Annotated in this window: 45 protein-coding genes and 2 pseudogenes (2 of these 47 cut by a window edge); 20 read left to right on the top strand and 27 right to left on the bottom strand. The window is 74.2% G+C overall.

Annotation, left to right across the window (positions count from 1 at the left end; translation table 11 throughout):
• Nucleotides 1-76 carry the 5' portion of a YbhB/YbcL family Raf kinase inhibitor-like protein gene (locus KSE_RS28655; RefSeq protein WP_106437743.1) on the bottom strand. The gene continues 611 nt to the left of window position 1, outside the view, so the window shows 76 of its 687 coding nt (coding positions 1-76); it begins with the start codon at nt 74-76; its stop codon lies beyond the left edge, outside the window.
• Between the two features lie 154 nt (nt 77-230).
• Between KSE_RS28655 and KSE_RS28650 the strand changes: the two genes are divergently transcribed.
• The gene (locus KSE_RS28650) at nt 231-1,202 is read left to right on the top strand and encodes a helix-turn-helix transcriptional regulator (protein ID WP_014138859.1); all 972 of its coding nucleotides are present in this window, start codon (nt 231-233) and stop codon (nt 1,200-1,202) included.
• Between the two features lie 247 nt (nt 1,203-1,449).
• Nucleotides 1,450-3,525 carry a phosphocholine-specific phospholipase C gene (locus KSE_RS28645; RefSeq protein ID WP_014138858.1) on the top strand — a complete coding sequence of 692 codons (2,076 nt, stop codon included), beginning with the start codon at nt 1,450-1,452 and terminating at the stop codon, nt 3,523-3,525.
• Between the two features lie 63 nt (nt 3,526-3,588).
• On the opposite strand, the gene KSE_RS28640 is transcribed toward KSE_RS28645, so the two are convergent.
• Nucleotides 3,589-4,083, bottom strand: a complete 495-nt coding sequence (locus KSE_RS28640) for a very short patch repair endonuclease (protein ID WP_014138857.1) — start codon at nt 4,081-4,083, stop codon at nt 3,589-3,591.
• Between the two features lie 147 nt (nt 4,084-4,230).
• Between KSE_RS28640 and KSE_RS28635 the strand changes: the two genes are divergently transcribed.
• Together KSE_RS28635 and KSE_RS28630 are read left to right on the top strand one after the other, a co-directional pair.
• Nucleotides 4,231-5,256 carry a NaeI family type II restriction endonuclease gene (locus tag KSE_RS28635; protein WP_014138856.1) on the top strand — a complete coding sequence of 342 codons (1,026 nt, stop codon included), beginning with the start codon at nt 4,231-4,233 and terminating at the stop codon, nt 5,254-5,256.
• A gap of 150 nt (nt 5,257-5,406) precedes the next feature.
• Nucleotides 5,407-6,699 carry a DNA cytosine methyltransferase gene (locus KSE_RS28630; protein ID WP_014138855.1) on the top strand — a complete coding sequence of 431 codons (1,293 nt, stop codon included), beginning with the start codon at nt 5,407-5,409 and terminating at the stop codon, nt 6,697-6,699.
• A 70-nt stretch (nt 6,700-6,769) separates the two neighbouring features.
• Here the strand turns inward: KSE_RS28630 and KSE_RS28625 are convergent, their stop codons facing one another.
• Entirely contained in the window at nt 6,770-7,555 is a 786-nt protein-coding gene (locus KSE_RS28625) for a hypothetical protein (protein WP_014138854.1), read from the bottom strand.
• Nucleotides 7,556-7,795: 240 nt separating this feature from the next.
• Between KSE_RS28625 and KSE_RS28620 the strand changes: the two genes are divergently transcribed.
• From KSE_RS28620 to KSE_RS28610, 3 genes are all read left to right on the top strand, one after another.
• Nucleotides 7,796-8,467: a hypothetical protein gene (locus KSE_RS28620; protein WP_014138853.1), complete on the top strand. Its 672-nt coding sequence runs from the start codon at nt 7,796-7,798 to the stop codon at nt 8,465-8,467.
• A gap of 86 nt (nt 8,468-8,553) precedes the next feature.
• Nucleotides 8,554-9,978: a ParB N-terminal domain-containing protein gene (locus KSE_RS28615; RefSeq protein ID WP_014138852.1), complete on the top strand. Its 1,425-nt coding sequence runs from the start codon at nt 8,554-8,556 to the stop codon at nt 9,976-9,978.
• On the top strand, nt 9,975-11,816 hold the full coding sequence (locus KSE_RS28610) for a DEAD/DEAH box helicase (protein ID WP_014138851.1): 1,842 nt from the start codon (nt 9,975-9,977) through the stop codon (nt 11,814-11,816). The genes KSE_RS28615 and KSE_RS28610 overlap by 4 nt, the downstream gene beginning before the upstream one ends.
• Nucleotides 11,817-11,890: 74 nt before the next feature.
• Here KSE_RS28610 and KSE_RS41500 read toward each other — a convergent pair.
• A pseudogene (locus tag KSE_RS41500) lies at nt 11,891-13,075 on the bottom strand (MFS transporter).
• Between the two features lie 412 nt (nt 13,076-13,487).
• Here KSE_RS41500 and KSE_RS28600 point away from each other — a divergent pair.
• A complete protein-coding gene (locus KSE_RS28600) occupies nt 13,488-14,531 on the top strand; it encodes a helix-turn-helix domain-containing protein (protein WP_014138848.1) in 1,044 nt (347 codons plus the stop codon).
• Between the two features lie 109 nt (nt 14,532-14,640).
• Here the strand turns inward: KSE_RS28600 and fusA are convergent, their stop codons facing one another.
• The 5 genes from fusA to KSE_RS28575 form a co-directional block, all read right to left on the bottom strand.
• Nucleotides 14,641-16,731 carry an elongation factor G gene (gene fusA, locus KSE_RS28595; protein WP_014138847.1) on the bottom strand — a complete coding sequence of 697 codons (2,091 nt, stop codon included), beginning with the start codon at nt 16,729-16,731 and terminating at the stop codon, nt 14,641-14,643.
• Nucleotides 16,732-17,300: 569 nt separating this feature from the next.
• Nucleotides 17,301-18,779 (bottom strand): GH1 family beta-glucosidase, encoded by a 1,479-nt coding sequence (locus tag KSE_RS28590; RefSeq protein WP_014138846.1) that lies wholly within the window; start codon nt 18,777-18,779, stop codon nt 17,301-17,303.
• A gap of 121 nt (nt 18,780-18,900) precedes the next feature.
• Nucleotides 18,901-19,806, bottom strand: a complete 906-nt coding sequence (locus tag KSE_RS28585) for a carbohydrate ABC transporter permease (RefSeq protein WP_014138845.1) — start codon at nt 19,804-19,806, stop codon at nt 18,901-18,903.
• Between the two features lie 6 nt (nt 19,807-19,812).
• The gene (locus KSE_RS28580) at nt 19,813-20,757 is read right to left on the bottom strand and encodes a carbohydrate ABC transporter permease (protein WP_014138844.1); all 945 of its coding nucleotides are present in this window, start codon (nt 20,755-20,757) and stop codon (nt 19,813-19,815) included.
• Between the two features lie 182 nt (nt 20,758-20,939).
• Entirely contained in the window at nt 20,940-22,244 is a 1,305-nt protein-coding gene (locus tag KSE_RS28575) for an ABC transporter substrate-binding protein (RefSeq protein ID WP_014138843.1), read from the bottom strand.
• Between the two features lie 310 nt (nt 22,245-22,554).
• Between KSE_RS28575 and KSE_RS28570 the strand changes: the two genes are divergently transcribed.
• The 4 genes from KSE_RS28570 (at nt 22,555) to bla (ending at nt 28,086) form a co-directional block, all read left to right on the top strand.
• Entirely contained in the window at nt 22,555-25,461 is a 2,907-nt protein-coding gene (locus tag KSE_RS28570; protein WP_014138842.1) for a glycosyl hydrolase, read from the top strand.
• A 184-nt stretch (nt 25,462-25,645) separates the two neighbouring features.
• Complete coding sequence (locus tag KSE_RS28565; protein ID WP_014138841.1) at nt 25,646-26,014, top strand: hypothetical protein; 369 nt, start codon at nt 25,646-25,648, stop codon at nt 26,012-26,014.
• A gap of 104 nt (nt 26,015-26,118) precedes the next feature.
• Nucleotides 26,119-27,129, top strand: a complete 1,011-nt coding sequence (locus KSE_RS28560; RefSeq protein ID WP_014138840.1) for an aminoglycoside phosphotransferase family protein — start codon at nt 26,119-26,121, stop codon at nt 27,127-27,129.
• A 69-nt stretch (nt 27,130-27,198) separates the two neighbouring features.
• Nucleotides 27,199-28,086 carry a class A beta-lactamase gene (gene bla / locus KSE_RS28555; protein WP_014138839.1) on the top strand — a complete coding sequence of 296 codons (888 nt, stop codon included), beginning with the start codon at nt 27,199-27,201 and terminating at the stop codon, nt 28,084-28,086.
• A 145-nt stretch (nt 28,087-28,231) separates the two neighbouring features.
• On the opposite strand, the gene KSE_RS28550 is transcribed toward bla, so the two are convergent.
• From KSE_RS28550 to KSE_RS28540, 3 genes are all read right to left on the bottom strand, one after another.
• Nucleotides 28,232-29,272, bottom strand: coding sequence for a LacI family DNA-binding transcriptional regulator (locus KSE_RS28550; RefSeq protein ID WP_014138838.1), 1,041 nt, complete (start codon nt 29,270-29,272; stop codon nt 28,232-28,234).
• Between the two features lie 144 nt (nt 29,273-29,416).
• Nucleotides 29,417-30,214 carry a DUF1684 domain-containing protein gene (locus KSE_RS28545; protein WP_014138837.1) on the bottom strand — a complete coding sequence of 266 codons (798 nt, stop codon included), beginning with the start codon at nt 30,212-30,214 and terminating at the stop codon, nt 29,417-29,419.
• Nucleotides 30,215-30,311: 97 nt separating this feature from the next.
• Nucleotides 30,312-31,172, bottom strand: a complete 861-nt coding sequence (locus tag KSE_RS28540; protein ID WP_014138836.1) for an acyl-CoA thioesterase — start codon at nt 31,170-31,172, stop codon at nt 30,312-30,314.
• A 237-nt stretch (nt 31,173-31,409) separates the two neighbouring features.
• Between KSE_RS28540 and KSE_RS28535 the strand changes: the two genes are divergently transcribed.
• The 3 genes and pseudogenes from KSE_RS28535 to KSE_RS28525 all read left to right on the top strand — a co-directional run bounded on the left by KSE_RS28535 (nt 31,410) and on the right by KSE_RS28525 (nt 33,673).
• Nucleotides 31,410-32,216 (top strand): MBL fold metallo-hydrolase, encoded by an 807-nt coding sequence (locus KSE_RS28535; protein WP_014138835.1) that lies wholly within the window; start codon nt 31,410-31,412, stop codon nt 32,214-32,216.
• A 129-nt stretch (nt 32,217-32,345) separates the two neighbouring features.
• Nucleotides 32,346-32,927, top strand: a pseudogene (locus KSE_RS28530) (TetR/AcrR family transcriptional regulator); the annotation flags it as partial.
• 110 nt (nt 32,928-33,037) lie between these two features.
• Nucleotides 33,038-33,673, top strand: a complete 636-nt coding sequence (locus KSE_RS28525; RefSeq protein ID WP_014138833.1) for a DUF4865 family protein — start codon at nt 33,038-33,040, stop codon at nt 33,671-33,673.
• Nucleotides 33,674-33,689: 16 nt separating this feature from the next.
• Here KSE_RS28525 and KSE_RS28520 read toward each other — a convergent pair whose 3' ends face one another.
• Both KSE_RS28520 and KSE_RS45945 read right to left on the bottom strand, forming a co-directional pair.
• On the bottom strand, nt 33,690-34,013 hold the full coding sequence (locus KSE_RS28520; RefSeq protein ID WP_014138832.1) for a transglycosylase family protein: 324 nt from the start codon (nt 34,011-34,013) through the stop codon (nt 33,690-33,692).
• Between the two features lie 316 nt (nt 34,014-34,329).
• Nucleotides 34,330-35,160, bottom strand: coding sequence for a LysM peptidoglycan-binding domain-containing protein (locus KSE_RS45945; protein WP_014138831.1), 831 nt, complete (start codon nt 35,158-35,160; stop codon nt 34,330-34,332).
• 657 nt (nt 35,161-35,817) lie between these two features.
• On the opposite strand from KSE_RS45945, the gene KSE_RS28510 reads away from it, so the two are divergent.
• The gene (locus KSE_RS28510) at nt 35,818-36,678 is read left to right on the top strand and encodes a hypothetical protein (RefSeq protein WP_033260409.1); all 861 of its coding nucleotides are present in this window, start codon (nt 35,818-35,820) and stop codon (nt 36,676-36,678) included.
• Between the two features lie 13 nt (nt 36,679-36,691).
• Complete coding sequence (locus KSE_RS28505; RefSeq protein ID WP_014138829.1) at nt 36,692-37,471, top strand: hypothetical protein; 780 nt, start codon at nt 36,692-36,694, stop codon at nt 37,469-37,471.
• Nucleotides 37,472-37,561: 90 nt separating this feature from the next.
• Here the strand turns inward: KSE_RS28505 and der are convergent, their stop codons facing one another.
• The 3 genes from der to KSE_RS28490 form a co-directional block, all read right to left on the bottom strand.
• Entirely contained in the window at nt 37,562-39,016 is a 1,455-nt protein-coding gene (gene der / locus KSE_RS28500) for a ribosome biogenesis GTPase Der (RefSeq protein WP_014138828.1), read from the bottom strand.
• A 167-nt stretch (nt 39,017-39,183) separates the two neighbouring features.
• Entirely contained in the window at nt 39,184-39,900 is a 717-nt protein-coding gene (gene cmk, locus KSE_RS28495) for a (d)CMP kinase (RefSeq protein WP_014138827.1), read from the bottom strand.
• A 409-nt stretch (nt 39,901-40,309) separates the two neighbouring features.
• Nucleotides 40,310-41,395, bottom strand: a complete 1,086-nt coding sequence (locus KSE_RS28490) for a prephenate dehydrogenase (RefSeq protein ID WP_014138826.1) — start codon at nt 41,393-41,395, stop codon at nt 40,310-40,312.
• A gap of 179 nt (nt 41,396-41,574) precedes the next feature.
• On the opposite strand from KSE_RS28490, the gene KSE_RS28485 reads away from it, so the two are divergent.
• The 3 genes from KSE_RS28485 (at nt 41,575) to KSE_RS28475 (ending at nt 45,770) form a co-directional block, all read left to right on the top strand.
• Complete coding sequence (locus tag KSE_RS28485) at nt 41,575-43,650, top strand: DUF4139 domain-containing protein (RefSeq protein WP_231873236.1); 2,076 nt, start codon at nt 41,575-41,577, stop codon at nt 43,648-43,650.
• 77 nt (nt 43,651-43,727) lie between these two features.
• Entirely contained in the window at nt 43,728-45,305 is a 1,578-nt protein-coding gene (locus KSE_RS28480; protein WP_014138824.1) for a DUF4139 domain-containing protein, read from the top strand.
• 102 nt (nt 45,306-45,407) lie between these two features.
• Complete coding sequence (locus tag KSE_RS28475; protein WP_014138823.1) at nt 45,408-45,770, top strand: DUF952 domain-containing protein; 363 nt, start codon at nt 45,408-45,410, stop codon at nt 45,768-45,770.
• A 42-nt stretch (nt 45,771-45,812) separates the two neighbouring features.
• On the opposite strand, the gene KSE_RS28470 is transcribed toward KSE_RS28475, so the two are convergent.
• From KSE_RS28470 to KSE_RS28425, 10 genes are all read right to left on the bottom strand, one after another.
• Complete coding sequence (locus KSE_RS28470) at nt 45,813-46,790, bottom strand: helix-turn-helix domain-containing protein (protein ID WP_014138822.1); 978 nt, start codon at nt 46,788-46,790, stop codon at nt 45,813-45,815.
• A gap of 218 nt (nt 46,791-47,008) precedes the next feature.
• A complete protein-coding gene (locus KSE_RS28465) occupies nt 47,009-48,295 on the bottom strand; it encodes a pseudouridine synthase (RefSeq protein ID WP_014138821.1) in 1,287 nt (428 codons plus the stop codon).
• Complete coding sequence (gene scpB, locus KSE_RS28460) at nt 48,295-48,891, bottom strand: SMC-Scp complex subunit ScpB (RefSeq protein ID WP_231873435.1); 597 nt, start codon at nt 48,889-48,891, stop codon at nt 48,295-48,297. The genes KSE_RS28465 and scpB overlap by 1 nt, the downstream gene beginning before the upstream one ends.
• 173 nt (nt 48,892-49,064) lie before the next feature.
• On the bottom strand, nt 49,065-49,865 hold the full coding sequence (locus tag KSE_RS28455; protein ID WP_014138819.1) for a segregation and condensation protein A: 801 nt from the start codon (nt 49,863-49,865) through the stop codon (nt 49,065-49,067).
• Between the two features lie 168 nt (nt 49,866-50,033).
• Entirely contained in the window at nt 50,034-50,516 is a 483-nt protein-coding gene (locus KSE_RS28450; protein ID WP_014138818.1) for a hypothetical protein, read from the bottom strand.
• A 41-nt stretch (nt 50,517-50,557) separates the two neighbouring features.
• Entirely contained in the window at nt 50,558-51,619 is a 1,062-nt protein-coding gene (locus tag KSE_RS28445; RefSeq protein ID WP_014138817.1) for a ParA family protein, read from the bottom strand.
• Nucleotides 51,620-52,124: 505 nt separating this feature from the next.
• Nucleotides 52,125-53,240 carry an alanine dehydrogenase gene (gene ald, locus KSE_RS28440; protein WP_014138816.1) on the bottom strand — a complete coding sequence of 372 codons (1,116 nt, stop codon included), beginning with the start codon at nt 53,238-53,240 and terminating at the stop codon, nt 52,125-52,127.
• A 240-nt stretch (nt 53,241-53,480) separates the two neighbouring features.
• Complete coding sequence (locus tag KSE_RS28435; RefSeq protein ID WP_051055406.1) at nt 53,481-55,376, bottom strand: tetratricopeptide repeat protein; 1,896 nt, start codon at nt 55,374-55,376, stop codon at nt 53,481-53,483.
• Nucleotides 55,377-55,561: 185 nt separating this feature from the next.
• Nucleotides 55,562-56,185, bottom strand: a complete 624-nt coding sequence (locus KSE_RS28430; RefSeq protein WP_014138814.1) for an NUDIX domain-containing protein — start codon at nt 56,183-56,185, stop codon at nt 55,562-55,564.
• A 120-nt stretch (nt 56,186-56,305) separates the two neighbouring features.
• Nucleotides 56,306-57,671, bottom strand: the 3' portion of a protein-coding gene (locus tag KSE_RS28425) for a CTP synthase (RefSeq protein WP_014138813.1). 305 nt of this gene lie beyond the right edge of the window; the window shows 1,366 of its 1,671 coding nt (coding positions 306-1,671); its start codon lies beyond the right edge, outside the window; it ends in the stop codon at nt 56,306-56,308.

The raw sequence follows: 57,671 nt of genomic DNA, 5'->3' as shown, positions 1-57,671 counted from the left end.
ACCGCCGGCCGGCGGTGGCGGTGGCGGTACCAGTCGCGGCAGCGGCGGCACGAGGTGAACGAGGTGAACGAGACATGGCGCGGGGCTCCCCGTCGATCGTCGGATCCGGCTTCGGATGCCCCCACCCTCGCCCGCCGCCCGCCCGCCGGGGAGGCCCGCCGGATGGTGGCATCCGGCGTACCAGGCTCCGGGCTGGACGGTCCGCCGCGGCCGCGCCGATGATCGTAGGCATGACCGAGTGCCCACCAACCACACCGCACGCACCAGCCCTGCCGGCCCCACCGGATCCACCGGATCCACCGGCCCCACCGCCTGAGCGGGCCCGCACCCGGGCCCAGCCGCCCAGGCAGGCCGAGCTGGCCGCCTTCCTCCGGGCCAAGCGCGCCCGTCTGCGGCCCGAGGAGGTCGGCCTGCCGGACGGCCCGCGCCGCCGCACTCCGGGGCTGCGCCGCCAAGAGGTCGCCCAACTCGCCGCCGTCAGCGTCGAGTGGTACGTCCGGCTGGAGCAGGGACGAGTCGGCACCCCGGGCGGCGCCGTGCTGGACGCCCTCGCCGAGGCGCTGCGCCTCACCCCGGACGAGCACCGCCACCTGCACCGGATCGCCCGCGGCGAGACGCCCGTCCGACCGCCGACTGCCGCCCCGCTCCCACGGGTTCGCGACTCGCTGCGCCAACTCCTAGACGGCATACCGCTGTTCCCGGCCTACCTGACCGACCACCGGCTCGACGTGCTGGCCCACAACGCGGCCGCCCGGGCCCTGTTCGGCCCGGAGTTCGGCACCGGCGCGACCGACAACACCGCCCGGATGCTCTTCCTCGACCCCGCCACCCGCACCACCCAGCTCGACTGGTCCCGGGTCGCCCGCGAGACCGTCGGCCACCTGCGCACCGCGGCCGCCCGCCACCCGGCGGACCCCCGGCTGGGCGCCCTGCTCGCGGAACTCCGGCTCCGCAGCAGCGACTTCGCCCTCTGGTGGGACGACCACACCGTCCTCGAACGCTCCTCCGGGACCAAGCGCGTCGCCCACCCCGAGGCCGGACCGCTCCGCCTCCACTACGACATCCTCACCACCGGCGACCACCACCTCTTCACCCTCACCCCCGCCGACCCCGCCACCGACCGCGCCCTGCGCCGCCTGGTCACCGCGCACACCACCGACACCGCTCCCGGCGCCACCGTCCGCCCGATCACCGCGGCCTGAGCACCTTCCACACAGCGCGCGCGGTCGAAACCGAAATCGCGGCCGCGCCCGACGCCCCTCCCCCGCAGCCGAATTGGCCTTGTCTGCACAACTTGGCGGCGAACCGGGCGCACTTGTCCGGACAACTCGATGCGTTCGTCCGGCGTACGCCGGTCGGTCACGGGCGGGACGACGGGCGGTACCCCGGGCACGCTGTCCTGGGAGGCACCCTCCGTCCACTCCTCATCACCCAGAGGTCGTGTCTCCCGTGACTGCTGAACCGAACGAACCGAGTCGGCGCCGTTTCCTCCAACTGGCGGGCGCGAGCCTGGCGTTCTCCGCGTTGGCGCCCAGCATCGCGCGGGCCGCCTCGATCGCCCCGCAGGGCGGGACGGGCACCATCCAGGACGTGCAGCACATCGTGGTGCTGATGCAGGAGAACCGGTCGTTCGACCACTACTTCGGCGCGCTGAAGGGCGTGCGCGGCTTCGGCGACCCGCGGCCGGTGACGCTGCCGAGCGGGAAGCCGGTCTGGTACCAGGCGAACAGCGCGAAGAAGGAGATCCTGCCGTTCCGGCCGCAGGTGAACGACCTCGGGATGCAGTTCGTCCAGGACCTCAACCACGACTGGGCGGGCGGCCACAAGGCGTTCAACGGCGGCAAGTACGACCAGTGGGTGCCCGCGAAGACGGCCACCACGATGGCGTACCTGACCCGGCAGGACATCCCGTTCCACTACGCGCTGGCCGACGCGTTCACGCTGTGCGACGCCTACCACTGCTCGTTCATCGGCTCCACCGACCCGAACCGCTACTACATGTGGACGGGCCACACCGGCAACGACGGGACCGGCGGCGGGCCGGTGCTGGGCAACCAGGAGGCGGGCTACTCCTGGACGACCTACCCGGAGCGGCTGGAGGCGGCCGGCGTCTCCTGGCGGATCTACCAGGACATCGGCGACGGGCTGAACGCGGCCGGCTCCTGGGGCTGGATCAGCGACGCGCACCGCGGCAACTACGGCGACAACTCGCTGCTGTACTTCAACAACTACCGCAACGCGCAGCCCGGTTCGGCCCTCTACGAGAAGGCCCGCACCGGCACGAACGCCAAGGCCGGCGACGGCCTGTTCGACCAGCTGCGCCGCGACGTCGCGGCCGGCACGCTGCCGCAGGTGTCCTGGATCGTTGCCCCCGAGGCGTACACCGAGCACCCCAACTGGCCCGCGAACTACGGCGCCTGGTACGTCGCGCAGGTGCTGGACGCGCTGACCTCGAACCCGGACGTGTGGGCCCGCACCGCGCTGTTCATCACCTACGACGAGAACGACGGCTTCTTCGACCACGTGGTGCCGCCGTTCCCGCCCGCCTCGGCGGCCCAGGGCCTGTCCACGGTCGCCACCGGCGCCGACTCCTTCGCGGGGAACGCGAGTTACACGGCCGGGCCGTACGGCCTCGGGCAGCGGGTGCCGATGCTGGTGGTCTCGCCGTGGAGCACCGGCGGCTACACCTGCTCGGAGACCTTCGACCACACCTCGATCATCCGCTTCATCGAGCAGCGCTTCGGCGTCGCCGAACCGCACATCTCCCCCTGGCGGCGCGCCATCTGCGGCGACCTCACCTCCGCCTTCGACTTCACCAGCAGCAACACCGCCCCGGCCGCACTGCCCTCCACCGCCGGCTACCTGCCCGCCGACCACAACCGGCACCCCGACTACGTGCCGGCCCCGCCCGCGACCGGCACCATGCCGCGGCAGGAGGCCGGCGCCAAGCCCACCCGTCCGCTCAAGTACGCGCCGTACGTGGACGGTTCGGCCGACATCTCGACCGGCAAGTACGCCCTCGCGTTCAGCGGCGGACCGGCCGCGGGCGCCCAGTTCCTGGTCACCTCGGCGAACCGCACCGACGGCCCGTGGACGTACACCGCCGAGGCCGGCAAGTCGCTCTCCGACGCCTGGAACACCAGCTACTCCAAGGGCGTCACCGACCTCACCGTGTTCGGCCCGAACGGCTTCCTGCGCCGCTTCCGCAACCCCGGCAAGACCGCCGGGCCGGAGGTCACCGCCCGCCACGACGCCGCCACCGGCAACCTCGCCCTGACCTTCACCAACCCGGCCGGCGCCGACGCCGTCCTCACCGTCGCCAACGCCTACGCCGGCACCCCGCAGACCGTCACCGTTCGGCGCGGCGCCACCACCACCACCCTCACCGTCGACCTCTCCACCTGCCGCCACTGGTACGACCTCACCGTCACCTCCGACCAGACCACCGACTTCGTCCGCCGCCTCGCCGGCCACGTCGAGACCGGCACCCCGTCCCTCTCCGACCCGGGCCTGCTCACCTACTGACCGCCCCGCACCACCCGCACCACCCGGCCCGGACGGCCCGCGCCGTCCGGGTCGGCCTGGCCGTCATCCGGCCGGAGCGCTGCCCTTTCGCGACTTCTCCGCCCGCCTGGCGGTGACCGCCTCGACCACTGTCCGCGCGCACTCCTCGGCTGGCTGGTGCTCCCAGAACCTCAGCACCAGCCAGCCGTGCTCGGCCAACCGGGCGTCGGTGTCCCTGTCCCGGCGGACGTTTCCACCGATCTTCTCTTCCCAGTAGCCGGGGTTGGTCTTCGGCGGGACGAAGTGCTCCGGGCACCCGTGCCAGAAACAGCCGTCCACGAAAACCGCCACCCTGACCGGCCTGAAGGTCAGGTCCGCGGTCCGCCGCATTTTGGGCAGCGGCTTCGCGGCCACCCGGTAGCGCAGTCCGGCGGCGTGGACCAGCGAGCGGATGGCCAGTTCCGGCGAGGTGTCCCGGCTGCGGTTGCCCAGCATGCTGCGGCGGTTCGCCGCCGACGACGCCCAGGAGCCCTCAGGGGCCTTCCACGCCTCCCCGCCGGGCGGATCGGATGCTTTCACGGTGTCGGCCGCCCTGTCCCGAAGCGCTCGCACGCCCTCCGCGCAGCACTCCCGCGCTGCCCGCTTCCACGGCCGAGCTTAGCGGCACGGCCGCTGTCAGCGGCCTCCCGTACCCTTGGCAGCCCAGTGGGGAGAAGAGGCGAGGGCATGCACGGAGAGAGCGGTACCGCGGCGCTGCCAGGCTTGGAGGCGCTCCTGCGGAGCGGCGAGGACAGCGAGCTTGAGAAGGTCGCCCGGCACCTCCTCCGCAGCGACCCGAAGGGCGAGGTGTTCGCCGGTGTCCTGAGGTCGACCATCGACCAGTTGCTGGACGGTGAGCGGACCGGGCGGTTCGACTGGAAGACGCTGCACAAGACGGAGAAGACCCACGCAGGGACGCTCGTCGAGATCAACCTCCAGCGCGCTTTCAAGTTCGCCTCCCACGCCGACGACTCCGACATCCACATGGACTACCTCATCGAAGGCGTCGAGGTGGACTGCAAGTTCTCGCAGCGCCCCTACGGCTGGATGATCCCGCCTGAGGCCCTCGGCGAGGTGTGCCTGGTGGTGTGGGCCGACGACCACCGGAGCGAATGGAGCGCCGGGCTGTTCAGGGCCCACCCGGACAGCCTCACCGAGACGAAGGGGAAGACCAGGAAGGGCAACCGGGACGGGAAGTTCTCCCTGACCAAGGAGCACCGCCACCTGGTCAGGTGGCTGTGGGAATCCGCACCCCTGCGGAAGAACCTCCTGCTCCACCTCGACGTACGGACCAGGCAGAGGATCATGGACGCCGGGCCGTCAGGACAGGCCAAGGTGAACGAACTGTTCCGCCTGGTCCACGACACCAAGGTCGACCGCGAGGTGATCCGCACCCTCGCCCGGCAGTACGACTACATGGCCCGAATACGGGAGGGGCGCAACCGTGCCCGAACGGTGCTCAGGGACGAAGGGATCATCATCCTGGGCAAGGACGCCAAGCACCGCGCCATCGCACTCGACCTCGGCGGTGCCGTCCCGGAACGCGGCGAGTTCGTCGCGCACCGAGTCCGGCGGGCGGAACCGGGCGACGCGGGCCGGCCCGCTGCGGTGATCGAGGGCGCCGCGTGGGTCATCGCCCTGCCCGGTGAGCAGGCCGCACCGGCCGCCCCGCAGCTCCCCACCACACGGAACGAGAAGGCAGCGGCTGACTGACACCAGCTGCGGAGACCACACTGCCGCCGCACCGTATGAGACAGTCGGACACTGTCCCCAGCCCGCTCCCCTGGTCGTGGGAGAGCTCGTGGAGCATCATCTGCGAGACTTGGGGCCGCTGAGCAAGGTTGGAAAGAGGACGGAAACCGGATGGGCCGCGAGTACCCTGAGCTGACTTCGATCGAGATCTGCGCTGGTGCGGGCGGCCAAGCGGTCGGACTGCACAAGGCGGGGTTCAGCCACCTCGCCCTGGTGGAGATCGACCAGCACGCAGTCAAGACTCTCAGGAAGAACGTAGAGCGCCCGCCCCGGGGGGGCGAGGACCCGTGGGGCTGGGAGCGCGACAACTGCCTGATCCTCGAGAGGGACGTGAAGGAGTTCAAGCCCTCGGAGAAGCTGCCCGACCTCAAGCCGGGCCAGCTCACCCTGCTGGCCGGCGGCGTCCCGTGCCCTCCCTTCTCCATTGCGGGGAAGCAGCTGGGGCAGGACGACGAGCGCGACCTCTTCCCGCGGATGCTGGCGCTGGTCGACGAGCTCCAGCCCAAGGCCGTGATGATCGAGAACGTGCGCGGGCTGCTCGAGCCGTCCCACAAGTTCCGCCCCTACCGGAAGCGGATCCTCAGGACGCTGCGCAGGTCCGGCTACGTAGTGTGCGGCTGGGAGGTCCTCGAGGCCGCCAGCTTCGGTGTCCCCCAGCTGCGGCCGCGGGCGATCCTCGTCGCCATCCGCAAGGACCTGTACCGTGGCTTCACCTGGCCCAAGCGCACCGAGGCTGAGGGCCGGACCGTCTTCGACGCCCTCGACAAGAGCATGCGCAAGCGTTTCGGCATGAACCCCGGCAAGGCCCCGGGCCTGGACTCAGAGGAGCTCCGCGAAGCCGCCAAGGCGAGGTACCGGGTGTGGCGGGACACGGCCCGGCCGGCCGTCCCGGGCGTCGCACCGACGCTGGTGGGCGGTTCGAAGAAGCACGGTGGCGCCGACCTCGGTCCGACCAGGGCCAAGGCTGCTTGGAAGGCCCTCGGTGTCGACGCCATGGGGGTGGCGAACGACGAGGACCAGCCCAACCTCGAGCGCGACCTCTTCGGCCCCAACGGACCGATGATCACCGTCCGCCAGGCCGCCCTGATCCAGGGCTTCCCCGAGGACTGGGAATTCGAGGGCGGCAAGACCGCCAGGTACCGGCAGATCGGCAACGCCTTCCCCCCGCCGGTGGCCCAGGCCGTCGGAGAGGCGATCGTCGCCGCACTGCGGCTGCCCGGGGAGCTTCCCCTGGCCGAGGACCCGCTCCTCGACGACGACCGCTACCCGGAGGACGGCGAGGTGTCCGAGCTGCCGCTGTTCGCGGACAGTGTCGAGGCCGTGGCCGTGGCCGTGCCCGTCCAGGACGCGGGGGCGCTGCCGCCGGCCGAGCGGGTGGAGGCTGCGGCGGTGCCGGTCGCCTGACCCGCCGCCGAACGGGCTGTCCGCGGCAGAGCGACCTCTCTGCCGCGGACAGCCCGTTTCCGTCCTCCGCTCAGGTCCCGGCGCCGGCGAGGGCAAGGCCCAGGAGGGCGTCCGACTCCGTGCGGCGCTCGGCCCTGTTCAGCTCCTGCAGGACCTTGAGCACCTCCCTGCTGTCGCGGGCGCTCGCCTGCTGCAGCAGCATCTCCGCGGCTTCCTCCAGCCCGGCCGAGGCACAGGCAGCGATCGCCTCAGCGGTCTCCTCCGGCGGCACGTGCCGGCCGACCGAACGCAGCAGGCTGGTGGCGTTCTCCAGATTGCCGGCATCGAGATAGCCCTTCAGAAGCGGCATGTGCGGCCAGAAGACGTCTGCTCGTGCCTGCCGGTCCCCCCGCGGGCGGGGGACCGGCAACACGACCCGCGGTTCCTGCCGCCCGCTGACAGCCCCGTCAACCGCGCTGTCAGCCGGCCCTCCGCTCTGCCTCCGCCCGGAGCTCCGCTCGGACGGGCCGCTGTCCCGCTTCGCGCCGCACTCTCCGCACACCTCCGACTCGGCGGGCTCGCCGAGCGCGGTGCAGCATGCACTGAACTCCTCCCAGGCCATGGCCCGGGCACCCCGCTCGGCCGCCTCGGCGCTCGCGGCGGTATGGAACGGCCTCAGGTTCTCGGGATCTATCCGCCTCTTCCGCTTGCCGCTGGCCAGGTCGCCGATCAGCGACTTGCTCACGTACGACCGCTTAGCCAACTGGCCGTACGACAGCTCGGAGGCGCTGGCCAGGCCCCGCACTGCCTCAGCGAGCGCACGCTGCTGCGGTGTGAGGTCGTCGGACAGCTCGAGGTACTCGTGGCGCTGCGGCAAATTCGGCTCCCTCTGGGCATCCCATGCATACAGAACATTTGATTATCCCGTGCTCTGGAGGTGCTTGGCGGTGCCGGCTGTCCCGAGTTTCGGCCCTCCAGTCAGGACACGAAGAGTCTTCCGTTTCCCTCCGCTGTGGGGTTGAGTCGAGTCCTGCCGCCGCGGCGGGCCCGGCCGGTCACCGGCCGCTCGGCCAGCACTGCGGCGCATCACCTCTCAGCCAGGAACGGAAGGTTTTACGTGGACATCCCGTCGTGGAAGGACCCGAAGCTCGGCACCATGAAGCGCGCGGCGCTCTGGCTGGTGCAGGAGGTGGGTACGGGGGGGCTCTTCACCAAGGAACAGCTGCGTGAGGCGTTCCAGGGAACGTCCCAGATCGACCGGCGGATGCGCGACCTGCGCAAGTTCGGCTGGCAGATCGACACCAATCGCGAGGACCCGACCCTCGAAGCGCACGAGCACCGCTTCACCAGCGAGGGCGAGCCGGTCTGGCAGGAGGGCAAGGGGTCCCAGCCCGGGAACAGCGTGAGCACCGTACAGCGGCGCGAGCTGCTGGCCCGGGACGGCCACAAGTGCCGCTCGTGCGGGATCAGCACCGGCGAGACCTACCCCGGCACGTACCACGCCTCGCAGCTGGACATCGCGCGGCGCCCGGTGCTGCTGCCCTCGGGCGCGGTGGAGGTCCAGCACGTCATCGAATGTTCCCGGTGCCGGGTCGGCGGGCTTAACCTGACTGCTGACCTGGCCGGCGTGCTGGCCCGCATCGAGCGCCTGCCGCTGCTGGAGCGGAAGATGCTGGCTGGCTGGGTCGAGCGGGACGCCCGGGTGTTCAGCGAGGTCGAGGACATCTGGGCCGCGTACCGCTCCCTCCCGGCCGACTCCCGCGACCAGGTGCGCGACGCGCTGTCCTGACCCGCCATTCCCGCACGGGGGCGGCCGGCCCGTGCCGCCCCCGGCCCTGTCTTGTCCCATTCGGTTGTTTGAGGAGATCCCCACAGATGTTCACGGACTTCGGCTTCCCGCCGGACGCGGAGCGGAACCGCACCCTGGTCGAGGAACGGCTGACGGAGCTGAAGGAGGCCGGCGGCGTAGCGGAGACGCTCCGGGTGGAGTGGCGGCAGGGGCACCGGCACGTCGAGGTCATCGACATGCCGGTCGACGCCCTGTACTACAACCCCGGCACGCACCGGATCCGGGCCCAGCGGAGCTTCGACGCGGCTCGCGACCGGCTGCTCGGGCAGGACCCCTGGAGCCCCGGGGGGCAGGACTACCTGCACTACCTGCTGCAGGCGAAGCCCTCCGAGCCGGACAAGCGCGATCCCGACTTCGACGCGCTCCAGGAGAGCCTGCGCGACCACCAGCAGAACGAGGCCGGCCTGATCACCCGCGAGGGAATCCTGGTCAACGGCAACACCCGGCGGGCCGCGCTGAAGGAGCTGGGCGTGGCCAGCATCCGGGTGGGCGTGCTGCCGGCCTCCTGCACCTGGGAGGACATCAACGCCGTCGAGCTGTCGCTCCAGCTCCGCCCGGACCGCCGCCGCGACTACTCGTACATCAACCACCTCATGGCGGTGGAGGAGCAGGTCCAGCTGGGCCGCGGCCTCGACCAGATCGCGAAGATGTTCCACACCACGCAGGCCGCGCTCGAACGCGACCAGTGGATCCTCGCCCAGCTGCGCGACCTGATCACCCGCAGCCGGACCGGCGGGCACGAGCTGCGCCTGATGGACCTGGAGCGCTCCCAGGAGAAGCTCGCCGAGCTGTACCGCGCGTTCGTCAAGGAGCAGGCCCGTAGCAAGGAGCGGGCCGACCTGCTCAAGGAGTCCCGGTTGGCCGCCATCGTGCTCGACTTCGCCAAGACCGACGTCCGGTTCATCGAGCCGGATTTCCAGACCCAGTACCTGGAGCGCCTGCTGCCGGACTCGGTGAAGCGGACCGGCGCCCCGGCACCCGCCGCCGTGGCGATTCCCGGCCTGAACCGGACGGTCCAGGCCGCGGGGGCGAAGGTGGCGGCAGCACGCTCGCTGACCGACACCCTGCTGCAGGCCAGGGCGGTGGAGGTGGCCGGCGACAAGGCCGCGCCAGCCGAGCTCACTTCGGCTTCGGGCACCGTCGCCTCGATCCGCGACGCGTTCAACGAGGCGATCACGGTCGCGGGCCGGGACATCCGGCTGAAGAAGAAGCGTGCGGCGGCCCCGGACCGGGTCGCCGACGCCTGCAAGGACCTTGAGCAGTGCATCACCGACCTGGTGCTGGCCCGGGGCAACGGCAGCCTGGACGAAGGCGCCTTCGACGATGCCCTGGTCCAGCTGCGCGGCGTGATGGGCAAGCTCACGGCTGAGGCCCAGCGCAGCATCGAGCTGCCGGGCGAGGGGCTGTCCTGGGCCATCGCCGCGGTCTCCGGGGAGCAGGACCCAGCATGACCTCGCCCGTCGCGGACTTCTCCCTGAGCCTGGGCTTCGACGTGTCGCGCACCCGCGTGGTGCTGCGCACCCGCCCCGAATTCCAGAGCGACTTCGGGCAGTTGGTGGCCCGCCTCTCGACCGGCGGGCAGCGCGACCCGCTGTCCGCCGAGGTCGACCTGGACGATTTCCTGGTCGGCCTGAGCGAGCTCGGCAGCTGGCAGTACGCCGATGTGCTGTGGGACGACGCACTGGTCTCCCTGGTCAACGGCGTCCTGGACGACGCCGAGGCCGTCCAGCGCGACCTGTCCGAGGATTCGCCCGCGGCCTTCCACGGCGAACTGGACCCGGACGGGGTGGCTGCCCTGCTCGGCAGCGACTGGACCGGGGACCTCACTCCGTTTCAGCTGCGGGACACCGCACGGCTGCTGACGCTCCGCCACGGGGCCAACTTCAGTGTCCCCGGAGCCGGGAAGACCCGGGTCGGCCTGGCGGTGTTCGCCGCCGCCCGCACCCGCGGCGAGGCCCGGCGGATGCTCGTGGTCGCACCGAAGTCGGCCTACGAGTCCTGGCAGTTCGAGGCTGCCGCGTGCTTCCGGGTACCCCTGCGGACCTCGGTCATGGGAAGCACGCCCGACCCCGGGGCCGAGGTGCTCATCGTCAACTACGAACGGCTCGGCCGCCACCTCGGCAGCCTGGCCGCGTGGCTCAGGGCCGCACCCTCGATGATCCTCCTGGACGAGGCCCACCGGATGAAGCTGGGCGCTGCTGGCACCTACGGGTCGGCGTGCCTGGCCCTCGGGCCGCTCGCGGCACGCCGGATGATCCTCACCGGCACCCCGGCCCCGAACGGGGCCCGCGACCTGGAGAACCTGCTGTCCTTCGTGTGGCCCGGCCACGGGAAGCGCGCGGTCACCGACGCGGTGGCGGGCGGGGACCTGGCCTACGCCAGCCGGGTCCTGCGGCCGCTGTTCACCCGGACGACGAAGAAGGAGCTCGGTCTGCCCCCCTTCGAACCGCGCATCCGGTACGTCGACATGCCGCCGCTGCACCGGGAGATCTACGAGGCGCTGAAGGGGAACTTCACAGCCCGCGCGGAGGCCTCCCGGGGCGACTTCGACGCACTGGGGCGGGCCATGCTGCGCCTGCTGATGGCCGCCACCAGCCCCGCGCTGCTCGTCGAGGGCGGCAGCAGGTACGAACCGCTCTCCTACCGGGTACCGCCGCTGCAGCCCGAGCCCGGCGACTCCCTGTACTCGCTGCTGCAGAACCTGCCGAGCTACGAGCTCTCGCCCAAGTACCACGAGACGCTGGAGATCGTGGCCGCGAACGCGGCGCTCGGCCGGAAGACCCTGGTGTGGACGACCTTCGTCCGCAGCCTCACCACGTTGCAGGAGATGCTCGCCCCGTACCGTCCCGCCGTGGTCCACGGCGGGACGGCGGACCGCGCCGAGGAACTGCGCCGGTTCCGCGAGGACCCGGACTGCCTGGTGCTGCTGTCCAACCCGGCGACCCTGGGCGAGGGCATCAGCCTCCACCAGGTCTGCCACGACGCCGTGTACGTGGACCGGGACTTCATGGCAGGCCGCTTCCTGCAGAGCCTGGACCGGATCCACCGCCTCGGCCTCGCACCGGGCACCGAGACCAGGGTGACCATCCTCGCCGCCACCGGCACGATCGATGAGGTCGTCGCACTCCGTCTGCAGCAGAAGCTGGACTTCATGGGACGGATCCTCGACGACCCGGCCGTCCAGCAACTGGCCGACCTGGTCGAGGAGCCGCCGGTGATCGGCGGTATGGACATGGCTGACGTGCGCGAACTCCTCCGGCACCTGGACAGCGGGCAGACCGCCCGCTGACCCTCCGGGAACTGGTTCCCGTCTGGGGATCCGGGCGGGAACCGCGGAGAACCACCGGCCGGTCCGTCCGGGTGTCAGTCGACTTGCCGCTTTCCGGCCAGCCGGAAGCCGAGGCCGCCGGCGGCGACCAGGGCGGCCAGCAGGGACCAGAAGAGCGGGGCGTGCCGCTCGATCAGGGCGCCTACCAGCAGGGGGCCGGCGACCGCGGAGACCGACCAGGCCAGGTTGACCAGGGCGAGGAAGCGGCCCCGGGCGGCGGGCGGGGCCGCGGTGGCGGCGATCGCGGTGCAGGCCGGGCCGGCCAGCAGTTGGCCGGCGGTGAAGAGGAGGACCGCGCCCAGCACGGACCACGGCCGGCCGCCGCCGAGGGCGAGGGCGGCGATCGCCCCGAACATCAGCGCGGCCGCCCAACCCGCCACCCGGGCACGGGAGTAGCCGACCATCCGGGCCGTCGTCGCGGACTGCGCCAGCACGATCACGGCGGCGTTCAGGGTCAGCGCGGTGGAGGGCACCCAGGCCGGCAGCCCGGCCACCTTCACCAGGTACACCGGCAGCACCACGGTGGGCACCAGCCAACCGAAGCCGAGCGCGGCCTGCGCCGCCAGCAACCCCAGGAGGCGCCGCTCGCCGAGCAGCGCCCGCCAACCGGGGTCCACCGGTTCGGCCACCCGGCCGGCCACCGCGCCGACCACCGCGCCGACTGCCGGTTCGGCCGCCAGGCCGGCCGCCGGTTCGGTCGCCGAACTCGCCTAGGCCGCAGGGTGGTTGCGCGCTCCCCGGGCTGCCAGCAGGACGGCGGCCAGCACGCTGGTGGCCGCGTTGACCAGCACCACGGCCACCGCCGCGCCCGGCCAGCCGGTGCCGAGCAGCAGGCCGCCGGCCGCGCCGCCCAGGCCGGCGGCGGCGTTGGTGCCGGCGGTGGTGAAGGCGTACCAGCGGTCGAGTTCGGCGCCCTCGGCCAGGTCGGCGACGAATCCGGGCCAGGCGGCGAAGTACAGCCGCTCCGCGGACAGCACCACCAGCATCGCGGCGACCAGTCCCGGCAGCGAGTCGACCAGCAGGTAGCCGAGGTAACCGGCGGCGGCCAGCAGGTTGTTGGCGATCAGCGCGGTCCGCGGCCCCCAGCGGTCGACCAGCGCCCCGGCCAGTGGGGCGACCGGCAGCGACAGCAGGGTGGCCAGCGCGCTGCCCAGTCCGACCCGGGCCACGGTCAGGTCGGTGGTGAGGACGAAGAACAGGAAGGACAGCGGCACGAACATCCCGACCCCGAACGCGTCGAGCACGGTCGCCGCCACGATCCGCCCGTGCCCGGCCAGGTCCGGCAGCCCGAGCCGGGCCCGCCAGCGCCCGGCGGGCGGGGAGGCGGCCACGGGGGCAGTGGGGCCGGCAGGGGCGGCAGGGGCGGCAGGGGCGGCGAGCGTCTGGGGCATGTCCACCACTCTCGGCGCCCCGTCCGCCGCCCGGCCAGAGCGGAGGGTGTCCGAACCCTGCACCGCCGGTTCCGGCCAGGGCACCGGCCACAGCCCGCACCCTTTGACACCAGGCGCCCCAATGGTCTAGACCTACCCCAAGTCATCGAACAGGCGGACGGAGGAACGGCGTCAATGCGCACGGTGGCCGGCCCCGACGCCCGCCACGGGCGCCCTCGCCACGCCCCGGGCCTCGGCTGAGATGCCCGTCGCCCTCCAGGCGTTCGGCCTGAGCGACCGAGCCGACCGGCTGTACCGCGAACTGCTGCGCGCGCCCGACACGGCGGACGCCGAACTGGCCGCCATTGTCGGCCTGAACTGCGAGCAACTGGCCGCCAGCCGAGCCGAGTTGACCGAACTCGGACTGCTCCGCCCGTCCTGGGACGACCCCGCCCTGCTCCGCCCGGTGGTGCCGGAACTCGGACTGGCCGCGCTGCTGGCCCGCCGCGAGGCCGAACTCCTGGCACACCGGCAGCAGTTCGAGCAGGCCCGCGCCGTGTACGGGCAACTGCGCGCCGAGGCCGAGGCGGACCGCCGGCACACCCGCGGCGAGAGCCTGCTCGACGCGGACGCGATCCGCGACCGGCTGGCCGAACTCGGCGCGGCGGCCACCTCCCAGGTGCTGGCCCTCGTCCCGAACAGCAGTCCGTACGGCGACCCGGGCAGCGACGGCCCGAGCAGCGCCGGCCCGAGCAACCGCGCCCCGGGCAACGGCGCACCGACCGACCCCCTCGGCCTGCCGGTCGAGGAACTGCTGCTGCGCGGCGTCGAGTTGCGGGTGCTGTTCGTCGACGCGGTGCGCAACCGCCCGCAGATGGTGGAGTACGCCCGCCGGGTGGTCGGGCTCGGCGGGCAGGTCCGCACGGTGGGCTCGCTGCCGCTGCGGATGGTCGTACTGGACCGGGAGGACGCCGTCCTGCCGCTCGACCCCGAGCGCGCCGACACCGCCACCGTGCTGCACGGGCGCGGGCCGGTCGCCGCGCTGTGCGCGCTGTTCGACGGGCTGTGGCAGGGCGCCGCGCCGCTGTGCCACCCCCGGGGGCGCGACCGCAACGGCATGACGGCGCAGCACTACGCGCTGCTGCGGATCCTGCAACGCGGCGACACCGACGTGGTCGCGGCCCGCAAGCTCGGCGTCTCGGAGCGCACCGTCCGCCGACTGACCGCCGAGGCGCTGGAGGTGCTGGGCGCCCGCAGCCGCTTCCAGGCCGGGGCCCGCGCCGCCGAACGCGGCTGGCTGCACTAGCCGGCGACCGGAAGACCGCACGAACGCACGAACGCGCGAACGCGCGAACGCGTCGGCGCCCGCGCCGACGGCCCCGCCCCGCCGGAGGGGCGGGACGGGGCCGTGGCCGCTACTGCTGCGCCCGCGGCGCGGGGGCGTACCCGGCGGGCCGGGTGGTGAACGTGCCCCGGCCCTGCGTGCGGCCGCGCAACGTGCCCGCGTAGCCGAAGAGTTCGGCCAGCGGGACGGTCGCAATCAGCACCGCGCTGCCGCCGCGCGGCTCGGAGCCGTGCACCCGGCCGCGCCGGGCGGACAGGTCGCCGAGGACGCCGCCGACGCTGTCCGGCGGGACCGTCGCGGTGAGTTCCACGACGGGTTCCAGCAGCAGCGGGCCGCCGCGCCGCAGCGCCTCGCGCAGGGCGAGCCGTCCGGCGGTGCGGAACGCCAGGTCGGAGGAGTCCTTGACGTGGGTCGCCCCGTCGGTGAGGGTGACCCGGACGCCGGTGACCGGGTGGCCGAGCGGGCCCTCCGCGAGGGCGTCCCGGCAGCCCGCCTCGACGGCCTGCACGAACTCCTGCGGCACCCGGCCGCCGGTGACGGTGGAGCCGAACTCGAAGCCGTCCGTCCCGGGTTCGCCGAGCGGGGCGACGTCGACCACGATGTGCGCGAACTGCCCGGAGCCGCCGTCCTGCTTGACGTGCCGCAGGACGAGGCCGGTCACCGGGGTGCCGACGGTCTCCCGGTAGGCGACCTTCGGACGTCCGACGGTGACCTCCAGGCCGGCCCGGCGCAGCTTCTCCACCGCGACCTCCAGGTGGAGTTCGCCGAGGCCGGCGAGCGTGCGCTGCCCGCTCTCCGGGTCGGTGCCGACCACCAGGGACGGGTCCTCCTCGGTGAGCCGGGCCAGCGCGACGGCCAGCCGGTCGGTGTCGACCGTGCGGCGGGCCTCGATCGCGACGGTCACCACCGGGTCGGCGGCGACGGCCGGTTCGAGCACCAGCGGGGCGTGCGGGGCGCACAGCGTGCTGCCGACCCTGGCGTGCTTGGCGCCGACCACGGCGACGATGTCGCCGGCCACCGCGGTGTCGGTCTCGCTGTGCCGGTCGGCCTGCACCCGGAGGATGCGGCCGATCCGCTCGGTGCGGCCGGTGCGGGCGTCGAGCACGGTGTCCCCCTTCCGTAGCGTGCCGGAGTAGATGCGCAGGCTGCTGAGTCGCCCGGTGGTGCTCGCGGTGACCTTGAACACCAGGGCAGAGAAAGGCTGTTGTGCGTCGGCGGCGCGTTCCTGCGGCGCGCCGGCGAACTCCCCGCGGACCGGCGGGACGTCCAGCGGCGACGGCAGGTACGCGGTGACCGCGTCGAGCAGCGGTTCGACGCCGCGGTTGCGGTACGCGGAACCGCACAGCACCACCACCGCCTGTCCGCTGCCGGTGAGTTGGCGCAGCGCGCCGGTGAGCGCGCCGGCCGTGAGGGTGCCGGTGGCGCAGTACTCCTCCAGCGCGGCGGGGTGCAGTTCGGCCACCGCCTCGGCCAGGGCCTGTCGTCGCCGGGTCGCCTCGGCCGCCAACTCCTCGGGTACGTCGCCGACTTGGTAGCCGTCGCCGAGCTCGGTGCCGTCCGGCCAGGTCAGCGCGCGCAGGGTGAGCAGGTCGACCACGCCGACGAAGCCGCCCTCCCGGCCGATCGGCACCTGCACGGCCAGCGGGGCGGGGTGGAGCTTGTCCCGGATGGAGGCGACGGCGGCGTCCAGGTCGGCGCCGGGACGGTCCATCTTGTTGACGAACGCGATCCGCGGCACGCCGTGCCGGTCCGCCTGCCGCCACACCGACTCGCTCTGCGGCTCGACGCCCGCGACCGCGTCGAACACGGCCACCGCGCCGTCCAGCACGCGCAGCGAGCGCTCCACCTCGTCCGCGAAGTCGACGTGGCCGGGCGTGTCGATCAGGTTGAGCAGGTGGCCGTCCCAGCGGCAGCTGACGGCCGCGGCGAAGATGGTGATGCCGCGGTCGCGCTCCTGCGGGTCGAAGTCGGTGACGGTGGTGCCGTCGTGGACCTCGCCGCGCTTGTGGGTCTCCCCGGTCAGGAACAGCACCCGCTCGGTGACGGTGGTCTTGCCCGCGTCCACGTGGGCGAGGATGCCGAGGTTGCGGACCGCGCCGACGGCGGGGTCGGTGACGGCGGCGACAGCGGCGGTGGTCGTGGTGACGAGGTCGGTACGCATGGCCTGTGGCCCTTCGGAGTTCGCTCCTGGAATCGGCAGCGCGATTCACGGCACCACGAGGGACGTCCATCGGCCCCGCGCGTCCGCACGGCACCCGGACGGCAGCCGGACGGCGCTCGGACGGCAGCCGGGCGGCAGCCGGGCGGCGCTCGGAGGCCACCCGGACGGCGCCCGTCGCATCGAACGGGGGTCAACGCGCAGGGGAGGACGGGTACTTCGTGGTTCCTACCGGCACCGGCCGCGCAGCGGGCACCGGCCCGCCCGGGACACCAGGATCACCTCGAACCGCGACGGGGGAACGACGACAGCGGTGCCTCGCACGACCGGTCCCTCCCTCTCCACTCACGTCACGGTGCGCCCAACGGCCTCTCCGGGCCCGGGCGTTGTCCAGCGAGCCGAGTCTAGGAGCACCCTCCGTCCGCCGTCACCACATTTTGCGATTCCTTCAACCACCCCCGAAAACCACGCCCCGAAAACCATCCCCCGACAACCACGCCCGACGACCACGCCCGACGACCACCACCGGCCGGCGGGCGCCGCGAGGGAGCCGGGCGCCCGCCGGTTGGCCGCTACTGCGGCAGGGCGCCGTCCCGGATCACCCGGGCGTACCAGTGCGCGCTGTCCTTGGGGGTGCGGCGCTGGCTGGCGAAGTCGACGTGCACGATGCCGAAGCGCTTGCTGTAGCCGTACGCCCATTCGTAGTTGTCGAGCAGCGACCAGAGGAAGTAGCCGCGGACGGGGGCGCCGTCGGCGATCGCCCGGTGCACGGCGGCGAGGTGGGTGTGCAGGTAGTCGATCCGCTCGGGGTCGTGGACGGCGCCGCTGGGGTCGGTGTAGTCCTCGTAGGCGGCGCCGTTCTCGGTGACCAGCAGCGGGACGCCGGGGAGGTCGTCGCGCAGCCGGGTGAGGAGTTCGTACAGGCCGTCGGCGTCGACCGGCCAGCCCATCGCGGTACGGGTGCCGGGGGCGGGCAGGAAGCGGATGCCGTGGTCGGCGGGCCAGGGGCTGTCGCCCTGGTGGCCGTCGCCGCGCGGGGCGGTGCCGTCGGCCTCCGGCCGTTCGGCGGCCACGACCGTGGGCGTGTAGTAGTTGATGCCCAGCGAGTCGATGGGGCGCGAGATTTCGGCGAGGTCGCCGTCCCGGACGAAGGACCAGTCGGTGACGTGCGCGGTGTCGGCGAGGACGTCCTCGGGGTAGCTGCCGCGGAACACCGGGTCGAGGAAGATCCGGTTGGCGAGGCCGTCGATCCGGCGGGCGGCGTCGAGGTCGGCGGCGTCGGTGGAGAGCGGGCGGACGGCGGCCAGGTTGAGGGTGAGCGACACCTGCGCGGTGTCCGGGAGTTCGGCGCGCAGCGCGGCGGTGCCGAGGCCGTGGGCGAGCAGCAGGTGGTGGTGGGCGGCGAGGGCGGCGGCGTGGTCGGTGCGGCCGGGGGCGTGGACGCCGTTGCCGTAGCCGAGGAAGGCGCTGCACCAGGGCTCGTTGAGGGTGGTCCAGGTGGGGACGCGGTCGCCGAGCCGGCCGGCGGCGAGGCTCGCGTACTCGGCGAAGCGGTACGCGGTGTCCCGGTTGGTCCAGCCGCCCTCGTCCTCCAACTCCTGTGGCAGGTCCCAGTGGTAGAGGGTGGCGACCGGGGTGATGCCGGCGCCGAGGAGTTCGTCGACCAGCCGGTCGTAGAAGTCGAGCCCGGCCTCGTTGGCGGGGCCGCGTCCGCCGGGCCGGACCCGGGGCCAGGAGAGCGAGAACCGGTAGGCGCGCAGGCCGAGTTCGGACATCAGGGCGACGTCGTCGCGGTAGCGGTGGTAGTGGTCGGCGGCGATGTCGCCGGTGTCGCCGTTGCGGACGGCGCCGGGGCGGCGGGCGAAGGTGTCCCAGATCGACGGGGTCCGGCCGTCCTGGTCGGCGGCGCCCTCGATCTGGTACGCGGCGGTGGCGGCGCCCCAGACGAACCCGGCCGGGAACCGGGCGGGCTGGGCGGCGGTCCCGACCGCGGACTCGGACTCGGCGGCGGACGCGACGACAGGCTGGTCGGCGCTGGAGGCAGTGGTCATGGGGAGAGTGTCGACGGTCATGTCACGTTCCATCCGGAGGAGTTGAGGGTGTGTCGGCGCGACGACGGCAGCCGGCGGCCGGTGGCAGCAGGAGACAGCAGTCGGCACCGGCGGGCGGGCGTCAGCCCTTGACGGCGCCCTGCATGATGCCGCCGACGATCTGCCGGCCGAGCAGTCCGAACACCACCAGGACGGGCAGCGTGCCGATCAGCGTGCCGGCCATCACCACCGACTGGTCGGGGACGTAGCCCTGGCCGAGCGACTTCAACGCGACCTGCACGGTGGGGTTCTGGGAGCTGAGCGCGACGATCGGCCAGAAGAAGTCGTTCCAGGTGGCCATGAAGGTGAGCATGCCGAGCACGGCCATGCCGGGGCGGGCGACCGGCAGCACGATGGAGCGGAAGATCCGCAGCAGCGAGGCGCCGTCCATCCGGCCGGCCTCGACGAGTTCGTCCGGCAGCGCCTGCACCAGGTACTGGCGCATGAAGAAGACGCCGAACGCGGAGACCAGCGAGGGCAGGATCACCGAGGGCAGCTTGTTCTGCAGATCGAGCTTGACGATGACCATGAACAGCGGGATCACGCCGAGCTGCGGCGGGATCATCATGGTGCCGACGGTGAGCGCGAGCAGCGCGCCGCGGCCGCGGAAGCGCAGCTTGGCGAAGGCGAATCCGGCGAGCGTGGAGGAGAGCACCACGCCCGCGGTGACCACGCTCGCCACGATCAGCGAGTTGAGCAGCGCCTTGCCGATCTCGGCCTGCTGGAGCGCCTCGCCGATGTTGTGGAACAGGTTCGGCCCGGGGGTCAACGCGGGCGTGGCGCCGCTGAGTTCGGAGTTGGAGCGGCTGGCGGCGACCAGCGTCCAGTAGAACGGGAAGACGGCGAGCAGGGTGGCGCCGATCAGCACGGCGTAGGCGAGCGGCCCGCCGTGCAGCGGTGAGCGCGCCCTGCGCGCGGAACGGCGCGGCGCGGCAACGGACTTGTCGGGCGCCTGGGAGGTCTGGGGTGCCTGGGTCAGCTGGGTCATCTCGGGTCACCGGTCCGTACGGTTGCGGCGGGCGGCGATCGCCGCGTTGAGCAGGGCGAGCAGCACGATCAGCAGGAACATCACCCAGGCCACGGCGGCGGCCCGGCCGAGGTGGAAGAACGTCCAGCCCTGCTCGTACAGGTAGAGGCCGAGGGTCTGGTACTGGTGCGAGATGCCGCCGCCGGAGTTGCCCTCGTAGAGCAGGGGTTCGCCGAACAGCTGGGTGGCGCCGATGGTGGAGACGACCACGGTGAAGACGATGGTGGGGCGCAGCCCGGGGACGGTGACGTGCCGGAACTGCTGCCAGCGCGAGGCGCCGTCGACGGCCGCGGACTCGTACAGCTCGCCGGGGATGGCCTGCATGCCGGCCAGGTAGATCAGCGCGTTGTAGCCGGTCCAGCGCCAGGTGACGACGGCCGAGACGCCGAACTGCGAGGCCCAGGTGTCGGCCTGCCAGTCGACCGGGTTCAGGCCGATGCTGCTCAACACCCAGTTGATCAACCCGTAGTCGCGGCCGAAGAGTTGGGCGAACACCAGGGTCGCGGCGGCGACCGAGGTGGCGTACGGCATCAGCATCGCGACCCGGAAGAAGGTGCGGCCGCGGAGCCGGTAGTTGAGCAGGTGGGCCAGGCCCAGGGCCATCAGCAGCTGCGGGACGGTGGAGAGCACGCCGATGGTGAAGGTGTTGCGCAGCGCGTTCCAGAAGAACGGGTCGGCCAGCAGCCGGGTGTAGTTCTGGAAGCCGAGCCAGTCCATCCGCTCGGAGGTCTGCAGTTCGACCCGGTGCAGCGACACCCAGGCGGTGTACAGCAGCGGGAACAGCCCGAACGCGGCGAACAGCACGAAGAACGGGGCGAGGAAGCCGTACGGGGCGAGCCGGCGGCGCAGTCGGCCGGGGCGCTTGGCGGCGGGCCGGCCGACGGGCAGCCGGGCGGTGGAGCTGAGGGCCATGGGCGGGGTCCTTCGACGGGGGCCGCCCGCACCGCCGCCCGGACCGCCGCCGAGGGGCGGGCGGCGGAACGGCGGGGCGGGCGGCGGAACAGCCGGGCAGGCAGGCAGGCAGACAGACGGGCAGACGGGCAGACGAACGGGCAGCGGAACCGGCGGAACCAGCCGCCCGAGCCGACGGAACGTCAGTTGCCGTTGGCCTTCTTGACGTTGTCCAGCGCGTGCTTCCAGGCGGTGTCCGGCGCGGTGCCGGTGCGCTCGACCTCGCCGAGGGCGTCGGTGAACGCCTTGCCGATCACGCCGTCGTCGGTGCCGAGCACCTGGGCGGGCATCGCCTTGGCCGACTCGCTGAAGATCTGGCCGATCGGCGCGTTGTTGAAGTAGGCGTCGGTGACGTCCTTGATGGCGTCCTGGGCGCCGGTGGAGGACGGGAAGGAGCCCTGCTTGGTGAACAGGGTGGCCTGCTGCTCCTTGGCGTTCAGCCACTTGATCAGCTCGGCGGCCTCCTTGGGGTGCTTGGCGGTCCGCGGGACGGTCAGGTAGGAGCCGCCCCAGTTGCCGGTCTTGCCGGGGCCGGCGGCGATGTCCCACTTGCCCGCGCCGGCGTCGCCGGCCTGGCCCTTGATGTAGCCGATCATCCAGGCGGGGCAGGAGAGGGTGGCGAACTTGCCGGTGGTGAAGGCCTTGTTCCACTCGGGGGTCCACTGGGCGAGCTTGGCGGAGAGGCCGTCGGCGACCAGCGCGGTGGCGTCGGCCCAGGCGGCCTTCACGGCGGGGCTGCTGTCGTGGACGGCCTTGCCGGACTCGTCGGAGTAGCGGACCTTCTGCTGCCCGACCTCGGCGGTGAACATGCCGGCGGCGCTGTCGGTCCAGGCGTTGCCGGCTTCGGCCTTGGCGGCGTACTGCTTGCCGAGGTCGAGGTAGCCCTGCCAGCTGGACCACTTGGCGGCCAGTTCGGTGCGGTCGGTGGGCAGGCCGGCGGCCTTGAACAGGTCGGTGCGGTAGCAGATCGCCTCGGGGCCGATGTCGGTGCCCGCGCCGAGCACCTTGCCGTCGGCGGTCTTGATCGCGGCGCCCTTCCACGGGACCAGGCCGTCGTTGACGTCGCCGATGCCGAGGGTCTTCAGGTCGGTGAACTTGTCGGCCTGCTTCTGCACGACGCTGGCCACCCGGCCGACCTCCAGGCCCTGGATGTCGGCGAGGCCGCCGCCGCCCGCGAGCTTGGTCTGCAGCGCCTGCCAGTACTGGCCCTCGTCCTGGGTGTCGGTCTGCTTGATGGTGACGTTCGGGTGCAGCTTCGTGTACTCGTCGTACAGGCCGGCCTCCTTGAACCCGAAGGTGCCGAACAGGTCCACCGTGATGGTCACCTTGCCGTCGGCGGCGTCCTTGGACCCGGCGCCGCCGGAGCTGCAGGCGCTGAGCAGGAGCGCGGTGGCGAGGACGGTGCTGCCCAGGGCAGCGGCGGAGCGGCGGACTCTCGGGGTAGCCATGCGAAGGCCTCCAGGCGGGGCGGGAGCGTGGGTGGAGTACGGCGGGAGAGAAGGCGGTGCCGATCGGCTGGCGCCCAATTTCCTGAGAGCGCTCTCAACCGATGCCGAGAGAGTGCCGGGACGGAACTTCCCTCGTCAAGCCCTCGAAACCTGAACGTAATCTCCGGACGACCGCGACCTGGGCTTTCGACTTCTGAACGCAACAGTGTGTGTCACAGCGGTTGACACCCTTTCAGGCCCACCCGTACGGTCCAGCGGCTGAGAGCGCTCTCATACTTCCCGCCCGCCCCCACTCAAGGTGGACACGCACATGAAACTCCGCTCCCTGCGCGGCCCCACGGCCGCCCTGACCACGCTGGCGCTGGCCGCCGCCGCGACCCTCACCGCCGCCCTGGGCGCCGGCAGCGCCGCCGCCGCCACCACCGTCCGGGTCGGCCTCGGCGGCTACAGCGACGCCCGCCCGGCCGGCACCGTCGGCCCGAGCAACTCCGACGGCGCGCCCGTCACCCCCAAGGTCACCGCGCGGATGGCCGGACAGGCCGCCCCCACCAACGACTGGTGGTCCTCGCTGATCTACCAGCGCTACGCGGGCAACCCGTACTCGGAGAACCTGTACGCGCACCCGATGACCTTCAAGGCCCAGGCCGCGGGCCTGGAGGTCGGCTACCCGACCACGCCGACCATCACCTCCGACGGGCGCCAGTACGACTACACCCACACCCGGGACCTCACCCTGGGCGTGGCCGGCCTGAACTCCCCCGACACCAAGGTCGACGGCTGGTCGGACTGGACGGTCACCCCGTACTGGGCGGACGGCGCGCACACCTTCAGCGCGACGGTCGGCCACGGCCTGCCGTACGTGTTCGCGCACGCCACCGGCGGCGCCGCCCAGGTCAGCACCGCCTCGGCGCCCACCGTCTTCAGCAACCAGGGCAGCGTGCTCGGCATCACCGTGGGCGGCCACAGCTACGGCCTGTTCGCGCCCACCGGCAGCAGCTGGAACGTCAGCGGATCCACCCTGACGGCCGACCTCGGCGGCAAGGACTACTACTCGGTCGCGCTGCTGCCCTCCACCGCCGACCTGGCCCAGTTCCGCACGTACGCCTACAACTTCGTCACCGACACCAAGGTCGGCTGGGCCTACGACCAGGCCGCGGGCAAGCTCACCACCACCTTCACCGCGACCACCGCGGCCCAGGAGGGCACCGGCACCGGCACCCTGCTCGCGCTCTACCCGCAGCAGTGGCAGGCTACCCCGGACGCCCTCACCGGGCTGACCTACACCTCCCCGCGCGGCACCATGAAGGTCCGCCAGGGCGCGTCCTTCTCCACCGTGCAGACCGTCACCGGCGTGCTGCCCTCGCTGCCCGACGCCGGCTCCTACGACCGCGCCGCACTCGGCGGCTACCTGCACCAGGTCGCCGACGCGAGCGACCCGTTCAACGGCGCCACCGACACCTACTGGGTCGGCAAGGCGCTCGGCCAGCTCGCCCAACTCGTGCCGATCGCCGACCAGTTGGGCGACACCGCGGCCCGCGACAAGCTGCTCGGGCTGATCAAGGGCAAGCTGCAGACCTGGTTCGCGGGCACCGGCTCCCCCGGCTTCGCGTACGACTCCACCTGGAAGACCCTGATCGGCTACCCGGCGTCCTACGGCACCGACGCCGAACTCAACGACCACCACTTCCACTACGGCTACTTCGTGCAGGCCGCCGCCACCGTCGCCCGCTACGACACCGCCTGGGCCGCGGACGCCCAGTGGGGCGGAATGGTCAAGCTGCTCGCCAAGGACGCCGCCAACACCGACCGCGCCGACGCCCGCTTCCCCTGGCTGCGCAACTTCGACCCGTACGCGGGCCACGGCTGGGCCTCCGGCCACGCCGGGTTCGCGGCCGGCAACAACGAGGAGTCCTCCTCCGAGTCGCTGAACTTCAGCGCCGGCCTGCTGCTGTTCGGCGCCGCCACCGGCGACACCGCGCTGCGCGACCTCGGCGTCTACCTGTACACCACCGAGGCCAACGCCGTTCAGCAGTACTGGTTCGACGCCGACCACCAGGTCTTCCCGGCCGGCTTCCAGCACTCCACCGTCGGCATGGTCTGGGGCTCCGGCGCCGCCTACTCCACCTGGTGGACCGCCGCACCCGGCATGATCCACGGCATCAACTTCCTTCCGGTCACCTCGGGTTCGCTCTACCTGGCCCGCCGCAAGGACGACCTCGCCGCCAACCTCACCGAACTCAAGGCCGGCAACGGCGGCGCGTTCACCGACTGGCGCGACCTGCTCTGGGAGGCCGAGGCGCTCACCAACCCCGCCGCCGCCAAGGCCGACTGGGACGCGGGCAACGCCGGCTACACCCCGGAGGAGGGCGAGTCCAGGGCCCACACCTACCACTGGATCCACAACCTGGCGACCCTCGGCACCCTCGACCCCGCCACCACCGCCGACACCCCCACCGCCGCGGTCTTCGCCAACGGCACCACCCGCACCCACGTGGTGCACAACTACACCACCACAGCCCGCACCGTCCGCTTCTCCGACGGCTACACCCTCACCGTCCCGGCCCGCTCCACCGCCTCCGAACGCGGCACCAAGCCGGACGGCGGCACCGGCGGCGCCACCAACTCGCCCTCCCCGAGCGCGTCCGCGTCCGCGAGCCCGAGCCCGTCCGCGAGCGCCTCCCCGAGCCCGTCCGCGTCCCCCAGCAGCCCGCAGACCCGCACCGACACCCTCTACCTCCAGCCCGGCGGCACCCTCACCGCCGGCTACGGCACCGGCGCGACCGGCAGCACCATCCCGTCCGGCGGCGGCGCCAACCACGACGGCACCCCCTACCAGCCGCTGACCTACACCCTCAGCCACCTCACCGGCACCGCCCGGGCCGGCGGCAGCACCGACTTCGACCTGTACGTCGACGCCGGCTCCAGCGTCGCCCTCGCCCAACAGGCCCGCGTCTCCTACGACTTCGACGGCAACGGCACCGTCGACCGCACCGAGACCTACCGCTACTTCGCCACCGACCCGGTCCCCGGCTGGGAGCGCTACAGCGCCACCGCCGCCGGCCTCCAGTCCACCACCGGCGCCCCGCTCGCCAACCTGGCCAACGGCACCGTCACGATCGAGATCTGGCCCGCCCTCGGCTCCGCCCCGGCCCAACTCCGCACCGGCGCCACCCAGTCCCAGGGCAGCGCCTCCGTCCTGCGGATCCCCTTCGACTGACCCGCCCCGCATCGAACAGGGCCCCCGGGGCCGGCGCGGATTCCGACAGGTCCGCCCGGCCCCGGGGGCCTTGCGCGGGCCGCAACGGATTGTTGAAGATGTAACTGACATGACCGCACGCACCCCGCGTGCCGGTCCGTCACGCCTGCCCGCCCCCGGAGAACCCGCGACGAAGGAGTCCCCCATGGCCACCCACCGCACCAAGGCCCTCACCGCAACCGCCGCCGCCGGGGCCGCCCTGCTGCTCGGCGCGGCCCTCGCCCAGCCCGCGGCCGCCGTCGAACTCCCGCGCTCCGCCGTCGCCTACTTCGCCACCGGCAGCAACCTGACGGGCACCCAGTACGCCGTCGACACCGCCGACACCGGCTGCCACAACCTGCCGGCCGCCGCGCGCTCCGCCGTCGACTTCACCGCCGCGAACATCCAGGTCTTCTTCAACGCCGACTGCGCCACCGGCCTGCCCGGCAAGACCGGCAGCGGCTACTACGCGCTCGGCAGCCTGCACTGGGCCGACTTCCCGTACCCGGCGGTCAGCTACCGCGTCACCGGCTGACCCCGCCCCCGGCACGCCAGGGTCGACCCCGGCCGCACCACACACCCCACTGGTCCCGCCGTTCCCCAACGGCGGGGCCCCGGTGGGCAGTAGGGTCGTACCCGATGGACACCTCAGCCACCGCCGCCGCCCCCGCCGAAGACCCGCACGGCCGCCTCGACGTCGACGCCGACACCGTGCGCGCGCTGCTCCGCGCCCAGCACCCCGACCTCGCCGAACTGGCGCTGCGCCGGGTCGAGGGCGGCTGGGGCAACCGGATGTGGCGGCTCGGCGAGGAGCACGCCGTCCGCCTGCCCCGGGACAGGTACACGCCCGCCAACCTGGCCAACGAGACCCGCTGGCTGCCGGAGCTCGCGCCGCGACTGCCGCTGCCCGTGCCGGTGCCGCAGCGCGACGGCGTGCCGGGCGCGGGCTACCCGTACCCGTGGGCGGTGTTCTCCTGGGTGGCCGGCGAGCCCGCCGACCTCGTCCCGGTCGCCCCGGCGCACGGCCCGCGCTCGGCCGAACTCCTCGCCGACTTCCTGCTCGCGCTGCACCGTCCGGCCCCGGCCGACGCCCCCGCGACCACCCCGCGCTGCGGCCCGCTCGCCCCGCTCGCCGACCACGTCGAGGAGCGGATCGCCGAGTTCGAGGCGACCCTGCACGAACTCGCGCCCGGCATCCGCGCCGACGACCTGCGCACCGTCTGGGCGGACGCGCTGGCCGCCCCGGTCTGGTCGGGCCCGCCGGTCTGGCTGCACTCCGACCTGCACCCGGCGAACGTCGTGGTGGTCGACGGCGCGCTCGGCGGCGTCATCGACTTCGACGCCCTCGGCACCGGCGACCCCGCCTGCGACCTCGCCGCCGCCTGGCTGCTCCTCCCGCCCGGCGCCGACCGCCCGTGCCTGGCCCGCTGGCGCGCCGCCCACCCCGCCGAGCAGCAGGACGCCGCCACCGCCACCATCCGCCGCGCCCGCGGCTGGGTCGTCCTGCGCGGTCTGATGCTGCTCGGCATCGGCCGGGCCGGCCTGCACGGCCTCCCCGGCGGCAAGCCCGCCTGGGGCCCGGCCGGACGCACCGCGCTGGAGGGCGTCCTGGCCCACCACCGGCACCCGGACGACCCGTCCCCCCGGTAGCGGTAAGGCCCGCACCCCCCGCTGCCGATGCCCCGTGGTGAGCCCAGCCCCACCCCGAGGAGCCCCCGGATGCCCCCGCACCCCACCCGCCGCCACCTGCTCACCGCCGCGGCCGCCCTGCCCCTCCCGGCCCTCCCGGCCCTCCCGAACGCCACCGCCACCACCGCCACCACCACCGACCAAATCGTCGACCGGCTACGACAGTTGGAGCGCATCCACGGCGCCCGGCTCGGCGTCTTCGCCCACGACACCGGCACCGGCACCACGGTCCACCACCGCGCGGACGAGCGGTTCCCGCTCTGCTCCACCTTCAAGCCGCTCGCCGTCGCCGCCGTGCTCCGGGACGGCCACGACCTCGCCGCCGCCGTCCACTACACCGACCGGGACGTCGCCGACTCCGGCTACGCGCCCGTCACCGGCCGCACCCGCGCCCTGACCGTCGCCGAACTCTGCGCCGCCGCGATCGAGTTCAGCGACAACACGGCCGCGAACCTGCTGCTGCGCCGCCTCGGCGGCCCGACCGCCGTCACCCGCCTCTGCCGCTCGCTCGGCGACCCGGTCACCCGCCTCGACCGCTGGGAGCCCGACCTGAACTCCGCCGAACCGGACCGCGAGACCGACACCACCACCCCGTCCGCCCTGGCCCGCACCTTCGCCCGCCTCACCCTCGGCGACGCCCTCCCCCAGCCGCAGCGCGCCCGGCTCACCGCCTGGCTGCGCGCCTGCACCACCGGCGCCCACCGGCTGCGCGCCGGCCTGCCGCCCTCCTGGACCCTCGCCGACAAGACCGGCACCGGCGCCCACGGCACCGCCAACGACCTCGCCCTCGCCTGGCCCCCGCACCGCCCCCCGCTCGTCCTCGCCGTCCTCAGCACCAAACCCGCCACCCCCACCGCCACCCCGGACGAACCCCTGCTCGCCGCCACCGCCCGCCTCCTGGCCGCCACCTTCTCCTGAACCCACCCCCACCCCGCCCCCGCCCCACCACCTGCACCCAGCCCCACCCAGGCCGCCCAACCCAGCCCGCCAGCCCATCAGCCCGCCGCAGACGCTCCCACCTCCACCAGCCCCCACCCCACTCAGCCCGCCGCAGGCGCTCCCGCTACGCCGTCCCCCGCCGCACCAGCCGGGTCGGGATGATCACCGATGACGGCGCCGACGCCGACGGGTCGTTGAGCCGTCGCAGCAGCAGGCGCGTCATCAGCCGTCCCATCTCCTCGATCTCCTGCCGGACGGTGGTGAGCGTGGGCTCCGTCCAGGCCGCGATCGACTCGACGTCGTCGAAGCCGACCACCGCGACGTCCTCGGGCACCCGGCGTCCGGCCGCCCGCAGGACCCGGAGCGCGCCGGAGGCCATCGCGTCGGAGGCGGCGAAGACCGCGTCCACGTCCGGTCGGCGGTCGAGGAGTTCGGTCATCGCGCGGATGCCGCCGTCGGCGGTGAAGTCGCCGACGGCGATCAGGTCGGCGTCGCCGTCGGGGAGCAGGTCGCGGTAGCCGTCGAGCCGGTCGACGGAGGAGGTCTGGTCGAGCGGGCCGGTGATGGTGGCGATCCGGGTGCGGCCGAGGGAGCGCAGGTGCTGGACGGCGAGCCGGGCGCCGCCCCGGTTGTCGTTGTCGACGTAGACGAGTTCGCGGTCGGACTCGGCGCCGGGCCAGCCGGGGCGGCCGCCGATGACGAAGGGCAGGCCGAGGCGCTGGGCGATGTCGGGGGTCGGGTCGGAGCGGTGCAGCGAGAACAGCAGGACGCCGTCGACGTGGCCGCCGGCCAGGTAGCGGCCGATCCGTTCGTGGTCGCGCTCGTCCTCGGCCAGCAGCAGCACCATCTGGTTGTCGGCGGCGGCGAGTTCGCGGCTGATGCCGCGCAGGTGCTGGGCGAAGAACGGGTCGGAGAAGAACCGGGCTTCGGGCTCGGCGACGACCACGCCGATCGCCCGGTTGCGCCGGGTGACCAGGGTGCGGGCGGCCAGGTTGGGGACGTAGCCGAGTTCGGCGACCGCCCGTTCGACCTTCTCGCGCAGCGCGGTGCGCACGCCCGCGCCGCCGTTGACGACCCGGGAGGCGGTGGCCCGGGAGACGCCGGCCAGTTCGGCCACCGATTCCAGGGTGGGGCGCCCGCCCGTTCCCGCTTGGGTCTCGGCCACCGTGGGCTCCTCTCCGGCCGCCCGGGCGCGTGGTGCGCACGGGCGGGTGATCGCGTTCCTGCTGCGAGCAGCCTAGCGCCCGCCGACACCTTCAGAGAGCGCTCTCAGAAACTGCCCCGCCCACCCGGAGCTGCCCGGAGTCGCTCAGAGCGTGACCACCTGCCGCTCGCCCGCCTCGACGGCGACGGTCAGCCGGTTGCCGGGCGGCGGGAACGGGCAGATGAAGTGGTCGGCGAACGCGCACGGCGGCAGGAACGCCCGGTTGAAGTCGAGCACGGTCCGGCCGTCCGCATCAGGCGCGGGCAGCGTGACGAACCGGAACCGGTAGGTCTCCCGCCCGCTGGTGCCGTCCGCGATGACGCCGCTGAGCCGCCCGTCGGAGCCCTCGCTGCCGCTGACGGTCAGCGTGTGCGGCTGCCCGCCCAGCGTGAACGCGACCTGGCCGGTGACGGTGAGCGGCCGGGCCCGGCCGTCCGCGTTCTCGACCAGCACGGCCTGCGCGCCGGCCTCGAACGGCGTGAACACGGCGGGCACCGCCCAGTCGGGGGCGTACGGGTAGACCGAGATGCCGGCGAACGCGGCCCGGGCGGGGGCGTCGGGGTCGAAGACCCGCAGCGCGAGCTCGCCCTCCCGCTCGATCGGGACCAGCCGCAGCCGGTCGCGGACGGCGATCTGCGGGTGCCGGTCGGTGTCCGGCCGGAGCGCGACCCGGCCGGTCGACTCCTTCTCCTCGCCCTCGATCCGGACGCCGTCCCCGGCGCGCAGCTCGGCGCAGACCGAGCCGTCCTCGGCCCACCAGTGGCCGGGCAGGCCGGGGAGCTCGGCGGGCCCGGGCTCCAGCCAGTGGGTGCCGGTGAGCGCCAGCGGCCCGTGCGGCGCGCCCGCTGCGGCGCTCCGGGCCTCGGTCCAGCGCTGCCAGCTCTCGGCTGCGGTGTCGGTCATCGGTCTGCCTCCCAAGTCGCTCTGCTCTCAGGTCACTTCACGGGAAAGCCTCGCACACCAACCACTGGGCGCCTCAGCGCGCCGGCGCCTCGACGCGTCAGCGCTGCAGCGGGCGGAACAGCCCCTCCTGCATCACCGAGACCACCAGCCGCCCCTCGCGGTCGTAGATCTCGCCCCGGGCCAGGCCGCGCGCGCCGTGCGCGATCGGCGACTCCTGCCGGTAGAGCAGCCACTCGTCGGCCCGGAACGGCCGGTGGAACCACATCGCGTGGTCCAGCGAGGCCATGTCGAAGTTCCGTTCGCCCCAGAGCGGTTCGACGGGGGCGCGGACGGCGTCCAGCAGCGTCATGTCGCTGGCGTAGGTCAGCGCGCAGACGTGGATCAGCGGGTCGTCTGGCAGGGCGCCGTTGGTCCGCAGCCAGACGCCGCTGCGGGCCTCGACGCCGTCCAGCTCCTCGCGCGTCCACTTCAGCCGGTCGACGTACCGGATGTCGAAGGGCTGGCGGCGGCTGATGAACGGGGGGAGTTCGCCGAGCCGGGCGCCGACCTCGTCCAGGGCGCTCGGCAGCGTCTCGGGGGCGGGGACCTCGGGGACCGGGAACTGGTGCTCGATGCCGCCGGGCTCGGGCTTGTGGAAGTCCGCGGTCAGCGCGAAGATCGACCGCCCGTCCTGGATGCCGAGCACCCGCCGGGTGGTGAACGAGCGGCCGTCCCGGATCCGGTCGACCTGGTAGACGATCGGCACGCCGGGCACGCCGGGACGCAGGAAGTACGCGTGCAGCGAGTGGACCGGCCGGTCCTCGTCGACCGTGCGGCCCGCCGCGACCAGCGCCTGCCCGGCCACCTGCCCGCCGAAGGTGCGTTGCAGCGCCTCCTCGGGGCTGCGGCCGCGGAAGATGTTCAGCTCGATCCGCTCCAGGTCGAGCAGGTCGACGAGCTGGTCGACGGGGGTTCCCATGTATCGCTCCCTCTCCGAACGTCCGGACGGCAGGACCGCCGACGGGCAGGGGTGTGCCGCCGAACGCCTCGTCCGTCCAGCACAAGTCTCCGCGCCCGCCGGACATTCCCGCCCTCCGGCACGCGGACCGCACCCCGTTCTCCCCCCTCCCCTGCCCGCGCCGCCTCCCCGCATGCGCCCTCCCCCCTCCCGGCGGACCCTGGGGGGAGGGCGTTCCCCACCCGAGGAGGTCGCGTGATGCACCCGCTGGAGTTCCGCGTGCTGGACCTCCCCGAGGTCTCGCGGCACGCGACCGCGACGCTGGTGCTCGGGCAGCACCGGGCGGTGCTGCTCGGCGCGGGGCTGCGGCTCGCGGACGGGCGCCGGCTGGTCCGGGAGGTCTCGCGTTCGGGGCGGCGGTTGGGCGCCGTCCTGGTGCCGCACCACGCCCCGGAGTACTGGCTGGCGGCGGAGGTGCTGCGCGAGGCGTTCCCCGACGCGGCGGTACTGGCCCCGGACGCGGTGCGGGCCCGGATCGAGCGCGACTATCCGGCGGTGCGCGCCGCATGGGCGCCGCTCGGGGCGGAACTGCCGTCCCGGCTGGTCGCGTTGGAGCCGCTGCCGGGTGACGCCGTCGAACTGGAGGACCACCGCCTGGAGTGGCGCGGGGCGTCGCTCGCGCTCCCCGACCTGCACTACCTCTGGGAGCACCGCAGCCGGACGCTGCTCGGCGGCCAACTGCTCTGGCAGGACGTGCACCCGTGGCTGGCCGAGGTGCCGCACGCCGCCCAGCGCGAGGCGTGGATCGACCTGCTGGACGAGATGGCCGCGCTGGAGCCGTCCCGGACGGTCGCGGGCCACCGCCTGCTCTCCCCGGCCGCGCCGGCCCCGGACCCGCTCGGCTGGACCGCCGACTACCTGCGCGGTTTCGCCACCGAGCTCGGCAAGCCGGTCGGCCCGGAGGCCGTCACAGCGGCCGTGCTGCGCCGCCACCCGTCGGCCGCGCTGCCGTCCGCCGTCGCCCCGGCCGTCCGGGCCGCCCGCGCCGAACCGGCCGCCGCCTGACGCGGAGCGCCGCGCCCGCCGCCGGACGCGGAACACCGCCGGTCCGGGTTCCGCCGGACGCGGAACGCCGCCGGTCCGGGTTCCACCATTCCCCCACCCGCTGTACCTACTGGTATGTACAGTGCTCGCATGGACACCGGATCCCCGCCCGAACCCGCCTCCCCCACCGCCGACCGCCTCGTCGAGGCCACCCGCGACCTGCTCTGGGAGCGCGGCTACACCGGCACCAGCCCGAAGGCCATCCAGCAGCGCGCGGGCGCGGGGCAGGGCAGCATGTACCACCACTTCACGGGGAAGCCCGACCTCGCGCTGGCCGCGATCACCCGCACCGCCGCGGAGCTGCGCGCCGTCGCGGACGGCCTGCTGTCCGGCCCGGGCACCGCGGTCGAGCGGGTCACCGCGTACCTGCGCCGTGAGCGCGACGTGCTGCGCGGCTGCCCGATCGGACGGCTGACCCAGGACCCGGAGGTGATGGCCGACCCGGAGCTGCGCGCCCCGGTCGAGCAGACCCTCGGCTGGCTGCGCGGCCGCCTCGCGGAGGTGCTGGCCGAGGGCCGGGCGAGCGGCGAGCTGCCGCCGTCCGTCGACCCGTCCGGCACGGCCGCCACCGTGGTCGCCGTCCTCCAGGGCGGCTACGTGCTGGCCCGCGCGGCCGGCGGCACCGACCCGTTCGACCAGGCCGTCACCGGCCTGATCGCCCTCCTCGCCCCGCCCCCGCAGCCCCAAGCCCCGCAACCCCAAACCCCGCAACCCCAAACCCCGCAGCCCCGTAACCCCGGTACCGCCCAGCCCAGTAACGCCTCACCGAAGGACGACGGCCCGTGCTAGCCAAGCAGTACGAGATCACCCTGCCCGCCGACTACGACCTCGACGTGATCCGCCGCCGGATCCGGGCCGGCGCCCCGCTGCTGGACGACCGGCCGGGGCTGGGCTTCAAGGCGTGGCTGCTGCGCGAGCGCGGCGCGGACGGCTCGCCGGTCAACCAGTACGCGCCGCTGTACGTGTGGCGCTCGGACGGCGCGGCGGCCCGGTTCCTGGTCGGCGGCGGCGGTTTCGAGAACATCGTCCGGGACTTCGGCCGCCCGACCGTCCACCACTGGACGGTGCTGGCCCACTTCGCCGGTCCGGCCCGCGCCGCCGTCGCGGTCCCGCCCGTCGCGACCCGCCGCCTGACCGCCGTCCCGACCGACCCGGACCCGCTGGCCCTGGCCGCCCACGTGGAACGGGCCGTCGAGGAGCTGCGCGAGCTGGCCCGCCACCCGGAGGTGCACACCGCCGTGCTGGCCCTCGACCCGAGCCGCTGGGAACTGCTGCACTTCGTCCTGCGCACCGACGCCCCGAGCGCCCCGGCCGCCCCGCAGCAGGCCGGCTCCCCCGCCGGCTCGACGGCGGTCTTCCGCGTCCCGCACCTCTCCGCCCCGGAGTTGTCCGCCCTCACCGAGGGCCGCGCCTGGTGACTCCCGCTCCCGGGGGTCACAGCATCCCGATCTCCCGCGCGCAGCCGCCCCAGGCCCGCCAGCCCTGGCGGCGCAGGATCTCCTCGCCGACGGTGATCTGCTGCCGCCGGCTCGCGTGGTCGGGCCGGTCGGCGTAGCGCTGGCCGCCCGCCTCCCGCCAGGTGGGCGGCCAGATCTGGATCCCGCCGTAGTAGCCGTTCCCGGTGTCGGCCTCCCAGTCCCCGTCGCTCTCGCAGTCGGCGAGCCGGTCCCACACCAGGTCGGACACGGCCTGCCGGGCGGCGGCGGGCGTACCGGCCGTCGCGGTGACGGCGGCGGGCAGCAGCAGCCCGACCACCACCAGCGCCCGCCCGTACGCCCGCCGCCCCCGCCGCCACTCCCGCCGCGCCTCCCCCGCTCCCCCGAGCCGCCCAGAGCCCCCGACTGCACCGACTCCCCCGGCTCCCCCGAGCCCCCCGCGTTCCCGCAGTGATATCCGCATGCCCCGACGCTACGCACGGCGGCCGCCGCGCCACCCTCCGGAGACCGCCGAGCGATTGGCCCCGGAAACGGCGGAAGCCGCCACTCCCGCGAGGTCGCGGGGTGGCGGCTTCACGCCGACAGGGTGGGACGGCCGTCCGGCGGTCCCGGTGGAAGCGCTGCTTCCGGGGGGTGGGTCAGACCGACAGGACCTGGCCCGGGTAGATCAGGTCCGGGTTGCCGCCGACGACACCGGAGTTGTTGCTGTACAGGGTGTGCCAGTCGACGCCCAGGCTGTCCGCGATCTTGGACAGGGTGTCGCCCGCCTTCACCGTGTAGCCGTCACCGGTGGTGGCGGCCTTGGCGGTGTTGGTGGTGGTCGCCGAGGCCGACTTGTTCTTCCAGGTCTGCTTCGGGGTCTCCTGCGCGGCGGCCTTCGGGGCCTGGGCGCGGGACTCGGAGCGGGAGGCCTTGGCGGAGTCGTCCGAGGCGGCGCTGTTCGAGGAGGTCGACTTCGACGAGGTCGAGTTGTTCGACGAGGTCGACTTCGAGGAGTTCGAGCTGCTGCTGTTCGACGAGGTCGACTTCGACGAGGTCGAGCTGCTGCCGGACGAGGAGGTGTCGACCTGGGCCGGCGCGCCGCCCTTGGTCAGACCGGCCTGGACGGAGCAGACGGGCCAGGCGCCGGGGCCCTGGGAAGCCAGGACCTTCTCGGCGACGGCGATCTGCTGCGCCTTGGTGGCCTGGTTGGCCTGCGGGGCGTAGGCGGTGCCGCCGAAGGCGGCCCAGGTGGAGGAGGTGAACTGCAGGCCGCCGTAGAAGCCGTTGCCGGTGTTGATCGACCAGTTGCCGGTCGACTCGCACTGCGCGACCTTGTCCCAGGTGGAGACGTCCGCGGCGGAGGCCGTGTTGGCCGTGACGAGGCCGGCCACCGGGGCGGCGAGCAGGGCGCCACCCACGACAGCCGCGCGGACGCGGTTGCGCTTGGGGGTGGTGGTGGCAGCGGCGGTCTCGTTACGGAAGGTCATGAGATTCCTCTCGACATTCCCGGGAAGGGCAGGCGGAACCAGGCCCCAGCGGGGCCGTGTTCGCTCGCCAAGTCCGTCGGGCGGGCCGTGCACGTGTCGGACGTGCCGCTTGCCGCCCCGGCCACCTGTCCGCATCCCCGGCGGCGGCTGGCTGCCGTCGCGCCGGTGGGCGCCTGGTCCGCGGTTCCGGGGTGAGCCGGGCTCCGGGGTGAGCCGGAGGTGCGGGCCGTGCGTCGGGGGTGAACCCGGGAGGTGCTCGTTGCACCGGGCAAAAACCTACGATTCGGACTGCCGGGCGCCAAACACTTTCGGGTCATCCCAGGTCAAAGCGGCGTTACCGCCGGTATCGATCACGGGAATCGAAAACAAATGTCCGTTTCATCCGCTTTTTCGAAGATCAAACCATATGGGAATATGGTTCCGGTCACAGTTTGACCCGTGTGACCTCGGGCACAGCATCGACAATTTGTGATCAGCCATGCACACAGAGCCATCAGAAGCCGCGCAAATCCCGTCGCCCGAGCCCGCACCCGTGACCCCAGCCACAACCTCCCGTTGGTAATGGCGGTCGGCGCGCGCCGCGCCGCGCGCCCGGGACGTCCCGCCCGGGGGCACCGGAACGAGCACCTGGAACGTCAGGGCGAACGAGGAGTCTTAGTGCCGCGCATGCTTGAGGTGAGCGAGGACGTACGTGCCGAGATCGGCGACGACGAGGCCGAGAGCCTGTTGGCGGGTGCCCACGCTCCGGACGCGTACGACTGCACCTCCTGCCGACAACCGGGTGACTCGCTGCGCGAGCCCACCAGCACGGTCCTGTTCGTCGGCGACGAGACCGCGGTGCTGGCGTTCGCGCACGCCCGCTGCGTGCCGTCCCAGGTGGTGCCGGTGGACGAGCAGCAGCTGCGCGGCGCCGTCGAGTCGATCAGCCAGGGCGTGACGGCGGTGCCGGCCCAGCCGACCGCGCCGGTCGCGCCGGAGCCGGTGGTCGAGGTGTCGATCCCGGAGCCGATCACCGCCCCGCCGGTCTCGCCGCCCGGCCGGCCGCAGCCCGCGGTGCTCGGCGTGACCTGCGGGATCGTGCTGTGCGGCGACACCCAGCACGCCGCGCTGGTGGTCGAGCCGACCGGGCCGGTCGGCCGTCCGGGCAGCGCGCTGGGCGAGGACGAGTTCCTGTCGCTGCTGACCGAGCACGGCTTCCAGCTGGTCCAGGACGTCAACCAGGCGCCGGCCCGGCCGCGCGCGGGCTGGTCGGTGCTGATGGCGATGGGACAGCTGCACGCGATCCTGCAGCCCTCGGCGACCGGCGGTTCGGCCGCCTGGTGGCAGGCCCACCAGCCGCTCCAGGTCACCCCGGGGTGGCGGGCGGCGGCGGCCCGCAAGTCCGAGGTGATCATGTACGCGGTGCCGGCCGGCACCATCGGCCGCCAGCCCCGCGAGGACCTGCTGCGGATCGCGATGGACCGGGCCGCCGCCCGCGGCCTGCTCGCCGCCGGCATGCTCCCGCTGGCCGGCACCTGAGCGGAGCACGCCGATGACCGACGACCCCGCGCACGCCACCGCGAGCCACCCCGCCGACCCCGCCGAAGCCGTCACGAGCGACCCCACGAGCGACCCCACGAGCGCCCCCGCGGACGACCCGGTGAACGATCCGATGAACGACCCGGCCGCCACCGGGCGGCTCCTCGGCGTCCCGCCGGTCCCGCCAACCCCGGCCGCCCGCACCACCGTTGACCAGGGCACCAGCGTCCCGGCCGGGATAGGACTGGGGGCCGCGCCCCCGCATCCCAAGCCGGTCTCGCTCGTTGGCTCCTACGTGTACAGCTACGAGCTCGCGTCCTCCGGCCGTCCCCCCGCCCAGTCCGGCCCCGGCGGCGCCGGCCGGGCGATCCCGAACATGCGCCCGTCGTACGACGCCGAGCACCCGGTGTCGACCACGCCGATCTACGACACGCTGTACTCCGAGTACCGGCGGATGTTCCGCGCCCTGCCCGGCGACCGCTCCGGCGAGGAGGGGATGAAGTTCACCGGCTTCGCGGTCCGCGAACCGCAGCCGTCCCCCCAGCCGACCGCGCCCGCCCGCGAGCCGGGCCCGCTCGGCTACCCGCAGCCGCCGCAGCCCCCGCAGCAGCACCAGTCCTTCGAGACGTACGCGGGCCAGCTCCCGGGCGCCCCGCAGTTCATGCCGGCCCAGGCCAACGGCCAGGGCTGGATCGCCTCCGGCTACCTCGGCCCGCAGCCCGCCACCGCGGGCGGCACCGCGGGCGGCCGGCACCGCTCGGTGCTCTCGCTGCCCCCGGGCCGGGAAGCCTGAGCCCGGGCCGGGAAGCCCGATCCAGGGCAGCGGAGAGGGCCGCGGACTCCGAGTCCGCGGCCCTCTCCGTCCTTCGCCTCTCCCCGCCCGCTACTTCTTCTTGGTGCGCTTCTCGCGGACCCGCACCGAGATCGAGATCGGCGTGCCGACGAAGCCGAACTCCTCGCGCAGCCGGCGCTCGACGAAGCGGCGGTAGCCGGCCTCCAGGAAGCCGGACGAGAACAGCACGAACCGCGGCGGACGGGTGCCCGCCTGGGTGCCGAACAGGATGCGCGGCTGCTTGCCGCCGCGGATCGGGTGCGGGTGCGACGCGACCAGCTCGCCGAGGAAGGCGTTCAGCCGGGCGGTCGGGATCCGGGTCTCCCAGCCCGCCAGCGCGGTCTCGATCGCCGGGACGAGCTTCTCCATGTGGCGGCCGGTCTTCGCCGAGACGTTCACCCGGGGCGCCCACTGCACCTGGACGAGGTCGCGCTCGATCTCGCGCTCCAGGTAGAAGCGGCGCTCCTCGTCCAGCTGGTCCCACTTGTTGTAGGCGATGACGACGGCGCGCCCGGCCTCGACGGCCATCGAGATGATCCGGGTGTCCTGCTCGGCCAGGGTCTCGCTGGCGTCGACCAGGACGACGGCGACCTCGGCCTTGTCCAGCGCGGCGGAGGTGCGCAGCGAGGCGTAGAAGTCGGCGCCCGCGGTCTGGTGCACCCGGCGGCGGATGCCGGCGGTGTCGATGAACTTCCAGGTCTTGCCGCCGAGTTCGATCAGCTCGTCGACCGGGTCGCGGGTGGTGCCGGCCAGCTCGTTGACGACCACCCGGTCCTCGCCGGCGACCTTGTTCAGCAGGCTGGACTTGCCGACGTTCGGCCGGCCGATCAGCGCGACGCGGCGCGGGCCGCCGGGCGCCAGCCCGTCGCCGAACAGCTGCGGCGGGGCCTCCGGCAGCACCTTCAGCACGGCGTCCAGCAGGTCGCCGGAGCCGCGGCCGTGCAGCGCCGAGACGGGGTACGGCTCGCCCAGGCCGAGCGACCACAGGTAGGCGGCCTCGGCCTCGGTGGACGGGCCGTCGACCTTGTTGGCGCACAGCACCACGGGCTTGCCGGAGCGGCGGATCAGCCGGACCAGGGCGTCCTCGGTGTCGGTGGCGCCGACCTTGGCGTCCACCACGAACAGCACCGCGTCGGCCTGCTCGATGCCCAGCTCGGCCTGCCCGGCGACCATCGCGTCCAGGCCGAGGACGTCGATCTCCCAGCCGCCGGTGTCGAGGACCTTGAACCGGCGGCCGGCCCACATCGCCTCGTAGCTGACCCGGTCCCGGGTCACGCCGGGGCGGTCCTCGACGACCGCCTCGCGGCGGCCGATGATGCGGTTGACCAGGGTCGACTTGCCGACGTTCGGGCGGCCGACGATGGCCAGCACCGGCAGCGGGCCGTGGCCCGCCAGCTCGGCGTCGACCTCGTCGCCGTCGAAGCCCTCCTCGGCGGCCAGCGCCATGAACTCGGCGTACTCGGACTCGCCCAGGCCGCCGTACTCGGCGGTGGTGTCGTTGCTCATGTTCCGTTTTCCGTTTCCCGGCCCGGCCCTTCCCAGGGGCGTGCCGTGCGTACCTGCCCTGCGGGCAGCGCGAACCGCGCGGATCTCGCGCGGGTGGAGCGTTGTCTGTCAGTGGTCCGTACGACCTGCGGCCGGTCGGTAGACAGGTAAGTCGGTAGGTGGGTCGATCAGGCGGCGGTCAGGCCGGCCTTCTCCTCGACCAGCGCGGCGATCGTGTCGATCACCTGGTCGAGGGTGAGTTCGCTGGTGTCGACCAGGACCGCGTCGGCGGCCTGGGTCAGCGGGGCGGTCTCCCGCGAGGAGTCGGCGGCGTCCCGGCGGGCCAGGTCGGCGGCCATCGCGGTGATGGTCGCCTCGTCCACGCCCTTCGCCCGCAGCTCGGCGGCCCGGCGCTCGGACCGGGCCCGCTCGGACGCGGTCAGGAACACCTTCACGGTGGCGTCCGGGAACACCACCGAGCCCATGTCCCGGCCCTCGGCGACGATCCCGCGCTCGGCGTGCGCGGCGCAGCCGCGCTGCAGCTCCACCAGCCGCGCCCGGACGGCCGGCACGGCCGCGACGGCGCTCACCTTGCCGGTGACCTCCGGCCCGCGGATCGGCCCGGACACGTCCTGCCCGTCCACCGTTATGGTCGGCCCGGCGGCGTCCGTCCCGGACACGATCACCGGCTTCCCGCAGGCGATCGCCACCGCGTCCGCGTCCTCGACGTCCACCTCGTTGGCGAGCATCCACCAGGTCATCGCCCGGTACATCGCGCCGGTGTCCAGGAAACTCAACCCCAGCCGCGCGGCCACCGCCCGCGACACGGTCGACTTCCCGGACCCGGAAGGCCCGTCGATGGCGACGACGACCGGGCCACTCGACGCTCGGTCGGCACTGTCCACGGGGCGAACCTCTCTCTCACGACACCAGAACTCACCCTCAAGGTTAATGGACACCCGCCCACCCCCGACCCGACCACCCCTCCCCCACCGGAGACCCCCCTCACACCCCACCCCCCGAAACCCCCCACCCCCGCTCCCGCAACCCCGCCGCCAGCCCCCGCGCCGCCACCGGCGCCACCGGCGCCACCGCCAGCCGGGCATGGCCGACCTGCCGCCCCAACCCCCACCCCCACCACCAGCCCCGCGCAGCGGCCCCCCGCTACGCCCGCACCCCCCACCCCCGCTCCCGCAACCCCGCCGCCAACCCCCGCGCCGCCACCGGCGCCACCGGCGCCACCGCCAGCCGGGCATGGCCGACCTGCCGCCCCAACCCCCACCCCCACCACCAGCCCCGCGCAGCGGCCCCCCGCTACGCCCGCACCCCCCACCCCCGCTCCCGCAACCCCGCCGCCAACCCCCGCGCCGCCACCGGCGCCACCGCGAGCTGGACGTGGCCGACCTGCTGCCCGGTGGAGTGCTCGATGGTCACGTCCTCGATGTTGACGCCGAGCGCGCCGACCTCGCCGAAGAGGCGGCCGAGCTCGCCGGGCTGGTCGCCGAGGACGACGGTGACGGTCTCGTAGCGGGTGGGCGGCGCGCCGTGCTTGCCGGGGATGCGGGCCTGGCCGGTGTTGCCGCGGCGCATGACGGCTTCGATGCCGGCGGCGCCCTCGCGGCGGGTGCCTTCGTCGGCGGCTTGCAGGGCGCGCAGCGCGGCGACGGTCTCGGCGAGGTCGACGGCGAGGTCGTCGAGGACGTCGGCGACGACGCCCGCGTTGGCGGAGAGGATGTCGATCCACATCGCGGGGTTGGAGGCGGCGATCCGGGTGACGTCGCGGACGCCCTGGCCGGAGAGCCGGACGGCGGTCTCCTCGGCGTGTTCGAGGCGGGCGGCGACGAGCGAGGAGAGCAGTTGGGGGGCGTGCGAGACGAGGGCGACGGCCCGGTCGTGGTCGGCGGCGTCCATGACGATCGGCATGGCGCCGCAGAGTGCGACGAGTTCGAGGGCGGCGTTGAGCGTCTCGGTGTCGGTGTCGGCGGTGGGGGTGAGCACCCAGGGCCGGCCTTCGAACAGGTCGGCGGTGGCGGCGAGCGGGCCGGAGCGTTCGCGGCCGGCCATCGGGTGCGAGCCGATGTAGTGGACGGTGTCGAGGCCGAGCGCGGCGATCTCGCCGCGCGGTCCGGCCTTGACGCTGGCGACGTCGGTGTAGCAGCGGGCGAGGCCGCGCCGCTGGCAGTCGGCGAGGACCTTGCCGACCAGGGCGGGCGGGACGGCGATGACGGCGAGGTCGACCGGGCCGTCGGCGGGTTCGGTGGTGCCGGCGCCGAGCGACGCGGCCGTGCGGGCGGCGTCCTGGTCGGTGTCCTCCAGGTGGACGCTTATCCCCCGGCGGGTGAGGGCGAGCGCGGCGGAGGTGCCGATCAGTCCGGTGCCGATGACGGCGGCTGTGCGCATGGCGGCTTCTCGTCTCCAGGGGACGGCGTCTGTCGCCCCCATCCTCTCGTACGTCCGTGGGCCGCACGCACCGCACCCCGTCCCGACGCGCAGCGGAAATCCGGGTCCGGTGACGGGGATTGGGTGCAGACTGGGCGCCCGGGTCCGGGGAGCGGGCCGGTACGGGCGAAGGGGGCCAGGTGGCGGGGCAACGGGCGGTGTGGGAGTCCGGCTTGGAGTCGGTGGTGGTGCACGCGGTGGGCGCGGTGTGCCGGCGCCGGGCGGCGGGCGTGCTGCCGGCGGACGGGCGGGTGCGGGTGGCGGGGCTGCCCCGGCTGGCGGCGGAGGGGTCGCTGCGGGTGCGGGTGCTGTCGGGTGACGGGAAGGTCGCCGAGGCTCGGCTGGAGTACCCGGCCCGGGTCCGCACGCCGGACGAACACCCGTCGTGGGAACGGGAGTTGACCGAGCTGGCGGAGGAGGTCGACCGGCTGGCCGAGCGCCGGGACCGGCTGGACGCGCGGATCGCCGAGGTCGCCGGGCTGCGCGCGGTGCCGCCGCAGCGCCGCCGGGAGGACGGGCACCGGCGGGCCCCGGCGGACGCGGTGCTGGCGCTGGCCGACTTCGTGGACGCCCGGCTGGAGGTGCTGCAGGAGCGGGCGGTGGAGCTGGCCCAGGAGCTGCGGCTGGCCGAGCACGCCCACCTGGTGGCGCTGGCCCGGGTCCGGGCCGGGTCGGACGCCGACCGGCCGGGCGGCGTGGAGGCGGGCGCCTGCGCGGACGTGACGGTGCGCGGCGCGGGCCCGGTGGAGCTGGAGGTGGAGTACGCGGTGCCGGGCGCGGTGTGGGTGCCGACGTACCGGCTGGCGCACCGCCGGGGCGAGCGTTCGGCGCGGCTGGTGCTGCGGGCGTCGGTCGCGCAGCGGACCGGCGAGGACTGGTCGGGGGTGCGGCTGGCGCTGTCGACGGCGCGGCTGGCCGGTCCGGGCGGGCTGCCGGAGCTGGCGTCGCTGCGGATCGGCCGCCGCCAGGCGGCGCCCGCGCCGTCGGGGTGGCGCGGGCAGCCGGAGGGCCTGGCGGGGCTGTTCGACGGCTGGCAGGACGCGCAGGCGTCGAAGCCGGAGCCGACGGAGCCGCCCCGGCCGGTGCCGGTCGCGGCGGGCGGCGCGATGGGCGGCGGCGGTCCGCGCCCGGCGGGCCGGCGGGCCCGTTCGGCGGGCGCCCCGGGCGCTCCGGCCGCGCCGGGCTTCGCCCCGCAGCCGCAGGGCCCGTCCGGCCCGCCGCCGCCGATGCCCCCGCCGATGCCGATGACGCTGTCGGCCCCCGCCCCCGCAGCGGCCGGGGCGCCGCCGCCGGGCTACGGCTCGGACGTCCTGCGGTCGGCGGCCGCCCCGAGGGCCGCCTTCGCCGCGCAGGCCGACGCCGCGCCGCCGCCCGAGCCCGCCGTCCCGGCCGAACCCCGCCCGTCCGCCGACCAGTTGGACTACGCGGCGATGGTGCTGGCGGGCCCGGAGGAGGAGTCGTTCCGCCGGGGCCGGCTGTTCCCGTCGCCGGCGCCGTCCCGGTCGGGCGCGCTGCGCGGGGCGGACGCGGTGGCCCGGTTGCCGCTGCCCCGGTTCGGGGCGCCGCCGCGCGAGTCGGCGGGGTCGTTCGACCACCGCTTCGACGCGCAGGCCCCGGCGCACGTCCCGTCGGACGGGGTGTGGCACACGGTCGCGGTGGCGGAGCTGCCGGTGGGGGTGCGCACCGGCTACGTGTGCGTGCCGTCGGTGGAGGAGGCGGTGTACGCGGTGCTGGAGCTGTCGAACGCGACGCCGCACGCGCTGCTGGCGGGCCCGGTGGAGGTGTCGGTGGACGGCGACTTCCTGCTGACGGCGGGCCTGCCGACGCTGGCGCCGGGCGGGGTGCGGGAGTTGGGCCTGGGCCGGGCGGAGGAGCTGCGGGTGGCCCGGCACAGCGAGGTGCGGGAGTCGACGTCGGGGGTGCTGAACTCGACGGCGGTGCTGGACCACGCGGTCCGGATCGAGCTGGTGAACCGGCTGCCGCACGAGGCGTCGGTGGAGGTCCGCGAGCGGGTCCCGGTGTCGGCCGACGGCGAGGTCCGGATCGAGGAGCGGCCGGGCTGGTCGCCGCCGGACGAGCCGTCCGCCGGGGTGCCCGCCTCGGCCCGGCTGCGCCGGGTGGTGGTCCCGGCGGGTGGTTCGGTGGAGCTGACGGGCGGTTATGTGATCCGTATCCCGGCCGGCAAGGCCGTGGTCGGCGGGAACCGGAGGAGCTGAGAAACGTGTACGAGGAGACTTCCCCCCACCCGGCGCCCCACCCGGCGCCCCACCCGCTGCCGCTGCCGCCGTCGCCCGTGCCGGTGCCGCCCGCCCCGGTGCCCCTGCCGGTGACTGCGGTGACCTGCCTGGAGGACCGGGCGCAGCTGGAGCGGACGGCGGAGCTGGAGCTGGGGCCGGGCACCCGGCGGCTGCGGCTGGGCCCGGTGACGGCCCTGGCGGTGGACCGCTCGCTGCACGCCGTGCTGCTGGACGAGGACGGCGCGCCGACCGGCGCGGCGAAGGTGCTGGACGTCCGGCTGGTGCGGTCCTGGGAGCCGCCGGCGCCGCTGGAGCCGGGCCCGGACGACTCGGAGCTGCGCCGCCGGGTGCACGACCTGGAGCGCGAGGGGCTGGCGGAGTCGCGCCGCCAGGAGCGGTTGCAGGCCCGGCTGGCGCTGCTCGGCCAGTTGGCGGCGGACCTGCTGCGGGAGATCGGCGAGGGCGCGGGCAGCGGCGAGCTGGAGCAGGCCCGCTGGTCGCGCGAGCTGGACCGGGTGGACGCGGAGCGCGAGTCGTGCGGCGAGCGGCTGCGCGCCTCCCGGCTGTGCTCGGCGGAGCTGGCGCGCGAGCTGGAGCGGGCCGAGGAGGCGCTGGCGCTGGCCGAGCGGGAGCCGGCCGAGCTGCTGGCGTTCGTGGAGCTGTCGGTGGAGTGTGCCGAGCCGGGCCGTTTCCTGGCCCGGGTGGGCCACCTGACGGCGTGCGCGCTGTGGCGTCCGGCGTACCGGGCCGAGCTGGCGGGCGGCGCGCTGCGGCTGGAGAGCGACGCGGTGGTGTGGCAGCGCACCGGTGAGGACTGGTCGGGGGTGCGGCTGACGCTGTCGACGGCGCGTTCGGCGTCGGCGGGCGAGCCGCCGGCGCTGGCCGAGGACCGGCTGGTGCTGCGCGAGCGGTCGGCGCAGGAGAAGAAGACCGTCGAGGTGGAGCTGCGCGAGCGGGCGGTCGCCGACGCGGGCCCGCTGGAGCCGGGCCTGCCGGGGGTGGACGACGGCGGCGAGGTGCGGGTGCTGCGGGTGGACGGGCCGGTGTCGGTGCCCTCGGACGGGCGGGCGCACCGGGTGCCGGTGAGCGCGTTCGAGGCGGCGGCGCGCAGCGAGTTCGCGGCGGCGCCGGAGCTGTCGGAGACGGTGACCGAGGTGGTGTCGTTCCGCAACGCGTCGGGGCACGCGCTGCTGGCGGGCCCGGTCGACCTGGTCCGCGGTTCGGGCCACACCGGCCGGGGGGCGCTGGAGTTCGCGGCGCCGGGCGCCCCGGTGCGGCTGGCGTTCGGCTCCTCGGACGGCCTGCGGGTGGTCCGGGAGGCGGACGAGCGCCGCGAGGGGGCGGGCCTGGCCGGCCAGCGCACCCTGGTGACCCGGACGGTCCGGCTGCACCTGTCGCGGTTCTCCGCGCCGGGCGACGACGCGGACCGGGTGGTGGTGCTGCGCGAGCGGATCCCGGTGTCGGAGGTCTCGGCCGTCCAGGTCCGGCTGCGCAAGGAGCACTGCTCCCCGCCGCCGGACGAGCTGGACGCCGAGGGCATCGCCCGCTGGGAGGTCCCGCTGCCCCCGGGCGGCCGGCGCACGGTCACCCTGGTGTACGAGATCGCGGCGACGGCGAAGGTGGCGGGCCTGTGAGCCGCCCGGCGCGCCCCGCCGCCGTGCCGCCGCCTCGTCCGGCCGCCCCGGCCCCGTCCCGCTTCCCCGTCCCGACCCGTCCCTGAGAGGTAGAACAGAGGCATGATCTACCACCTCGCCCCGCTGGACGACTGGCTGCGCGACCCGGGCCGGCCGTACACCGCCGCGTCGCTGCTGACCGAGGGCTTCCTGCACTGCTCGCCGGACGAGACCACCGCGCTGGCGGTCGCCAACCTGTTCTTCCGGGACGCGCGCGACCCGCTGATGGCGCTGCTGATCGAGGAGCGGCTGGTCGAGCCGATGGTGAAGTGGGAGGCGGCCAGCGGCGGCCCGCCGCCGGGCGCCACCGAGGGGGCGCTGTTCCCGCACATCTACGGGCGGCTGAACCGGACGGCGGTGCTGGGCCTGGAGAAGCTGGAGCGGGGCCCGGACGGCCGCTGGGCGGCCCTGCGCCCCTGGAGCTGAGGTGGAGCTGAGGCGGGGCCCGGCGGGCCCGCCGGCGGCCCGTCAGAGCCAGCCGCGCTCGCGGGCCGCCATCCCGGCCTGGAACCGGGTGGTGGCGCCGAGTTCGCGCATCAGGCCCTGGAGCCGGCGCTGGGTGGTGCGGGCGCTCCAGCCGAGCGAACGGGCGATCGACTCGTCGGTGAGGCCGGCCGCCAGCAGGCCGAGCAGCTTGAGGTGGTCGGGCTCCGGGCCGGGGCCCTCGCCGTCGCCGATCACGGTCTGCAGCGGCACGGCCCGCTCCCACTCGGCCTCGAACAGCGCGTCCAGGGCCTGCAGCAGCGCGGAGGGGTGGATCACGTAGGCGGCGTCCAGGACGCTGTCGCCGACGCTGATCGGGATGATCGCCATCTTGTCGTCGGCCATCATCATCTTCATCGGCAGCACCGGCCGGACCCGGGCCTCCTCGCCGTCCTCGACGCCGGTGAGGATCTCCTGCTCCAGCCGGCCGGGCCAGGCGATCGCCTCCTTGTCGAAGACGGTGCGGATCCGCACCCCGGCCTTGAGCTTGGCCCGCTGCCGGGGCTGCTCCACGGTGGGGTCCTGCACGTACGGGGGGCAGTCGAAGCCGCGTATCTGGTACTGGCTGGACTCGATCAGGTGCTCCAGCCGCTGGGCGATCGCCTCGCCGCCGGTGAGCACCTCGACCGAGTGCGCCGGGTCGGTGTACCGGGAGGCTTCGCGGAAGGCGTCCATCAGCCGGTGCATCTCGGCGCGGGCGGAGCGCAGCTCGGCCTCGCGGTGGCCGATCAGGGTGCCGATCGCGACGTCGGGGGCGACCGCCAGGTAGCGCTCCCGGTCGACCGGGGCGCGGGTGGCCATGCCCTGTTCGGCGAGCCGGTCGAGGGCCGCCCGGCACTGCTCCAGGGTCAGCCCGCAGTGGTCCGCCAGCTCCTGGGAGGTGGACTGCGGTGCGACGACCAGCGCGGCGTACACCTGGCCGTCGGGGAGCCCGAGGCCGAGCACGGTGAATGCGTCCAGCATGGTGGTGGTTCCTTCCCCCGCCGCCCTGATGGCCTGACGCGGTGGCGCACATCCGCCACGCGTCGGGGCGAACTTCGGTGGCAATCTTCTGCCACCGGGCCGAACGATAGCAAGGCCGTGCGGTATGCCTCACATGTCAAGTCCGGGCGGGCCCCGTCCGCACACGCACCGGAGCCCGTCCGCCGTGGTACGGCGGACGGGCTCCGGACGGTCGCTGCCTACAGGCCGACCTCGCGCATCAGGGTGCCGACCTCGGGGTTGGTCAGGCGGCGCAGCCAGCCGGACTTCTGGTCGCCCAGCGTGATCGGACCGAACGCGGTGCGCACCAGCTTGTCGACCGGGAACCCGACCTCGGCCAGCAGGCGGCGCACGATGTGCTTGCGGCCCTCGTGCAGGGTCACCTCGACCAGGTAGTTCTTGCCGAGGTTGGAGATCACCTTGAAGCTGTCGGCGCGGGCCCAGCCGTCCTCCAGCTCGACGCCCTTGGCGAGGGTCTTGCCGAGGTCGCGCGGCAGCGGGCCCTGGATCGCGGCCAGGTAGGTCTTGGTGACGCCGTACTTGGGGTGGGTGAGGCGGTGGGCCAGCTCGCCGTGGTTGGTGAGCAGGATGATGCCCTCGGTCTCGGTGTCCAGCCGGCCGACGTGGAACAGCCGGGTCTCCCGGTTGGTCACGTAGTCGCCCAGGCACTGCCGGCCCTCGGGGTCCTCCATGGTGGAGACCACGCCGGCCGGCTTGTTGAGCGCGAAGAACAGGTACGACTGGGTGGCGACGGTCAGGCCGTCCACCTTGATCTCGTCCTTCACCGGGTCGACCCGGCGGCCCTGCTCCAGCACGGTCTCGCCGTTGACGTCGACCCGGCCCTGCGCGATCAGCTCCTCGCAGGCCCGGCGGCTGCCCATGCCGGCCCGGGCGAGCACCTTCTGCAGGCGCTCGCCGTCCTCGCCGACCTCCTTGCCGGGGCCCTCGTGCCGGGCCAGCACCCGGTCCTCGATCCGGCCCTGCAGCTCGCGCGAGCGCTGCGGCTGGCGCCGCGGGTCGCCGGGCGCGCCCTGCCCCTCCCGGCGCGGCCGGGGCGCCGCCCCGGGCTTGCGGGAGTCGTACGCGCCGCGCCCGGGCGTCGCGTTCGGCCCGCCGCCGAACTCGGGACGGTCGTACTTCCGCTCCTCCGGCCGCAGCGGCCGGTCCGGGTAGCGGCGCTCCTCGCCCCCGCGCCCGCCGCCACTGCCGCCGCGCGAACCGGAGCCGTACGAGCCGGAGCCGGAGCCGCCGCCGTACGAGCCGCCGCGCCCGCCCTGGCCGCCACCGCCGTACGAGCCGCCACCGCCGCCGTACGAGCCCTGCCCGCCGCGGCCGCCCTGGCCGCCGCGCCCGCCCTGGCCGCCACCGCCGCCGTAGGACGACGAACCGCCCCGGCTCCCGCCCTGCTGGCCGCCTCGGCCGCCCTGCCCGCCCCGGCCCTGCCCGCCGCCGCCGCCACTGTTCCTGCCGTTGCCACTGCTACGCATCAAAATGTCCGTACGTCGATATCCGTCTGGTCGGCCTGGTTCGGCCTCGGCCCTTCCTGTGCGGCGGCGACCGCCTGCGCGATCATCGTGCCCTCCAGGGACTCCGCTTCCACGTCGTCGACCTCGGGCAGGAAGGGCGCGAGCTCCGGCAGCTCGTCCAGGCCGCGCAGCCCCATCCGTTCCAGGAAGTAGTTCGTCGTCCGATACAGGATCGCTCCGGTTTCGGGCTCGGTGCCGGCTTCTTCGACCAGTCCTCGCTGTACCAGGGTACGCATCACGCCGTCGCAGTTCACACCACGGACGGCGGAAACCCTCCCGCGCGACACCGGCTGCCGGTACGCGACCACCGCCAGCGCCTCCAGCGCGGCCTGCGTCAGCCGGGCCTGCTGCCCGTCCAGGACGAACCGTTCGACCGCCGCCGAGCACTCCGCGCGGCTGTAGAACCGCCACCCGCCGGCCACCTGCCGGAGCTCGAAACCGCGCCCCTGGGCCGTGTACTCGGCCGCCAACTCCCTTAGCACGGCGGCGACTTCACTCCGGGGCGCGTCCAGCACGGCGGCCAGCCTGGGCTCCGCGACCGGCTCGTCGGCGACCATCAGCACCGCCTCCAGCGCCGCCCGCAGCGGCAGCCCGTCCGGCGCCGCGGGCTCCGGCGCGAGCACCCGTTCGACCGGCTCGACGCGCTCGCCGCCCGGGTACGCCGACTCCTGCCACTCCCCGGGCCGGGGGGCGCCCGGCAGGCCCAGGGAACGCCGCGCGGGCCGCTCCGTCATGTCCTGCCGCCTTCCTCGCCGCCCGCGGGGCGGTCGAACTCGTCGGTCACCTCGACCTCGCGCCCGGCCCCGGCGACCCAGCGCACCACCAACTCCTCCAGGGGCAGCGGCTGCTCGAACGCCAGCGCCCGCTCCCGGTACAGCTCCAGCAGCGCCAGGAACCTGGCCACCACCACCAGCGTGCTCTCCGCGTCCGCGACCAACCGCCCGAACGTCGCCTCGCCGAGCGCGCCCAGCCGCTCCGCCACCAGCGCGGCCTGCTCGCGCACGCTCACCGGCGGCGTGTGGATGTGGTCCACGTACACCACCGGCCTCGGCTTGGGCGCGAACGCCCGCGCGGCCAACTCCGCGAACCGCTCCGGACCGACCGCCAGCACCACCTCCGGCAGCAGCCGCGCGTACCTCGGCTCCAGCGCGACCGTCCGCGGCCGGCGCAGCACCTCGCCGTCCCAGCGCTCCGCGAACAGCGCGGCGACCCGCTTGTACGCCCGGTACTGCAGCAGCCGGGCGAACAGCAGGTCCCGGGCCTCCAGCAGCGCCAGGTCCTCCTCGTCCTCGACCTCGGCGACGGGCAGCAGCCGGGCCGCCTTGAGGTCCAGGAGCGTCGCCGCGACCACCAGGAACTCGGTCGCCGCGTCCAGGTCCCACTCCGGCCCCATCGCCCTGATGTGCGCGACGAACTCGTCGGTGACCCGCGACAGCGCCACCTCGGTGACGTCCATCCGGTGCTTGGCGATCAGCCCCAACAGCAGGTCGAACGGCCCCTCGAAGTTCTCCAACCGGACCTGGAACGCCATAACGCACCATTCTGACAGAAACCCCCCACCCCACCCCCGACCCCCGCCCACGGCGCAGCCAGGGGCGCGAGGAACTGCGCGCCCAGCCAGGCACCCACGGCCGGACCGCGCCCCAGGCCCCAACCCCCGCCCACGACGCGCCCCCGCGACAGCGCCCCGCGGCAGCCCTCAGCGGCCGCGCAGCCTGCGCACCAGGATCGACGCCTCGCCGCGCTGCTCCATGTCCGCCAGCACCACCGCGATGGCCTCGCGGACGATCCGGCCGCGGTCGACGGCGAGGCCGTGCTCGCCGCGCAGCACCAGCCGGGCGTGTTCGAGGTCCATCAGCTCCTCGGCGGACACGTACACGGTGATCTTCTCGTCGTGCCGCTCCCGCCCGGAGGGCCGCCGGGGCCGTCCGCGGCCCCGGGGCGGGCCGGGGGCCTGCTGGGCCTGCGCCTGGGCCTGCTGGGCCTGGGCCGCCCGCCGGACGGCCTCCGCGGGGTCCTCCGCGCGCCCCGCGGCGGCCGCCGGGGCGGCTTCCGGCCTGGCGGCCGGGACGTCGGCGGTGCGGCCGTCCGCGGGGCCGTCCTGCCCCGCGGGGGCCGGGGGGTTCGCGGGGCCGGTTCCGTTGCCGTTTCCGTTGCGGGCGAGCGAGGGCGACAGGGCCATTCCGCCGGTTGCCCGGAACAGCTCGTCGGCCCCGGGGAGGCTCACTCGACGGGGCGGCACCGGTCGAGCACCTCCCTAGCGAGCTGGCGGTAGGCGGCGGCGCCGACCGAGTTGGTGGCGTAGGTGGTGATCGGCTCGCCGGCCACCGTGGTCTCCGGGAACCGGACGGTCCGTCCGATGACGGTGTGGAAGACGTGCTCGCCGAACGCCTCGACGACCCGGGCCAGCACCTCGCGCGAGTGCACGGTGCGCGAGTCGTACATGGTGGCCAGGATGCCGTCCAGGCGCAGGTCGGGGTTGAGCCGCTCGCAGACCTTCTCGATGGTCTCGGTGAGCAGCGCCACGCCGCGCAGCGCGAAGAACTCGCACTCCAGCGGGACGATGACGCTGTGCGCGGCGGTGAGCGCGTTGACCGTCAGCAGGCCCAGCGAGGGCTGGCAGTCGATGATGACGTAGTCGTAGTCGGGCAGCAGCGGCTTGAGCGCGCGGGCCAGCGCCGACTCGCGGGCGACCTCGCTGACCAGCTGCACCTCGGCGGCCGACAGGTCGATGTTGGACGGCAGCAGGTCCATGCCGGGGATGGCGGTCTTCAGCAGCACCTCGTCGGCCGTCAGGCCCCGCTCCATGAGCAGGTTGTAGACGGTGACGTCGAGTTCCATCGGGTTGACGCCGAGGCCGACCGAGAGGGCGCCCTGCGGGTCGAAGTCCACCAGCAGCACCCGGCGGCCGTACTCGGCGAGCGCCGCGCCCAGGTTGATGGTCGACGTGGTCTTGCCGACGCCGCCCTTCTGGTTGCACATCGCGATGATCTGCGCGGGGCCGTGCTCGGCGAGCGGCGCGGGGATCGGGAAGTACGGCAGCGGCCGGCCGGTCGGGCCGACCCGCTCGCGGCGCTGGCGGGCCGCGTCGGGGGCCAGCGTGGCGGCGTACTCGGGGTCGGGCTCGTACTCGGCGTCCGGGTCGTCGTAGGGCCCGTAGCCGAGCTCGTTGTAGGCCAGGCCGTACGCCGCGAAGTCGGCGTCGTAGTCGGTGGCGGCTGCCGCCGCGCTCTGGCGGGCCTCGAAGGTGCGGACCGCGACCGAGCCGACCTCCTGCGCGCCCACCGTGGCCTGCCGGGCTTCCTCGTTCGGCTGCCCGGCGGAGAGCTCCGCCAGTCCTGGCTGACCACCCCCGGGAGCAAATGTCGACTCATTCACAAGTCGTCTTACCTCCTTGGACGTCCAGGACTCTATGTCGATTCGTCAGCGTGGCAGCATGCCAACGGTTTGCGACTCTAGGCCGTTTCGGGCATTGGCAGCAACACAATCCACGGTAGTGGGCCGCTTGTGTCGGCCGTTCACCCACCCCGTGTCAAGAGACGACCCTAACGTTTCCGCGCGGGCGCCGGGCCGTGAGGGCCCGTCAGGTGTCCTTGTCGACAGAGCGGGTGACAAACCGCACCGGGATTGACCGCCGGAGGTCACCCGCCCGACATCCCCCCGTTCCCCCGCCCGTCCCCCGGCTGCCACCCGGCCGTCCCCCGGCCGTGCCCCGGCCGCCGCGCGGGCATGCCGAAGCCCCCGGCGCGAAGGGGAAGGACGGCCGGGGGCGACAGCGGGTGAGGGGGCGTCAGGCGAGGACGCTCTCCAGGGAGACCGACTCCAGGCCGAAGGCCTCGGCGACGGCCGGGAAGGTGATCTGGCCCTCGTGCACGTTCAGGCCCTTGGCGAGCGCGGCGTCGCGGCGCAGCGCGTCCTTCCAGCCGCGGTTGGCCAGCTCGACCACGTACGGCAGGGTCGCGTTGGTGAGCGCGTAGGTGGAGGTGTTCGGGACGGCGCCCGGCATGTTGGCCACGCAGTAGAAGACCGAGTTGTGGACCTGGAAGGTCGGCTCGGCGTGGGTGGTCGGGTGCGAGTCCTCGAAGCAGCCGCCCTGGTCGATCGCGATGTCGACGAGCACGGAGCCCGGCTTCATCCGGGAGACCAGCTCGTTGGTGACCAGCTTGGGGGCCTTGGCGCCCGGGATCAGCACGGCGCCGATGACCAGGTCGGCCTCGATGACGGCCTTCTCCAGCTCGAAGGAGTTGGAGACGATCGCCTTGATCTTGTTGCCGAAGATCTTGTCGGCCTCGCGCAGCTTGTTGATGTCGCGGTCGAGCAGGGTCACGTCGTAGCCCATGCCGATGGCGATGGTGGCCGCGTGCCAGCCGGAGACGCCGCCGCCGATGACGACCGCCTTGGCCGGGTGGGTGCCGGGCACGCCGCCGGGCAGCACGCCGCGGCCGCCGGTCGGACGCATCAGGTGGTAGGAGCCGACCTGCGGGGCGAGGCGGCCCGCGACCTCGGACATCGGGGCGAGCAGCGGCAGCGCGCCGTTGGGCAGCTGCACGGTCTCGTAGGCGATCGCGGTGGTGCCGGAGGCGACCAGCGCGTCGGTGCCGGCCCGGTCGGCGGCCAGGTGCAGGTAGGTGAAGAGGGTCTGGCCCTTGCGCAGCCGGTGGTACTCGGAGGCGATGGGCTCCTTGACCTTGAGGATCATGTCGGCCGCGGCCCACACCTCGTCGGCGGTGGGGAGGATGGTCGCGCCGGCGGCCACGTACTCCTCGTTGGGGATCGAGGAGCCGACGCCGGCGTTGTCCTCGATGACGACCTCGTGCCCGTTGCGGACCAGCTCGTGCACGCCGGCCGGCGTGATGGCCACGCGGTACTCGTGGTTCTTGACCTCGCGGGGGATGCCGACCTTCACGGATAAACACGTCCTCTTGCCATCGGGATACCTACCGGGGGGAACCCGGCGGCGACGCACATGAAGGGCACAACGGACAGGCCGGTGCATAGATCTATGCGCGACTGAGTTCGAGTGTAATGAAGCCGAGTCGGCGTGTCAGCCTTCCAAAGTGACCAAATGGGCCGGGCCCATTGGCAGGTTCGTAGGCTTGTAGGCCCCTGGAAGCCACATTGCGTGACGAACTCCGTACTTACGACACTACTCCGAAAGCGGGCGGAAGCCCTCCCGGCCGAGGTGCCGGCGCAGCCGGGCGGCCAGCGCCTCGACCTCCCGCTCGCCCCGCGCGTCCCCGGTCCGGCGCAGCACCGCGGCCGCCGAGCGGTACTCGCGCAGCGCCTCCTCGAAGCGCCGCAGCCCGGCGTGCGCCTCCGCGAGGCGCACCAGCAGCCGGGCCTCGGCCGGCTGGTCGCCGAGCGCCTGCCGCAGCACCAGCGCCCGCCCGTACGCGTCGGCGGCGCGCAGCGGGTCGCCGAGCGCCCGGTGCCCGTGGCCGACGCCCTCCAGCGCGCGGGCGCAGCCCGGCTCGTCGCCCGCCCCCCGGGCCAGCTCGACGGCCGCCCGGTAGCGCTCGCCGGCCTGCTCCCAGCGGCCGGCGGCGGCCTGCAGGTCGCCGAGGTTGAGCAGCGCGGCGGCGGCCCGGCGCGGGTTGCCCTGCCGCTCGGCGACCTTCAGCACCGACTCGTGCAGGGCGTGCAGGTCGGCGGGGGCGGCCTCGCCGGTCAGCGGCAGGGCGCGCAGCAGGGCGGTGACCAGCCGGCCGGCGGAGCCGTCCAGGTCGCCCTGGCCGACGGCGTCGGCGACGGCGGCCAGCAGCTGCTCGCGCTCGCCGCGCAGCCAGCCCTCGGCGTGCGCGGCGGTGCGCAGCCGCAGCGGCCCGGGCAGCGGGTCGGGGTTGGGGCCGGCCGCCGGGTCGAGCAGCAGCCGCGCCGAGTCGACCAGCCGCACCAGCCGCTCCAGCAGCCGGGCCCGGGCCAGCTCCACCTCGGACGGGCGGTCCAGCTCGGCGCGCAGCTCGACCAGCCGCCCGTACAGCCGGCCGGGGACGCGGTAGCGCTCGGTGCCGTCCGCGGCGTCCGGCTCGCGCTCCAGCAGCTCCAGCTCGGCCAGCGCCGCCAGCGAGCCGCCCGCCTCCGGGGCCGGGCAGCCGACCAGCGCGGACGCGGTCCGCAGGTCGACCTGCTGGCCCGGGGCGAGGGTGCACAGCCGCAGCAGCCGGGCGCGCGCCGCGGGCAGCCGCCGGTAGGCCAGCTCGAACGCGCCGCGCAGCGGGTCGCCCTCCACCACCGGCACGGTCTCCCGGTCCGGGTCGGCCGGCTTGACCGGCCCCTCCACCGCCGCCGGCGCCGGCGGCGGGACCTCGCGCAGCCGGGCGGCGGCGTCCGTCACGGCCAGCCGGGCCTCGCTCCGCAGCCAGCCCGCGACCAGCCGCAGCGCGGCCGGGCGGTTGGCGCACGCCTCGGCCAGGTCGGCGGCGCCGACCGGGTCGCAGGAGACCCGGGTGCCGCCGACCAGTTCGCCCACCAGCTCGACGGCCGCCCGGTGGTCCATCCCGCCGAGGATGACCGGGTCGATCCCGTCGATGCCCGTCAGCGGCCCCGAGGTGGTCGCCAGCAGCAGCGAGGACGTCTTCTCGGCCAGCAGCGGCCACACCTGCCCGGCGTCCTTCACGTCGTCCAGCAGCACCAGCGCCCGGCGCTGCCCGAGCGCCTCGCGCAGCGCCTCGCAGGCCGGGTCCTCCTCGGCCGCGCCGGGCAGCAGCGCCGCGCCGGGCCGCTCCCCCAGCTGGTCCAGCAGCAGCCGGGCGGCCCGCCCGGCCCCGACCCGTCCGCCGTCCGGCGCGGACAGCCGCGCGTACAGCAGCCCGTCCGGGTAGTCGCCCGCCACCGACCTGGCCCAGCGCACCGCGAGCGCGGTCCGCCCGGAGCCCGGCCGGCCGGCCAGCACCAGCAGCCGCCCGCGCCCCGGCGCGGGCCGCCCGGCGGCCACCCCGAGCGCCGCCAGCTCCGCGCCGCGCCCCGCGAACGGACGAGCCCCCGCGGGCAGCGCGTCGAAGATCCCGGCCGCCTCGACCACCACCGCCGTCTGCCTCGCCACCGCGCCACTCCCGACCCGTCGCCCAGCGCCCCGGACCCGCCCACCGGGCCCTGTCCGCGAAGCGTAGTTCGCCCACCCCGCCCCGCCCGGACGCCCCGGTATGACCAACCGCCGAATCACCCCGCCGGCCGAAGCCGTGCGAGCCGCGGTGCCCGGCCGGGCACCGCGGCTCAGAACGGCCGCGCTCAGAACGGCCGGGCCGGCCACTCCGCGTCGGCCGGCCGCAGCGTGTCGACCGCGCCCCGGGCGCGCGCGGCGCTGAGCGCCAGCACGCCGGTGACCAGGGTCGGGTTGTGCAGTTCGCCGGCCAGCACCAGGGCCACCAGCTCGTCGAGCGGCACCCAGGCGGTCTCCAGCTCCAGCTCCTCGCCGTGCGCCGCGTAGCGCTCCTCCTCGGCCTCGGAGAGCCCGGTCGCCAGGAACAGCCGGACCGCCTCGTCGCTGCCGCCGGGCGAGGTGTAGAAGTCGACCAGGACGCTCCAGTGGGCTGCCTTGCGGTGCGCCTCCTCGAAGAGCTCCCGCTGCGCCGCGTGCAGCGGGTTCTCGCCGGGGACGTCGAGCAGTCCGGCGGGCAGCTCCCAGAGCCGGTGCCGGACGGGGTGCCGGTACTGGCGCTGGGCGAGGACGCGGCCCTCCTCGTCGAGGGCGAGCACGGCGACCGATCCGGGGTGCAGCTGGTAGTCGCGCTGGGCCCAGCTGCCGTCGGGCATCCTGACCTGCTCGCTGCGCACGCCGGTCACCTTGCCGCGGAACGGCGTGACCCCGTCCCGGACGTCCCACTCCTCGGCCCTGTCCTGAATGCCGACCACCGGACACCACCCCTTCTCGTCAGATAGACGTAATCTACCGGACGCCGCCCCCGCGACACGCCGAAGCGCCCGCCGGGAGGATCCCCGGCGGGCGTTCGGTCGAACGGGCGATCGGGCCGGTCAGCCGACCTTGCGGTCGATCGCCGCCGCGACCAGGCCCGCGAACAGCGGGTGCGGGCGGGTCGGGCGGGACTTCAGCTCCGGGTGGGCCTGGGTGGCGACCAGGTAGGGGTGGACCTCGCGCGGGTACTCGACGTACTCGACCAGGTCGCCCTTCGGGGAGAGGCCGGAGAACTGCAGGCCGGTCTTCTCCAGGTCGGCGCGGTAGGCGTTGTTGACCTCGTAGCGGTGGCGGTGGCGCTCCTCGACGTACTGCTCGCCGCCGTACACCTCGCGGACGATCGAGCCCTCGGCGAGCTTCGCCGGGTACAGGCCCAGCCGCATGGTGCCGCCCAGGTCGCCCTTGCCGTCGACGATGGCCAGCTGCTCGGCCATGGTCGAGACGACCGGGTACTTCGCCGCCGGGTCGAACTCGGTGGAGTTCGCCTCGGGCAGGCCGGCCAGGTTCCGCGCGGCCTCGATCACGACGCACTGCAGGCCCAGGCACAGGCCCAGCAGCGGGATCCGGTTCTCCCGGCCGTAGGTGATCGCGGCGACCTTGCCGTCCACGCCCCGGTCGCCGAAGCCGCCGGGGATGCAGATCGCGTCGACGTCGCCGAGCTGCTCCTGCGCGCCCTCGGGGGTCTCGCAGTCGTCCGAGGTGACCCACTTGATCTGGACCCGGGCGTTGTTGGCGAAGCCGCCGGCCCGCAGCGCCTCGGTGACCGACAGGTAGGCGTCCGGCAGGTCGATGTACTTGCCGACCAGCGCGACCTTGACCTCGTGCTGCGGCTCGTGGACGCGGCGCAGCAGGTCGTCCCAGACCGTCCAGTCCACGTCGCGGAACGGCAGGTCGAGGCGGCGCACCACGTACGCGTCCAGGCCCTCGCCGTGCAGCACCTTGGGGATGTCGTAGATCGACTTGGCGTCGATCGCGGCGACCACGGCCTCCTCGTCGACGTCGCACATCAGCGAGATCTTGCGCTTGATGGCCTGCGGCACCTCGCGGTCGGCGCGCAGCACGATCGCGTCGGGCTGGATGCCGATGTTGCGCAGCGCGGCCACCGAGTGCTGGGTGGGCTTGGTCTTCAGCTCGCCGGACGGGCCGATGTACGGCAGCAGCGAGACGTGCACGAAGAAGACATTGTCCCGGCCGACCTCGTGGCGGACCTGGCGGACCGCCTCCAGGAACGGCAGCGACTCGATGTCGCCGACGGTGCCGCCGACCTCGGTGATGACCACGTCGACGTCCTCGGTCGCCATCCGGCGGATCCGGGACTTGATCTCGTTGGTGATGTGCGGGATGACCTGGACGGTGTCGCCGAGGTACTCGCCGCGCCGCTCCTTGGCGATCACGGTGGAGTAGACCTGGCCGGTGGTGACGTTC

The sequence above is a fragment of the Kitasatospora setae KM-6054 genome (assembly GCF_000269985.1).
GTDB classification, from domain to species: Bacteria; Actinomycetota; Actinomycetes; order Streptomycetales; family Streptomycetaceae; genus Kitasatospora; species Kitasatospora setae.
This window is presented reverse-complemented; position numbering and strand designations above follow the sequence as displayed.

Excerpts from the sequence above, each read along its gene's own strand:
- KSE_RS28650 (WP_014138859.1), top strand. The coding sequence starts at position 231 with ATGACCGAGTGCCCACCAACCACACCGCACGCACCAGCCCTGCCGGCC.
- KSE_RS28635 (WP_014138856.1), top strand. The coding sequence starts at position 4,231 with ATGCACGGAGAGAGCGGTACCGCGGCGCTGCCAGGCTTGGAGGCGCTC.
- KSE_RS28630 (WP_014138855.1), top strand. The coding sequence starts at position 5,407 with ATGGGCCGCGAGTACCCTGAGCTGACTTCGATCGAGATCTGCGCTGGT.
- KSE_RS28615 (WP_014138852.1), top strand. The coding sequence starts at position 8,554 with ATGTTCACGGACTTCGGCTTCCCGCCGGACGCGGAGCGGAACCGCACC.
- KSE_RS28610 (WP_014138851.1), top strand. The coding sequence starts at position 9,975 with ATGACCTCGCCCGTCGCGGACTTCTCCCTGAGCCTGGGCTTCGACGTG.
- KSE_RS28600 (WP_014138848.1), top strand. The coding sequence starts at position 13,488 with ATGCCCGTCGCCCTCCAGGCGTTCGGCCTGAGCGACCGAGCCGACCGG.
- fusA (WP_014138847.1), bottom strand. The coding sequence starts at position 16,731 with ATGCGTACCGACCTCGTCACCACGACCACCGCCGCTGTCGCCGCCGTC.
- KSE_RS28590 (WP_014138846.1), bottom strand. The coding sequence starts at position 18,779 with ATGACCACTGCCTCCAGCGCCGACCAGCCTGTCGTCGCGTCCGCCGCC.
- KSE_RS28585 (WP_014138845.1), bottom strand. The coding sequence starts at position 19,806 with ATGACCCAGCTGACCCAGGCACCCCAGACCTCCCAGGCGCCCGACAAG.
- KSE_RS28580 (WP_014138844.1), bottom strand. The coding sequence starts at position 20,757 with ATGGCCCTCAGCTCCACCGCCCGGCTGCCCGTCGGCCGGCCCGCCGCC.
- KSE_RS28575 (WP_014138843.1), bottom strand. The coding sequence starts at position 22,244 with ATGGCTACCCCGAGAGTCCGCCGCTCCGCCGCTGCCCTGGGCAGCACC.
- KSE_RS28570 (WP_014138842.1), top strand. The coding sequence starts at position 22,555 with ATGAAACTCCGCTCCCTGCGCGGCCCCACGGCCGCCCTGACCACGCTG.
- KSE_RS28565 (WP_014138841.1), top strand. The coding sequence starts at position 25,646 with ATGGCCACCCACCGCACCAAGGCCCTCACCGCAACCGCCGCCGCCGGG.
- KSE_RS28560 (WP_014138840.1), top strand. The coding sequence starts at position 26,119 with ATGGACACCTCAGCCACCGCCGCCGCCCCCGCCGAAGACCCGCACGGC.
- bla (WP_014138839.1), top strand. The coding sequence starts at position 27,199 with ATGCCCCCGCACCCCACCCGCCGCCACCTGCTCACCGCCGCGGCCGCC.
- KSE_RS28545 (WP_014138837.1), bottom strand. The coding sequence starts at position 30,214 with ATGACCGACACCGCAGCCGAGAGCTGGCAGCGCTGGACCGAGGCCCGG.
- KSE_RS28540 (WP_014138836.1), bottom strand. The coding sequence starts at position 31,172 with ATGGGAACCCCCGTCGACCAGCTCGTCGACCTGCTCGACCTGGAGCGG.
- KSE_RS28535 (WP_014138835.1), top strand. The coding sequence starts at position 31,410 with ATGCACCCGCTGGAGTTCCGCGTGCTGGACCTCCCCGAGGTCTCGCGG.
- KSE_RS45945 (WP_014138831.1), bottom strand. The coding sequence starts at position 35,160 with ATGACCTTCCGTAACGAGACCGCCGCTGCCACCACCACCCCCAAGCGC.
- KSE_RS28505 (WP_014138829.1), top strand. The coding sequence starts at position 36,692 with ATGACCGACGACCCCGCGCACGCCACCGCGAGCCACCCCGCCGACCCC.
- der (WP_014138828.1), bottom strand. The coding sequence starts at position 39,016 with ATGAGCAACGACACCACCGCCGAGTACGGCGGCCTGGGCGAGTCCGAG.
- KSE_RS28490 (WP_014138826.1), bottom strand. The coding sequence starts at position 41,395 with ATGCGCACAGCCGCCGTCATCGGCACCGGACTGATCGGCACCTCCGCC.
- KSE_RS28475 (WP_014138823.1), top strand. The coding sequence starts at position 45,408 with ATGATCTACCACCTCGCCCCGCTGGACGACTGGCTGCGCGACCCGGGC.
- KSE_RS28470 (WP_014138822.1), bottom strand. The coding sequence starts at position 46,790 with ATGCTGGACGCATTCACCGTGCTCGGCCTCGGGCTCCCCGACGGCCAG.
- KSE_RS28465 (WP_014138821.1), bottom strand. The coding sequence starts at position 48,295 with ATGCGTAGCAGTGGCAACGGCAGGAACAGTGGCGGCGGCGGCGGGCAG.
- scpB (WP_231873435.1), bottom strand. The coding sequence starts at position 48,891 with ATGGTCGCCGACGAGCCGGTCGCGGAGCCCAGGCTGGCCGCCGTGCTG.
- KSE_RS28455 (WP_014138819.1), bottom strand. The coding sequence starts at position 49,865 with ATGGCGTTCCAGGTCCGGTTGGAGAACTTCGAGGGGCCGTTCGACCTG.
- KSE_RS28450 (WP_014138818.1), bottom strand. The coding sequence starts at position 50,516 with ATGGCCCTGTCGCCCTCGCTCGCCCGCAACGGAAACGGCAACGGAACC.